The 55,380-nt window shown below is 73.7% G+C and carries 53 protein-coding genes and 1 pseudogene (1 of these 54 only partly in view); 31 read left to right on the top strand and 23 right to left on the bottom strand.

Annotated features, from left to right (window positions below; translation table 11 throughout):
• The 6 genes from ACZ4VL_RS21395 to ACZ4VL_RS21370 all read right to left on the bottom strand — a co-directional run.
• A protein-coding gene (locus ACZ4VL_RS21395; protein WP_468202154.1) for a hypothetical protein crosses the window boundary here: on the bottom strand, positions 1–26 show its 5' portion. Its footprint begins 361 nt before the window's first position; 26 of the gene's 387 nt are visible here — the first part of the coding sequence; it begins with the start codon at positions 24–26; its stop codon lies beyond the left edge, outside the window.
• A gap of 225 nt (positions 27–251) precedes the next feature.
• Positions 252–1,121, bottom strand: coding sequence for a carbohydrate ABC transporter permease (locus ACZ4VL_RS21390; RefSeq protein ID WP_468202152.1), 870 nt, complete (start codon positions 1,119–1,121; stop codon positions 252–254).
• Positions 1,118–2,080 (bottom strand): carbohydrate ABC transporter permease, encoded by a 963-nt coding sequence (locus ACZ4VL_RS21385; RefSeq protein ID WP_468202149.1) that lies wholly within the window; start codon positions 2,078–2,080, stop codon positions 1,118–1,120. The genes ACZ4VL_RS21390 and ACZ4VL_RS21385 overlap by 4 nt, the downstream gene beginning before the upstream one ends.
• Complete coding sequence (locus ACZ4VL_RS21380) at positions 2,074–3,435, bottom strand: ABC transporter substrate-binding protein (RefSeq protein ID WP_468202147.1); 1,362 nt, start codon at positions 3,433–3,435, stop codon at positions 2,074–2,076. The genes ACZ4VL_RS21385 and ACZ4VL_RS21380 overlap by 7 nt, the downstream gene beginning before the upstream one ends.
• The gene (locus tag ACZ4VL_RS21375) at positions 3,432–4,412 is read right to left on the bottom strand and encodes a GNAT family N-acetyltransferase (protein ID WP_468202146.1); all 981 of its coding nucleotides are present in this window, start codon (positions 4,410–4,412) and stop codon (positions 3,432–3,434) included. The genes ACZ4VL_RS21380 and ACZ4VL_RS21375 overlap by 4 nt, the downstream gene beginning before the upstream one ends.
• A gap of 28 nt (positions 4,413–4,440) precedes the next feature.
• Positions 4,441–5,637: an exo-beta-N-acetylmuramidase NamZ family protein gene (locus tag ACZ4VL_RS21370; RefSeq protein ID WP_468202143.1), complete on the bottom strand. Its 1,197-nt coding sequence runs from the start codon at positions 5,635–5,637 to the stop codon at positions 4,441–4,443.
• Between the two features lie 1,025 nt (positions 5,638–6,662).
• Here ACZ4VL_RS21370 and ACZ4VL_RS21365 point away from each other — a divergent pair.
• Positions 6,663–7,067 (top strand): ATP-binding protein, encoded by a 405-nt coding sequence (locus ACZ4VL_RS21365; RefSeq protein ID WP_468202141.1) that lies wholly within the window; start codon positions 6,663–6,665, stop codon positions 7,065–7,067.
• Positions 7,068–7,294: 227 nt separating this feature from the next.
• Positions 7,295–7,636: an STAS domain-containing protein gene (locus ACZ4VL_RS21360; protein WP_468202138.1), complete on the top strand. Its 342-nt coding sequence runs from the start codon at positions 7,295–7,297 to the stop codon at positions 7,634–7,636.
• 15 nt (positions 7,637–7,651) lie between these two features.
• On the opposite strand, the gene ACZ4VL_RS21355 is transcribed toward ACZ4VL_RS21360, so the two are convergent.
• On the bottom strand, positions 7,652–8,224 hold the full coding sequence (locus ACZ4VL_RS21355) for a TetR/AcrR family transcriptional regulator (RefSeq protein WP_468202135.1): 573 nt from the start codon (positions 8,222–8,224) through the stop codon (positions 7,652–7,654).
• A 122-nt stretch (positions 8,225–8,346) separates the two neighbouring features.
• Between ACZ4VL_RS21355 and ACZ4VL_RS21350 the strand changes: the two genes are divergently transcribed.
• Positions 8,347–8,787 carry a nuclear transport factor 2 family protein gene (locus ACZ4VL_RS21350; protein ID WP_468202132.1) on the top strand — a complete coding sequence of 147 codons (441 nt, stop codon included), beginning with the start codon at positions 8,347–8,349 and terminating at the stop codon, positions 8,785–8,787.
• Positions 8,788–8,916: 129 nt separating this feature from the next.
• Positions 8,917–10,410 carry a M1 family metallopeptidase gene (locus ACZ4VL_RS21345; protein WP_468202130.1) on the top strand — a complete coding sequence of 498 codons (1,494 nt, stop codon included), beginning with the start codon at positions 8,917–8,919 and terminating at the stop codon, positions 10,408–10,410.
• Positions 10,411–10,427: 17 nt separating this feature from the next.
• Here ACZ4VL_RS21345 and ACZ4VL_RS21340 read toward each other — a convergent pair whose 3' ends face one another.
• The gene (locus ACZ4VL_RS21340) at positions 10,428–11,123 is read right to left on the bottom strand and encodes an N-acetylmuramoyl-L-alanine amidase (protein ID WP_468202127.1); all 696 of its coding nucleotides are present in this window, start codon (positions 11,121–11,123) and stop codon (positions 10,428–10,430) included.
• Between the two features lie 332 nt (positions 11,124–11,455).
• Here ACZ4VL_RS21340 and ACZ4VL_RS21335 point away from each other — a divergent pair, with 332 nt between their 5' ends.
• Positions 11,456–11,818 carry a MarR family transcriptional regulator gene (locus tag ACZ4VL_RS21335; protein WP_468202124.1) on the top strand — a complete coding sequence of 121 codons (363 nt, stop codon included), beginning with the start codon at positions 11,456–11,458 and terminating at the stop codon, positions 11,816–11,818.
• 158 nt (positions 11,819–11,976) lie between these two features.
• Positions 11,977–12,846, top strand: a complete 870-nt coding sequence (locus ACZ4VL_RS21330) for an STAS domain-containing protein (protein ID WP_468202121.1) — start codon at positions 11,977–11,979, stop codon at positions 12,844–12,846.
• Between the two features lie 49 nt (positions 12,847–12,895).
• Here ACZ4VL_RS21330 and ACZ4VL_RS21325 read toward each other — a convergent pair whose 3' ends face one another.
• Positions 12,896–13,303, bottom strand: a complete 408-nt coding sequence (locus ACZ4VL_RS21325; RefSeq protein WP_468202118.1) for a CU044_2847 family protein — start codon at positions 13,301–13,303, stop codon at positions 12,896–12,898.
• Between the two features lie 31 nt (positions 13,304–13,334).
• Here ACZ4VL_RS21325 and ACZ4VL_RS21320 point away from each other — a divergent pair, with 31 nt between their 5' ends.
• Positions 13,335–13,754, top strand: a complete 420-nt coding sequence (locus tag ACZ4VL_RS21320; protein ID WP_468202115.1) for a hypothetical protein — start codon at positions 13,335–13,337, stop codon at positions 13,752–13,754.
• Here ACZ4VL_RS21320 and ACZ4VL_RS21315 read toward each other — a convergent pair.
• Together ACZ4VL_RS21315 and ACZ4VL_RS21310 are read right to left on the bottom strand one after the other, a co-directional pair.
• Entirely contained in the window at positions 13,738–14,523 is a 786-nt protein-coding gene (locus tag ACZ4VL_RS21315; RefSeq protein ID WP_468202112.1) for a DNA alkylation repair protein, read from the bottom strand. The genes ACZ4VL_RS21320 and ACZ4VL_RS21315 overlap by 17 nt on opposite strands.
• Positions 14,520–14,963 carry a MarR family winged helix-turn-helix transcriptional regulator gene (locus tag ACZ4VL_RS21310; protein WP_468202109.1) on the bottom strand — a complete coding sequence of 148 codons (444 nt, stop codon included), beginning with the start codon at positions 14,961–14,963 and terminating at the stop codon, positions 14,520–14,522. The genes ACZ4VL_RS21315 and ACZ4VL_RS21310 overlap by 4 nt, the downstream gene beginning before the upstream one ends.
• A gap of 105 nt (positions 14,964–15,068) precedes the next feature.
• On the opposite strand from ACZ4VL_RS21310, the gene ACZ4VL_RS21305 reads away from it, so the two are divergent.
• The 4 genes from ACZ4VL_RS21305 (at position 15,069) to ACZ4VL_RS21290 (ending at position 18,046) form a co-directional block, all read left to right on the top strand.
• Positions 15,069–15,494: a DUF1398 family protein gene (locus ACZ4VL_RS21305; protein WP_468202106.1), complete on the top strand. Its 426-nt coding sequence runs from the start codon at positions 15,069–15,071 to the stop codon at positions 15,492–15,494.
• A 152-nt stretch (positions 15,495–15,646) separates the two neighbouring features.
• Positions 15,647–16,054, top strand: coding sequence for a YciI family protein (locus ACZ4VL_RS21300; protein ID WP_404236343.1), 408 nt, complete (start codon positions 15,647–15,649; stop codon positions 16,052–16,054).
• An 8-nt stretch (positions 16,055–16,062) separates the two neighbouring features.
• Complete coding sequence (locus ACZ4VL_RS21295; RefSeq protein ID WP_468202201.1) at positions 16,063–17,208, top strand: RNA polymerase sigma factor; 1,146 nt, start codon at positions 16,063–16,065, stop codon at positions 17,206–17,208.
• Between the two features lie 82 nt (positions 17,209–17,290).
• Positions 17,291–18,046 (top strand): hypothetical protein, encoded by a 756-nt coding sequence (locus tag ACZ4VL_RS21290; RefSeq protein ID WP_468202103.1) that lies wholly within the window; start codon positions 17,291–17,293, stop codon positions 18,044–18,046.
• A 330-nt stretch (positions 18,047–18,376) separates the two neighbouring features.
• Here ACZ4VL_RS21290 and ACZ4VL_RS21285 read toward each other — a convergent pair whose 3' ends face one another.
• On the bottom strand, positions 18,377–19,477 hold the full coding sequence (locus ACZ4VL_RS21285; protein ID WP_468202100.1) for a PP2C family protein-serine/threonine phosphatase: 1,101 nt from the start codon (positions 19,475–19,477) through the stop codon (positions 18,377–18,379).
• Between the two features lie 301 nt (positions 19,478–19,778).
• On the opposite strand from ACZ4VL_RS21285, the gene ACZ4VL_RS21280 reads away from it, so the two are divergent.
• From ACZ4VL_RS21280 to ACZ4VL_RS21265, 4 genes are all read left to right on the top strand, one after another.
• Entirely contained in the window at positions 19,779–20,786 is a 1,008-nt protein-coding gene (locus ACZ4VL_RS21280) for a glutathione S-transferase family protein (protein ID WP_468202097.1), read from the top strand.
• A 54-nt stretch (positions 20,787–20,840) separates the two neighbouring features.
• Positions 20,841–22,253, top strand: a complete 1,413-nt coding sequence (locus ACZ4VL_RS21275; protein WP_468202094.1) for an MFS transporter — start codon at positions 20,841–20,843, stop codon at positions 22,251–22,253.
• A gap of 156 nt (positions 22,254–22,409) precedes the next feature.
• Positions 22,410–23,831, top strand: coding sequence for an AMP-binding protein (locus tag ACZ4VL_RS21270; protein ID WP_468202091.1), 1,422 nt, complete (start codon positions 22,410–22,412; stop codon positions 23,829–23,831).
• Positions 23,832–24,108: 277 nt separating this feature from the next.
• The gene (locus tag ACZ4VL_RS21265) at positions 24,109–24,567 is read left to right on the top strand and encodes a C40 family peptidase (RefSeq protein ID WP_468202088.1); all 459 of its coding nucleotides are present in this window, start codon (positions 24,109–24,111) and stop codon (positions 24,565–24,567) included.
• 6 nt (positions 24,568–24,573) lie between these two features.
• On the opposite strand, the gene ACZ4VL_RS21260 is transcribed toward ACZ4VL_RS21265, so the two are convergent.
• The 3 genes from ACZ4VL_RS21260 to ACZ4VL_RS21250 all read right to left on the bottom strand — a co-directional run bounded on the left by ACZ4VL_RS21260 (position 24,574) and on the right by ACZ4VL_RS21250 (position 26,082).
• On the bottom strand, positions 24,574–24,858 hold the full coding sequence (locus tag ACZ4VL_RS21260) for a hypothetical protein (protein WP_468202085.1): 285 nt from the start codon (positions 24,856–24,858) through the stop codon (positions 24,574–24,576).
• Positions 24,859–24,997: 139 nt separating this feature from the next.
• Positions 24,998–25,147: a hypothetical protein gene (locus tag ACZ4VL_RS21255; protein WP_468202082.1), complete on the bottom strand. Its 150-nt coding sequence runs from the start codon at positions 25,145–25,147 to the stop codon at positions 24,998–25,000.
• Complete coding sequence (locus ACZ4VL_RS21250; protein ID WP_468202079.1) at positions 25,144–26,082, bottom strand: amidohydrolase family protein; 939 nt, start codon at positions 26,080–26,082, stop codon at positions 25,144–25,146. The genes ACZ4VL_RS21255 and ACZ4VL_RS21250 overlap by 4 nt, the downstream gene beginning before the upstream one ends.
• 440 nt (positions 26,083–26,522) lie before the next feature.
• Here ACZ4VL_RS21250 and ACZ4VL_RS21245 point away from each other — a divergent pair, with 440 nt between their 5' ends.
• Positions 26,523–27,248: an SDR family NAD(P)-dependent oxidoreductase gene (locus ACZ4VL_RS21245; RefSeq protein ID WP_468202077.1), complete on the top strand. Its 726-nt coding sequence runs from the start codon at positions 26,523–26,525 to the stop codon at positions 27,246–27,248.
• Positions 27,249–27,287: 39 nt separating this feature from the next.
• Here ACZ4VL_RS21245 and ACZ4VL_RS21240 read toward each other — a convergent pair whose 3' ends face one another.
• Entirely contained in the window at positions 27,288–27,821 is a 534-nt protein-coding gene (locus ACZ4VL_RS21240) for a DoxX family protein (RefSeq protein WP_468202074.1), read from the bottom strand.
• A gap of 163 nt (positions 27,822–27,984) precedes the next feature.
• On the opposite strand from ACZ4VL_RS21240, the gene ACZ4VL_RS21235 reads away from it, so the two are divergent.
• Both ACZ4VL_RS21235 and ACZ4VL_RS21230 read left to right on the top strand, forming a co-directional pair.
• Positions 27,985–29,559 carry a sensor histidine kinase gene (locus ACZ4VL_RS21235; RefSeq protein ID WP_468202071.1) on the top strand — a complete coding sequence of 525 codons (1,575 nt, stop codon included), beginning with the start codon at positions 27,985–27,987 and terminating at the stop codon, positions 29,557–29,559.
• Complete coding sequence (locus ACZ4VL_RS21230) at positions 29,556–30,248, top strand: response regulator (RefSeq protein ID WP_468202068.1); 693 nt, start codon at positions 29,556–29,558, stop codon at positions 30,246–30,248. The genes ACZ4VL_RS21235 and ACZ4VL_RS21230 overlap by 4 nt, the downstream gene beginning before the upstream one ends.
• 132 nt (positions 30,249–30,380) lie before the next feature.
• Here ACZ4VL_RS21230 and ACZ4VL_RS21225 read toward each other — a convergent pair.
• The 3 genes and pseudogenes from ACZ4VL_RS21225 to ACZ4VL_RS21215 all read right to left on the bottom strand — a co-directional run.
• A pseudogene (locus tag ACZ4VL_RS21225) lies at positions 30,381–30,992 on the bottom strand (phosphatase PAP2 family protein); the annotation flags it as partial.
• A gap of 116 nt (positions 30,993–31,108) precedes the next feature.
• Positions 31,109–32,437: an NAD(P)/FAD-dependent oxidoreductase gene (locus ACZ4VL_RS21220; protein WP_468202064.1), complete on the bottom strand. Its 1,329-nt coding sequence runs from the start codon at positions 32,435–32,437 to the stop codon at positions 31,109–31,111.
• A gap of 175 nt (positions 32,438–32,612) precedes the next feature.
• Positions 32,613–34,004 carry a glycosyltransferase 87 family protein gene (locus ACZ4VL_RS21215; RefSeq protein WP_468202061.1) on the bottom strand — a complete coding sequence of 464 codons (1,392 nt, stop codon included), beginning with the start codon at positions 34,002–34,004 and terminating at the stop codon, positions 32,613–32,615.
• A 113-nt stretch (positions 34,005–34,117) separates the two neighbouring features.
• Between ACZ4VL_RS21215 and ACZ4VL_RS21210 the strand changes: the two genes are divergently transcribed.
• On the top strand, positions 34,118–35,344 hold the full coding sequence (locus tag ACZ4VL_RS21210; protein WP_468202059.1) for a molybdopterin-dependent oxidoreductase: 1,227 nt from the start codon (positions 34,118–34,120) through the stop codon (positions 35,342–35,344).
• Positions 35,341–35,778 (top strand): hypothetical protein, encoded by a 438-nt coding sequence (locus tag ACZ4VL_RS21205; protein WP_468202056.1) that lies wholly within the window; start codon positions 35,341–35,343, stop codon positions 35,776–35,778. Before ACZ4VL_RS21210 ends, ACZ4VL_RS21205 begins: the two co-directional genes overlap by 4 nt.
• On the opposite strand, the gene ACZ4VL_RS21200 is transcribed toward ACZ4VL_RS21205, so the two are convergent.
• From ACZ4VL_RS21200 to ACZ4VL_RS21190, 3 genes are read right to left on the bottom strand one after another with little or no spacing between them, the layout of a single operon-like run.
• On the bottom strand, positions 35,757–36,485 hold the full coding sequence (locus tag ACZ4VL_RS21200) for a class I SAM-dependent methyltransferase (protein WP_468202053.1): 729 nt from the start codon (positions 36,483–36,485) through the stop codon (positions 35,757–35,759). The two genes, ACZ4VL_RS21205 and ACZ4VL_RS21200, sit on opposite strands and share 22 nt — an antisense overlap.
• Complete coding sequence (locus ACZ4VL_RS21195) at positions 36,482–37,111, bottom strand: TIGR04282 family arsenosugar biosynthesis glycosyltransferase (protein ID WP_468202050.1); 630 nt, start codon at positions 37,109–37,111, stop codon at positions 36,482–36,484. Before ACZ4VL_RS21195 ends, ACZ4VL_RS21200 begins: the two co-directional genes overlap by 4 nt.
• Positions 37,108–37,809: a glycosyltransferase family 2 protein gene (locus tag ACZ4VL_RS21190; protein ID WP_468202047.1), complete on the bottom strand. Its 702-nt coding sequence runs from the start codon at positions 37,807–37,809 to the stop codon at positions 37,108–37,110. The genes ACZ4VL_RS21195 and ACZ4VL_RS21190 overlap by 4 nt, the downstream gene beginning before the upstream one ends.
• A 141-nt stretch (positions 37,810–37,950) precedes the next feature.
• Here ACZ4VL_RS21190 and ACZ4VL_RS21185 point away from each other — a divergent pair, with 141 nt between their 5' ends.
• Both ACZ4VL_RS21185 and ACZ4VL_RS21180 read left to right on the top strand, forming a co-directional pair.
• Positions 37,951–38,646, top strand: a complete 696-nt coding sequence (locus ACZ4VL_RS21185) for a response regulator transcription factor (RefSeq protein ID WP_468202198.1) — start codon at positions 37,951–37,953, stop codon at positions 38,644–38,646.
• Entirely contained in the window at positions 38,643–39,761 is a 1,119-nt protein-coding gene (locus ACZ4VL_RS21180) for a sensor histidine kinase (RefSeq protein ID WP_468202044.1), read from the top strand. Before ACZ4VL_RS21185 ends, ACZ4VL_RS21180 begins: the two co-directional genes overlap by 4 nt.
• Before the next feature lie 38 nt (positions 39,762–39,799).
• Here ACZ4VL_RS21180 and ACZ4VL_RS21175 read toward each other — a convergent pair whose 3' ends face one another.
• Positions 39,800–40,861 (bottom strand): NAD-dependent epimerase/dehydratase family protein, encoded by a 1,062-nt coding sequence (locus ACZ4VL_RS21175; protein WP_468202041.1) that lies wholly within the window; start codon positions 40,859–40,861, stop codon positions 39,800–39,802.
• A gap of 100 nt (positions 40,862–40,961) precedes the next feature.
• Here ACZ4VL_RS21175 and ACZ4VL_RS21170 point away from each other — a divergent pair, with 100 nt between their 5' ends.
• From ACZ4VL_RS21170 to sbnA, 9 genes are all read left to right on the top strand, one after another.
• Positions 40,962–41,231, top strand: a complete 270-nt coding sequence (locus ACZ4VL_RS21170; RefSeq protein ID WP_468202038.1) for a hypothetical protein — start codon at positions 40,962–40,964, stop codon at positions 41,229–41,231.
• Between the two features lie 334 nt (positions 41,232–41,565).
• The gene (locus ACZ4VL_RS21165; protein ID WP_468202036.1) at positions 41,566–42,054 is read left to right on the top strand and encodes a lamin tail domain-containing protein; all 489 of its coding nucleotides are present in this window, start codon (positions 41,566–41,568) and stop codon (positions 42,052–42,054) included.
• Positions 42,055–42,245: 191 nt separating this feature from the next.
• A complete protein-coding gene (locus ACZ4VL_RS21160) occupies positions 42,246–44,369 on the top strand; it encodes a DUF4139 domain-containing protein (protein ID WP_468202034.1) in 2,124 nt (707 codons plus the stop codon).
• Between the two features lie 8 nt (positions 44,370–44,377).
• Positions 44,378–45,940, top strand: a complete 1,563-nt coding sequence (locus ACZ4VL_RS21155) for a mucoidy inhibitor MuiA family protein (RefSeq protein ID WP_468202031.1) — start codon at positions 44,378–44,380, stop codon at positions 45,938–45,940.
• Positions 45,941–46,789: 849 nt separating this feature from the next.
• Complete coding sequence (locus ACZ4VL_RS21150; protein WP_468202029.1) at positions 46,790–49,390, top strand: Pls/PosA family non-ribosomal peptide synthetase; 2,601 nt, start codon at positions 46,790–46,792, stop codon at positions 49,388–49,390.
• 5 nt (positions 49,391–49,395) lie between these two features.
• Positions 49,396–52,044: a non-ribosomal peptide synthetase gene (locus tag ACZ4VL_RS21145; protein WP_468202026.1), complete on the top strand. Its 2,649-nt coding sequence runs from the start codon at positions 49,396–49,398 to the stop codon at positions 52,042–52,044.
• A complete protein-coding gene (locus ACZ4VL_RS21140) occupies positions 52,041–53,114 on the top strand; it encodes a TauD/TfdA family dioxygenase (protein WP_468202023.1) in 1,074 nt (357 codons plus the stop codon). The genes ACZ4VL_RS21145 and ACZ4VL_RS21140 overlap by 4 nt, the downstream gene beginning before the upstream one ends.
• Entirely contained in the window at positions 53,111–54,145 is a 1,035-nt protein-coding gene (gene sbnB / locus ACZ4VL_RS21135; protein WP_468202020.1) for a 2,3-diaminopropionate biosynthesis protein SbnB, read from the top strand. Before ACZ4VL_RS21140 ends, sbnB begins: the two co-directional genes overlap by 4 nt.
• An 11-nt stretch (positions 54,146–54,156) precedes the next feature.
• Positions 54,157–55,239, top strand: coding sequence for a 2,3-diaminopropionate biosynthesis protein SbnA (gene sbnA / locus ACZ4VL_RS21130; protein ID WP_468202018.1), 1,083 nt, complete (start codon positions 54,157–54,159; stop codon positions 55,237–55,239).
• Positions 55,240–55,380 lie beyond the last annotated feature (141 nt).

The following is a 55,380-nucleotide window of genomic DNA, read 5'->3' as shown; positions in this document are numbered from 1 at the left end:
AGCTTCTTGAGCCGTGCTGTGAGCATGCACCCGTCCCCACTTGCCTTGACACCATCTGCCTCCGGGCCACGCACCGATCAGCTCGCGGTGGTGTTCCGGAAGCCCGATCCTGTGGGTGCACGGAGGTCGATGGCGGAAGCACGGCGTACTCCACACCCATCCGTGATGACTAGTTCTATTTTCCGCCTTGTCGTCGACCGGATTTCGCATGGTCGATCGATGGCCGTTCGAGGGAACTGCACGACCACCGCTCACTTGAGGCCGCTGAGCATCACCCCCCGGATGTAGTACTTCTGCAGGAGCAGGAAGAGGATCAGGACCGGCAGGATGCTCAGGACGAGACCGGCCATGACGATCGGCATGGTGCGGGTCGGGTCCACGTAGTCCTGCAGGAGCTGGATGCCGACGGGCAGCGTCATCACGTCCGGGTTGGCGGTCGTGACGAGCAGCGCCCAGATGTACTCGTTCCACCCGTGGACGAACGTCAGCAGACCGAGCGTCAGCACGACCGGCCTGGTCTGCGGCACGACGATCCGCCACCACACGGCGAACTCGCCGGCGCCGTCGATGCGCGCGGCCTCCAGGACCTCGTCCGGGACGGAGACCATGAACTGGCGCATCAGGAAGATGCCGAAGCCGTTGACGAGGAACGGCATCGCGAGCGCCGCGATGCTGACGGTCAGGCCCGCGCCCCCGCGGCCGAACAGGTCGTTGCCGCCCGCCAGCGGCCAGTGCACCAGGATCAGGAAGTGCGGGATGAAGAAGAGGAACGGCGGGAACATCATCGTCGACAGGACGAGCCGGAAGATCAGGTCCCGGCCGGGAAAGCGGAGTTTGGCGAGCGCATAGCCGGCGAGTGACGAGGTGAGCAGCACCGACCCGGTGATCACTGCGGTCGCGATGACGCTGTTGCGGAAGAGGACCGGCAGGTCGAGCTGGTCGATCGCCGCCCGGTAGTTCGACAGGTCGAACGCCTCGGGCAGGAACCGGTACGGCAGCGTCCCGGCCTCGCCGGCCCCCTTGAACGACGTCATCACCATGTCGAGGAACGGCACCACCGTGAGCACGGCGCCGGTCACGACCACCAGGTACGAGAACCACGGGAAACGGCGGCGGATCATGCGTCCTCCCCCTTGCGCCGGAAGATCCACAACTGCACGAGGGTGACGACGAGGACGACGACGAACAGGACGAAGGCGGCGGCGCTCGCCGGGCCCCAGTGGCCGTACGAGAAGGCCTGACGGTACATCTCCAGGGCAGCCACGTTCGTCGCGTCGCCCGGTCCGCCCTTGGTCATCACGACGATCAGCGCGAACGACTGCAGACCGCCGATGAGCTGGGTGATGCACACGAGCAGCAGGGACGGCCGCAGCAGCGGCAGCGTGATCTTCCAGAAGACGGTGACCGGCCCTGCGCCGTCGAGCTCCGCGGCCTCGTAGTACGACGCGGGAATGGACTTCAGCCCGGCGGTCAGGACGAGGATCGCCGAGCCGACCGAGGCCCAGGCCTGGACGACCACGACCGAGGGAAGCGCGGTGCCCGGGTCCTGGAGGAAGGCCACCGAGCCGAGTCCGAGGGTGTTGAGGACTCCGTTGACGAGGCCGCCCGGTTCGTACATGTACTTCCACACGTTGCCGACGGCGACGACGGTCGTCACGATCGGCAGGAAGTACAGGGTGCGCCACAGGCCCTGGAACCGCAGGGTGTCGATGCAGGTGGCGACGACCACGGAGCCGGCGAGCGCGAGGACGACGGTGCCGAGGGCGAACAGCAGCGTGTTGCTGAGGACGGGCGCCAGGAACGTCGATCCGTCCGCGAAGAGGCTCGTGAAGTTGTCCGTGCCGACGGGTCGGATCTCGCCGAGGTCGAACCCGGCCCAGCGGGACATCGACAGCAGCAGCGCGAAGCCGAGCGGCAGGATCAGGAAGACGGCGAAGAACAGCAGCGTCGGCGCCAGGAAGAGGTAGGCGACGACGACTTGGCGGCGCCGGGTGCGGGCGCGTCCGTCGGTGGCGGGTCCGGCGGACGGCGTGCCGGGCGCCGCCCGCTCGGTCGTCGCCGGCGTCAGGGTGTTCACCATGAGCGCGACACCTCTCGATCGACCTGGCGGCGGGTGGTGCGCAGGGCCTGGTCGACCGTCTGCTGACCGGTCCACAACGCCTCGATGTTCGTGCGCAGCAGCGACTTGGCCTGTTGTGCGCCGGGGACGTTCGGCTCGGGCACCGAGTACGCCAGCGCGTCCAGGAAGGGGCGCAGGTTCGCATCTCCGTGTGCGCCGAGGAGCGTGCGCATGTCGTCGGCGCGGCCGGTCAGGGAGCCGACCGACACCTGGAGGGCGCTCATCCGGGTCGCTTTCCCGGCCGTTCCGGCGCCCTTCACGTTCACCTTCTCGGTGTTGAGCCAGCGCAGGAACTCCCAGGCGGCGCCCGGGTGCTTGCTGGCCGCGTTGACCCCCAGCATGAAGCCGGTGGAGAGCGTGGCGCGCTCGCCGTCCGCCTCGGGGAGGGGCAGCGGCGCGACCCCGACGTCGCGGTAGTCCGCGCCCATCTGGCTCTTCAGGCTGCCGGTCCACCAGCCGGCGCTGACCACCATGGCCACCTGCCCGGAGCGGAACGCCTTGTAGACGTTGACACCGGGGGCGCTCGCTCCCCCGGTGACGAGGCGGTGCTCCAGGTCGAACACGGCCCGGCCGGCCGGCGAGTCGATGGCGGTGCTCCTGCCGTCCTCGGAGACGAACGTTCCGCCGGCGGCGTTGAGCAGGGCGAGGGTCTGGCCGACGGTGGTGGAGTCGTCGGCGGTCGACAGTCCGAAGCCCTGGACCAGGGTGTTGCCGTAGCGGTCGCGGCGGGCGGTGCGGTAGGCGGTTTCCTCCAGCTCCCGCCAGGTGCGCGGCGGGCCGTCGATGCCGGCTTCGCGCAACAACCGCTTGTTGTAGTAGAGGGCGTACGTCTGCACTTCGGTGGGGTAGCCGTAGACCCGGCCGCCTACCGACGCCGCGCCGACCGCGGCTCGACCGTAACCGCGCGAGATCTCCTCCGCGTGCTCGGACGGGGCGGGTCGCAGGACCCCGGCCCGCACGAGCTGGCCGTTCCACAGGCAGTACGGGTGGAGGATGTCGGCGCCCTGGCCCGCGGCCTGCCGGACCATGAACGTGGTCAGCAGGTCCGTGAACTCGACGGCCTTGGTCTGCACCTTGACCCGGTCGTGGGTGGCGTTCCACTCGTCGACCGGGCCCTGCAGGGCCTCCTTGAGCACCCCGCTCGCGTAGTGGGAGAGCAGGGTGAGGACGATCGGGTCGCCGGGCCGCCCGGTGCCGCGGTGCGGTGCGGAGCATCCGGAGGCGAGCAGCGCCGCCGGGAGGGCGAACGCGAAGTGACGGCGGCTCGGGCCGCCGCCGGAACCGCCGCGGGAACCGCCGCCGCGGGACGGCGTCACCGAGCGGCCTCACGGCGCATCACGCGGAACACCCGGGTCGTGGTGAAGCCGGTCTTGCGGTACATGCTGCCCGCCGGGGACTGCGCGCCGGTCCACAGGAACCACGCGGAGTGCGCGCGGCGCGCCCGCATCCTTTCCAGGACCAGGTGCAGGAGGACCTCGCCGAGGCCGGTGCCGCGCATCTCCTCCAGCACCCCGATCGGACCGAACCGCTCGTCCACCGCGTCGAACGCGCCGTGCATCGCCCAGCCGACCAGGCGGTCCGCAGGGTCCCGTACGACGACGATCCGGTCGAGCGGCGTGCCCGCGGCCAGACAGGCCCGGATCGTGCAGGCCCAGTCCGGGCCGAAGTGGGTGCCTGCGAGTGCGAAGAGGTCCACCAGGTCGTCGTCGGACGGGGTGGCGAACCGGTAGCCCGTGGTCGTCAGTTCCTCCATGCGGCGGGCTACGTCCTCGGGGAAGCGGTAGCCGACCAGGCCGCGGTCCATCGCCGCCGCCTCGTACAGGGTGCTGAAGCCCAGGGACTCCAGGAGCCTGGCCGCTTCCGGGTACGCCTCGGCGTCCAGGCCGGGGAGGACGTAGTTCGGGGTGTACGAGGAGAAGTCGACCCGGGTGCGGCCGTGGCCGTGCAGCCAGTCCAGGGCGTCGGCCAGCAGTCGGCGGCCGAGGCCGCGCCCGCGGGCGGCCGGGTCGACGAAGAAGAACGGGATCCAGCCCTGCTCCGGCTCCAGGTCGGTGCCGGCCATCGGCGTCAGACGGCGCACCGCGTAGGCCGCACCGACGACGCGGTCGCCCTCGACGGCGATCCGGAGTCCCTCCGGATCGAAGTTGGTGTCGAGCAGGACCAGGGAGCGGAAGCGGTCCGCGGTGATGGGGTCGGCCGGCGCACTGCGCCGCCACACCTCCACCAGCTGCGGCCCGTCGCCCGCGCGGAAGCCGCGGATGTGGGCGGGGGCCGTCGTCGTCAGATCGGTCATCGGCGGGGGTCGTCCTTCCATGCGCAGGTCAGGGGTAGAGCAGCACGCCGTCGCCGGCCCATCGGCCGGGTGGCACCGGCGGATCGCACAGCGGCAGGGGGTCGTCGCCCGCGTCGACGGCACGCCGCAACCGGTCGGACCCCCACAGCAGGTCGATGAAGGGACGCCGGTCGCTCCCTTCCGCACCGCTGTCGGGGGCCCGCCACGCGAAGTGGTCCGGGTACAGCCGCCGCAGCGTGCCGAGCATCGCCACGGCGGTGCGTACGGGGGCGAAGGCCTCGCGGTCGGTGACGTGGAGCTGGACTCCGCGCAGCAGCCGCCCGGTGTGTTTGTGGAAGGTCGGCACGAACCTCAGGTCGCGGAAGCGGACGCCGGGCAGGTCGAGCTCCGCGAGCGAGGGCGCGAAGCGCGCGTCGACGTACGGAGCGCCGACGATCTCGAAGGGCTGCGTGGTGCCCCGGCCCTCCGAGAGGTTCGTGCCCTCGAACAGGCACGTCCCGGGGTAGACGGTGGCCGCGGCGGGGGTGGGGATGTTCGGCGAGGGTGCGACCCACGGCAGGGCGGTCGCCTCCGCGTCCATGGAGCGCCGCCAGCCGACGGCCTCGATCACCGTCAAGTCGGCCGCGGTGCCCGCAGCGTGGGGCACGGCCGAGGCGTTGAGGTGCAGGGCGAGTTCGCCGCAGGTGAGGCCGTGCCGGACGGGTACGGCGGCGCGCCCGACGAAGCTGGCCCACGCCGGGTCGAGCAGGGGGCCCTCGCTGACGAGTCCGCCGATGGGGTTGGGCCGGTCGGCGACCACGAACCGTACGCCCGTACGGGCCGCCGAGACCATCAGGTCGAACATGGTCCACACGTAGGTGTAGAACCTGGCCCCGATGTCCTGCAGGTCGTACACCAGGGCGTCGACACCGCTGTCGAGCAGCAGTTTGTCGAGGAGCTCACCGCTGCACCGGTAGGTGTCGTGGACCGGTAGGCCGGTGGCGGGGTCCGCCCGAGCGGCCTCGCTCTCGCCGGCTTGACCGGTCCCGTGCAGTCCGTGCTCGGGACCGAACAGGGCGACCAGTCGCACGCCGGCCCGGAGCAGCGCGGGGGCGGCCGGGCGCAGGTCGGGCAGGACGCCGGTGTGGTTGGTGACCAGCCCGAGGCGGCCGGGCCCGGCGAGCCCGGGCGAGGCGTGCAGTCGTGCGATCCCGGTCGTCACCGCGACGTGGTCGTCCGTGGTCATCCTGTGCCCGTCTGCCGGTGACATCTCGAAGCCGCGGCAGGAAATTTACCGGTTTGTCCGGTAATTCCGCAATTATTTGCCAACAGGTCGCGCCGAGTGCGGCTCGGATCTTTCTGCGGTCGTCGGGCTGACGCCCCGTCGGACCCCACCCGACGGGGCGTCAGCCGCGCAGGATCGGCCAGTGCAGGTTTGAACCAGCCGCCAGAGGAAAGACGCCCCCTGCACCACGACCCCAGCAGCCCGCACGGGGCCCGTAGTTCTCCACAGGGCCCCGGAACCGTGCCACTGCGCACCGGCTCCCGGGCCTGTAGGGCGATGGGATCGGGGAGACCCGATCGGAGGAGTTGATCACGATGGCGTCGACGGGAACCGGTCACCGGGACGCGACCGTTCGCCGGGCGGACGAGCAGCCGTCGGCTCCGTGGCACGACTTCGGCCAGGTCATGGAACAGATGCTCGACCTGCTGCAGGGTCGCCGTCCACAGGACGGGGGTCCGGGGCGACGCAGGGCGACGGTGCACACGCGACCGACCCCCGAGGCGGGGCGGTAGGCGGCGGCGCGGAACCGCCGGCGCCGGGCACCGCGGGGCGGTCGGAGCAGGACCAGGCGCAGCGCCGGGGGGCCTCAGCAGTGGGCGGAGCTCGATGCGCGGTCGGTGCGCACCGGGCCGCACGGCCACGCCGTGCGGTCGGAGCAGGACCGCATCCTCCGCCCCAAGTCCCTGGTCGCCAGGGCGACTTGACACGGGGGGCACGCCCTGCGACCGGCCGGGAAGGCCACCTCGGTGCGGCGCGCGCGGACGGGCACCGCGCCCCGGAGAACGAACGCGTCCCGCACGCCGTCCGCAGGGCGAACACCTCCCCGTCGACGGGACGCCCGTCGGGTTTCGGGTCCTCCTCGCAGGACAGACGCGCCTGTGAGACGGTGCCCGCCCGGGGCCGGGCGCCGCGCGGCGGACGGGTGCGCGTACGAGGCGCCCCGCAGGAGTAGCACCCGGCACCGGTGGACCGAGGGAGGGAAGACCATGGCACATCGACCGGCAGGCGACCTGACGGGAGAGGAGGCCCGAGAGGTCACCCGCCGCGTGCTGGCCGCACACGGCGTCATCGGTCCGGATCTCGACGACGCCCTCCTCGTGGTCACCGAGCTGGTCTCCAACGCCCGGCGCCACGCGGGCGGCGTCACCGCCTTCCGGATCCGCTGCCGACCGCCCCGGGCCGCCGTCGAGGTCTGCGACGCCGACCAGGGCGTGCCCGTCCACTACCCCGCCGCGGCCGACGTCCCCGGCCGTTTCGGCTGGTTGATGGTGAACCGGCTGGCGGAACACGTGACCGTGGACACCGGGCCCTCCGGGAAGACGATCACTGTCGTGGTCGCCGCCCGCACCACCGTGGAGACCCCCACGGCGCTTCGCGGTCCACCCCGGTGACGGCACGACCCCGTCCGGCGAGCGGGCTCCGGAAGCCGCCGCCCGGGCTGGCGAGGCGGCCCTGCAAGGACGCGGCGATCACGGGCGCGGGCCCGTCGGCCACCTGGGGGCCCGCCTCCCCGAGCGCCCTCGTGCAGCCCGGCGAAGCGCCCGGGCGAGCGGTCGCGTCAGCCGTGCATGCGGGACTGCGCGCAGGGCAGGTGCCCGACATACCGAGGAGGTGGGCCATGATGACGGGCAAGGAGCACGCGGAGCCCACACGCCTGAGCCCGGGCCGGTTCGTGGTGCGCGTGCGAGGCGACATGGACTACGACCACGCGGAGCAGCTCAGGGCCTCACTGACGGCGGCCCTGTCCGTGGCCCCCGAAGGCTGGGACCTCGTCGTCGACCTGCAGAACTCGTCCTTCTGCGACTCCGCAGGGCTGAACGCGCTGCTGGCCGCCAGGCAGGAGGCCCGGGAGGCGGGGCGCGACCTCGTCCTCGCGGCGCCCAGTCACCAGATGGTCAGGATGCTGGAGCTCACCGGGTCGACCCACCTGTTCACCCTCGCCCCGGCGGTACCGGCCTGAGCCGCCGCCTTCGGGTCAGCGCGGCCGCAGCCCGTCGAAGACGACCTCGAAGATCCGCTCCCGGGGCTCCGGATCGGCTCCGAGCTGTTCCATCGCGCTGCCGGTACCGGCCAGGAGGGCGAGGAGCTCCGGCATCCCCAGCTCCGGGCGGACCGCCCCCGCTCCTTGCGCCCCGGCGAGCAGATCGGCCAGCCGGGCCTGGATCTCCACGCTCGGCCCGTGCAGGGACGCATGGACGTCTACGCCTGCCGCGGCCAGGTACTTGGCGAACTCGCTCTTGCCCGCGGACTGTTCCACCACCAGGCGGAAGCAGGCGAAGAAGGCCTCGGCAGGCCCGGCCTCGGCGGCGAGCCGCGCGGTCCGGGCTGCGATCTCCTCCAGTCTGCGCACCATCACCGCCTCCAGCAGGGCCTCCTTGGTCGGGAAGTGCCGGAAGAGGGTGCCGACCCCGACCCCTGCGGTCCGGGCGATCTCCTCGGTCGTCACGCCGACACCGCGGGTGGTGAACACCTCCGTGGCGGCGTCCAGCAGCCTGGCCCGGTTGCGGGCCGCGTCCGCGCGCAGCGGGCGTTCCTGAGCGCCACCCATCCGTCTCCCACCTTTCGCCGTCGACGGCGGAAACCCGCCCTGGACAACCGGAGTCGCCAGTCCGTATCGTGAAAACGGAGTCGTTAGTCCGATTCTATCCATGATCCCACGGGAGGTTTGTCATGCCCGAAACGCCGTCACCGCGCGAGGTCTTCCAGAAGCTGATCGAGGGCATCGGGGCGGGCCGGTACACGGAACTGGCCGGGCTCTACGCCGAGGACGCGGTGGTGGAGACCGTCTTCGAGCCGGTCGGTCCCCGCCGGATCGAGGGCCGGGCCGCACTGGCGGAGCGGTTCGCGCTGGTCTCCGCGCATTCGCCCGTGGAGCTGACCCCGGCGAACGTGGTGGTCCGCGAGACCGACGACGCCGAGGTGGTCGTCGCCGAGTTCGACTACCACGTGCACCACCGGCCGACCGGGCGAACCTTCGACGCCGCCAACATCCAGGTACTGCGGGTCCGCGACGGGCTGATCGTCAGCAGCCGGGACTACCACGACCACCTCGCCCTCATCGTCGCCGGCGGCGGCCTGCCCCACCTGGTCGAGGCGCTGGAAGGCAAGTAGCAGCACGAGCCCGCCGGGGTTCCCGGTCCCGGAACGGTACGGCCGATGGCCGGTCCGTGCCCGCCGGAGGGGCCATGCGCACGGCGTGGCGGGCCCGGGGCGCCGGAGGGCTGGGTCATGCTCGGCCGTGTGAAGACTTCCCGACGTCTGACCGCGGTCGCGGTCGCGGGTCTGCTCGCCGCGCTGCCCGCGTGCTCGGAGTCCACGGGCCGTGGCGGCGGCGAGGCGGGTGCCCGTACCGGCGCACAGGCGCGGGCGGGGGCTCGTACCGGGGCGGACACCGGGCGGACGGGGGCTCCCGGTGCGGTGTTCCGCGGCGGGCACCCCGCCGCCGCGGGGGCCGGCGACCCGTACTTCCCCAGGCTCGGCAACGGCGGCTACGACGTCACCCACTACGCCCTGGACCTGGCCTACGACCCCGACAGCGGCCGCCTCGACGGCACTGCGGAGATCACCGCGAAGGCCACCGAGCACCTCAGCGCCTTCGATCTCGACCTCCTCGGCCTGAAGGTGCTGAGCGCCACCGTCGACGGCAGCAAGGCGCAGGTCCGGCAGGACGGGCAGGAGGTGACCGTACAGCCGCGCGACCACATCAAGAAGGGCACCGCCTTCCGCACCGTCGTGCGCTACACGGGCACGCCGGAGTCGATCACCCATGACAACGGGTGGCGCGAAGGCTGGCTGAGGACGGACAAGGGAGCGGTCGCGTTCGGTGAGCCGACGGGCTCGATGTCCTGGTTCCCGGGCAACCACCACCCGTCGGACAAGGCCTCGTACGACATCACCGTCACGGTCCCCAAGGGGGTCCAGGCGATCTCCAACGGGCAGCTGCGCGCCCGGCGCACCAGCGGCGACCGCGAGTCCTTCCACTGGCACCAGGCCGAGCCCATGGCGAGCTACGTGGCGACCGTGGCCATCGGCAGCTACGACATCAAGACGTCCCGGACCCGATCGGGCGTCCCGGTCGTGTCGGCGATGGACACGACCGCGGACGTGGACGAGGACGGAGCGGTGCTCGGCCGCTTCCCCGAGATCATGGAATGGGCGGAGAGGAGGTTCGGCCCCTACCCGTTCTCCGCAGCCGGGGTGATCGTCGATCAGGCCGCCGGCGTGCCCTACGCCCTGGAGACCCAGACCAGGCCGACCATTCCGGCCGACATCTTCCACACCACCAACGTGGTGCACGAACTGGCCCACCAGTGGTTCGGCAACTCCGTCACCCCGCGCAGCTGGCGGGACATGTGGCTCAACGAGGGCTTCGCGACCTATGCGGAGTGGCTGTGGACCGAGGACCACGGCGGGTCCACCGCCCAGGAGCACTTCGACCGCAACCACGCCAAGGCGGCGGACGACGACGAGTGGGACTTCCCGCCCGCCGAGCCGCCGACCGCCTCGGACATCTCCCGCCAACCGGTGTACGTGCGCGGCGCGATGGTGGTCCACAAGATCCGCCAGGCCCTCGGCGACGACGCCTTCCACAGCCTGGTGCGGGGCTGGACGCAGCGCCACCGCCACGGCCACGCCTCCACGGCCGACTTCACCTCGTACGCGGAGGCCGCGACCGGTCGGGACCTCGACCCGATCTGGGACGCGTGGCTCTACGGCGACGGCAAGCCCGCGTGAGGGGGGTGGACGCGGTGTCAGGTCCTGATGCGCCGGCGGGCGGTCGCGACGAGCTTCATGTACTTGTCCCAGTTCCAGACGGGCCCGGGATCCTCGTGCGTGGCCAGCGGGACCTCGACGTGGCCCACGATGTGGTCCCGGTCGACCGGCACGTCGTACTTCGCGCAGATCGTGGCCGTGAGCACGGCGGAGGCCTCGTACATCTTGTCGGAGTAGACGGGCTGGTCGATCCAGCCCTCGTGCTCGATGCCGATGCTGCGGTGGTTGAACCAGACGCTGCCGGAATGCCATGCGACGTCGCGTTCGCGCACGCACTGGGCGATCCGCGTGCCGGTCGCGCTGATCACGTAGTGCGCGGAGACCTTCTCGGTGGGGTCCTTGAACATGCGGAGCATGATCGGCATGTGGTCCGTCGTCAGGTGGATGACGACGTAGTCGATGGGATAGTCCTCGGGGCGGTTCGCGGGCGCGTAGTTGGACTCGGAGGCGTCGACCCAGACGGCGGGCGCGTAGTCCACCGAGGAGTCCCGCCGCCTGACCACGGACGCCCCTGCGGCACTGGGCGCCTTGGGCACGGGTTTCGGCCGCGCAGCCTTCACCCTCTCCCCGGGCACCGCCAGCTGCGACAGCCCGGCAGCGGCCAGAACCGTACCCGCCGCGCCGGCACCCCACAGCAGCCGTCGCCGGGTGAGCGGGCTGTCTTCCATGGCCACTCCTCATGAAGTCGGGCAGACGAAGAACGACACACCGCGAAACGTGACATCACGCAACATAAGCGGCGCATCCCGTAGCCTGATCCTTCACCAGGGCCCACACGCCAGCAAGCCGATCCCCGACCAATCGGCGCACACCCTCACCCCTGCCCCGGCCCGTCCCGGCCGACGGACGCCGCCCCGTTCCACCGCCGCACGGCCCGTCCGGCCCCTCCCCCGTCCGGGGTCTGCCGTCCGGCTCCGGCGGCCCGTTGCGTTTCCTGGGCGTTCCGAGGGAGGACTTCGCATTCCGGACTGGCGAAACCAGAATCGCCATTCGTATTATTTCGGACATGGAGCCGGTTGAACCTCGTACCAGCTGGACGTTCGTGACCCACCACGCCCGGATCCTCGCCATGATCCTCCGGGATCCGCAGATCCGGTTGCGGGACATGGCCACGGCCTGCCAGCTGACCGAGCGCGCGGCCCAGGCCATCGTCGCCGACCTGGAGACCGCGGGGTACCTCACCCGCGTCCGCCACGGCCGTCGCAACCACTACCAGGTCACGCCCGGCACCCTCTTCCGTCATCCGGCCGAGGGACACCACGAGATCGCCGACCTGCTGAACCTTCTGGCCGAGCTCCGCCCCCCGGGCGGTACCGCCGTCCCGTCCGGCGCGGACGGAGGCGGCCGGGCCCGGCATCCTCCACCGTGACCGCACCATCGGGGGCCCCGCCTCCTCCAGCGGTACCCACCTGCGGCACAGCCATCCGGAACCGGCCCGCTGTCCGGCCGATGCGTCATGGCCCTGCCGTGCCACAGCCCGAACGACTGCACGCGATCGCGTGGTATGGCTTCGAAAGGAGAGAGGCCATGGCCATCCCAGACGACCGCACACGCGCCACTCCCGCGGACGCCAACAGCGCCATCCCGTCCACCGCCGTCGCGGCCGTCGACGTCGAACGCGGCCCCGAGCGGGTCTTCGCCCACCTGCGCGGCGAGCTCGACCTCGACGGCACACCCGCCCTGCGCGAGGTCCTCACCACCGCCCTGGAGTCCAGCGGCACCGGCCTCGACATCGACCTGTCGGACGTGACCTTCTGCGACAGCTCGGGCCTCCACCTCCTCCTCGCCCTGAACGCCCTCGCCCACGACACCGGGAAGGCGCTGGTGCTCACCGCCCCGAGCGACCGCGTGGCCCGCCTGCTGGACATCACGGACACCCGCCGGCTGTTCACCGTCCGTGGCCGCCCCGAGCGACCGGCCGACAGCACCCCTGGGCAGTCCCGCACCGCGCCATCCGGTCCGGGCCCCGCGCAGCCGGGCGGCCTGACCGCCGACGCCGAGCGTCCTCGCCGGCCGCAGCCGCCGGAGGCGGTCCCGCTCGCCGAAGGCCTGTCGTTCTGCGACCTGTGCGGAAGCATCACCACCCCCGGCGAAGCCGTCCGCGGCCGCGTGCTCGACTCGTCCTTCGCCCATCCCCTCGATCCCGCGCAGGACGGCCGCCGGCCCGTGCTCGCCTGCACCCCGGCCCATCTCGTCGGCCTCCGGACCCACTACGGCAGGAAGCCCTTCGTCGACGAAGAGCTGTGGGCCGCCAAGATCGACCGCGCGATGCGCCGACGCCCCGGGGGCCTGAGCATCGGCAACCTCAGCAAGGAGACCGGCCTGAGCCTGCTGCAGATCGAGGCAGCAGCCGCATGGCGCCCGCACCCCCGCCGCCCCCCGGAGGACCTGCCCTGACCGCGGAGGGGCGCAGTTCAGGACGATGCCCTCCGGTGGGACGTACCCGTCAGCCCTGAGATCCGTGCGGTCCGCGCGATCCGCCCTGCTGCGCATCGCCGACGGGGGCGGGCTGCGGGTCAGGCCTGTTCCAGGTCAGGCTCACGGAGAAGTTGGCCGCGGTCGCGGTGCTGGCTATGACCACGTCGGCTTCGGCCGACAGCGACACCCCGAACTCCAGGGTGATCTCGTCAGGAGCGTTGGCCAGTCCCCGGAACCGCCCCACGAAGCTCTCCGCCACAGGCCGCACGGTGTCCAGCATCTGCCCGAACGACCGCTCGGCCCGCGCCACGGACCGGCCGCCGCGGCCGACCCGTACGAGGGCCTCGTCCACCTCGCGGATCTGCACCCGGATCGTCTCGCCGCCGCCACCGTCTTCGAGAGGCACTTCGACCGTGTGGACCGACCGTTCGCTCATTGCACCCTCCAACCATCGCCCGGAAGCTGGGATGGTAGCGAAACGGGTGCTCTCCGGGGCGGGAGTTGACGCACCATCAGGAAAACCGGCCCCGCGGGCGGGCGGCGCGCTGCGGCCCGGGAAAGGCCTCGGGCACACCAGCGCTTTCGCCGCCCCGGCCCCCGCACGCACTGCCACCGCGATCGCGGCCCCCACGGACATCGCCGGAAACGGGAACACCGTCGGTGACGGCCAGGGCGACACCGTCGGTGGGGAGGCCGTCTCCGGCGACGGCCAGAACAACGCCACCAGCGGAAATGCCACCGCCGGCGACGGCCTCCAGAAGCGGTACCGGACGGATTCGAGCCCCGCCGTCTACGTGGGCGGCACCCAGAAGGCCCCGCCCAAGCTGTACGCGGTCAAGCGTGCGGCCGCCTCCCTCTACGTGACCGACCTCAGGGGCGGGTGGTGACACCCCTTCCAGCACCGGGCCCCCCGCCGCCGCTCCCCGCGAGGCGGCGCAGGGCCTCCTTGCGGGTCAGGGGGGCGACGCGCGAGCCGTGCCGGTCCAGCCAGTCGACGACGAAGCGCGGGTCACGGGTGGAGGTCTCGCGCAGCACCCACCCGAGGGCCTTGCGCAGGAAGAACTCCCGCTCGTCCACGAGGGCGTCCGCGTAGCGGGCGAGTCGGCCGAGGTCGGGGCGGCCCGCACGGGTCGCGGGCAACAGGGCGAGGAGCGCGGAACGGCGGAGCCAGAAGTCGGGGTCCGCGATCCACCGGTCCAGGACGGCACCGACGTCGGGTCCGGGTGTACGGAGGACGATCGCGCCGGCGCCGTGGACGGCCAGGGGATCGACCAGCGCCCAGGTCCGGCACTCCCGCAGCAGGGCCTCGATCTCCGGGAGGTCACCGGCGTCGAGGGCGCCCCTGCCCGCGTACTGGACCAGGATCTCCACGGCCGCCCAGCGGTACTCGAACACGGGCCGGGCAGAGCCGTCGGGTGCGCGCCACAGCTCCCGGGCGAGGGAGCGGACGTCGGCGCCCGGGAGCGCTCCCAGCGTCCGCCGGAGGCACGTGACGTGGCGCCGCAGTTCGGGGACGCCGAGACCGAGGTGGTGCAGGTCGCTGTGCAGGTAGGCGCGCTGCTGCTCGGCCCGTACGGGGTCGGGGGCCGCTGCCAGGACCGCCCGGAGGGTGTCGGCCGCGCCCGTGAGGTCGTTCGAGTGCCGTGCGTCGTTCACGATCGCGCTCCCCCGGTCCATTCGTCCGCCTGCCGGGTCAACCGTCGCAGCACCTCGCGGACCGCCGCCAGGTCGGTGTCCGTCAGGCCCTCCCCGATCGTCCGGTGCGCGGCCCCGGCGCGGGCCGTGATCGCGGCCAGGGATTCCTGCCCGGCGGCGGTCAGGGCCAGGAGGGGCGAGGTGCGGTGGTCGGGGTTGTCCCGGAGCTCCGCGAAGCCGTCGCGCACGAGCTCGTTGGCGATGCGCTGGACGCCCTGGCGTGCGACGCCGAGCCGGCGGGCGGCCCGCGCCACGGGGAGGGGCTCCTCGCTGACCGCGCTCATCAGCTGCCAGCGCGCCTGCGTCTGTCCTTCCGCCGCCGCCAGGGCCTCGCCGGAGCGTCGCAGCGCGCCGGCGGCCTCGAAGACGTCGGCCACGAGCAGGGCGAGTTCGTCCGCCATCCTCGGGTTCCACCTCCCACCACTCGAACATTCGACAACACGTTGTCCGTTTGTCATCATGATGCCATATCCGGAACGTCGACCTCAGGAGATCAGGAGAGCGCCATGACGACCGCCACCGATCCCATCACCCGACTCCAGGACGCGTTGGAGCGCGGCGCCGCCGTACGCCCGAGGGTCGGGGGATTCCCGTACCTGGCGGAGAGCCTGCGCCAGGCCGGCGTGACCCGCTGCCGGATGGCCGTCCCGGCCAACGCCTTCCTGTACCTGACCGAGCACGGCGATGTCGTGGTCCAGGGCGAACCCCTGGTCACCGGCTTCGCGGTGGCACCCCCGTTCGACCGGGCGGCGCTGGTCGCGGCCCTGCGCGCGGACCAGGCGGGCCGGACGACGTTCCCCGAGTTCGTCCGCGGCTGCTGGGAGGCCGGGATCGTCTGGTACGAGGTCGACACCGCCGCCCGCACCTGCACGTACCACGGCGCCGGCGGCGACAGCCACACCGAGGACTACCCGGCCGTGACCCTTCCCTGAGGCGCCCGCCCCGCCCGCGCGCGGACCCCTCGTCCGGGCCCGTCCGGGAAGCCCGAAAAAATCTCGGGCGGCGATGTCGAGAATCCGTGGCCGGCTCCGTCCCCGGGGTGCACGCGGCCAGAATGGGTCGCACAGCACGGAGGAGAGACACCATGGCCAAGTACCTGCTGCTCAAGCACTACCGTGGCGCTCCGGCCGCGGTCAACGACGTGCCCATGGACCAGTGGACGCCGGAGGAGATCTCGGCGCACATGCAGTACATGCACGACTTCGCGGCCCGGCTGGAGAAGAGCGGCGAGTTCGTCGACGGTCAGGCGCTCGCCCCCGAGGGGGCATGGGTCCGGTACGACGGGGAGGGGCGCCCGCCGGTCACCGACGGCCCGTTCGCCGAGACCAAGGACCTCATCGCCGGCTGGATGGTGATCGACGTCGACGGCTACGACCGCGCCGTCGAGCTGGCCGGGGAACTGTCGGCCGCCCCGGGGGCCGGCGGGAAGCCGATCCACGAGTGGCTGGAGGTGCGCCCGTTCCTGGCCGCGCCGCCCACCATCACCGAGTGACCTCCCTGATGGAGGAGGCGCTGCTCCGCGATCTCACGCCGAGCGTGCTCGGGATCCTCGTCCGCCGCGGAGCCGACTTCGCGGCGGCCGAGGACGCCGTGCAGGAAGCACTGGTCGAGGCCGTCCGCGCCTGGCCCGCCGACCTGCCGCGGGACCCGAAGGGCTGGCTGGTCACCGTGGCCTGGCGCAAGTTCCTCGACCAGGCCCGGGCGGACGCCGCCCGGCGCCGGCGCGAGGACCTCTGCGACCAGGAGCCGGCGCCCGGCCCCGTACCCGGGGTGGAGGACACGCTCCAGCTCTACTTCCTGTGCGCGCACCCCTCGCTGACGCCCTCGTCCGCGGTCGCGCTCACACTGCGGGCCGTCGGCGGGCTGACCACCCGGCAGATCGCCCGGGCCTACCTGGTGCCCGAGGCGACCATGGCGCAGCGCATCAGCCGCGCCAAGCGCACCGTCTCCGGCGTGCGCCTCGACCGGCCGGGTGATGTCGCGACCGTGCTGCGCGTCCTCTACCTGGTCTTCAACGAGGGCTACTCCGGCGACGTCGACCTCGCCGCCGAGGCCATCCGGCTCACCCGGCGGCTCGCGGCCCAGGTCGACCACCCCGAGGTGCAGGGACTGCTCGCCCTCATGCTGCTCCACCACGCCCGGCGCGCCACCCGGACCATGCCCGACGGCAGCCTGGTACCGCTCGCCGAACAGAACCGCCGGCGGTGGGACACCGGGCTGATCGCCGAGGGCGTCGGCGTCCTGCAGGCGGCCCTGGCCCACGACCGCCTGGGCGAGTTCCAGGCGCAGGCCGCCATCGCGGCGCTCCACGCCGACGCGCCTACCGCCGAGGAGACCGACTGGGTGCAGATCGTCGAGTGGTACGACGAACTCGCGCGCCTGACCGACAGCCCGGTCGTCCGGCTCAACCGCGCGGTGGCCGTCGGCGAGGCCGACGGACCGCGGGCCGGGCTGGCGGCGCTCGCCGCACTGAGCGGTTCCCTGCCCCGCTACACGGCCGTGGCGGCACACCTGCACGAGCGCGACGGCGACCTGGCGACGGCGGCCCGGCTGTACGCGGAGGCGGCCCGGAAGGCGCCCAGCCTCGCCGAGCACGACCACCTGACGCGCCAGGCCGCCCGGCTCAACATGCGCCTGCGCCCGTGACCCGCAACCGCGGTCAGCCGGTCGGCGTGTGAGCCGGTGGGGGCGGCTCACGCCCGTCCCCACCGGAGGCGAGGGGGGCCTGATGCAGGAACCGGGCGCGGACGCGACGTCCCCGACGGGAGCGGGCACGGGGCGGACCGGGACGGCACGAGCAGCGCGCGTGGTGCGCGTGCTGTTCCGCCTCGTGATGGCCGCCCTGATCGTGCTGCTCGCCGTGCGCACGTACGAGGAGACGGCCGTCGCGCTCGCGCGGTCGAACGGGTCCTTGCACAGGGCCGGGGCCACCGTCACGAAGCTGACGTCGCACACGGAGTCCGGGAGGGACGGCGGGGGCCAGGACGGCGGCAGCGGCAACTGGTTCGTCCACACCGAGTACACGGTCGACCTGCGCGTCGGGGACGAGCGGAAGACGGTGGACGGCGTCCCGGACGACGCCGTCCGCGGCCTTCGGGAGAGCCAGCCGGTCACGGCGGGCCTGTGGCGCGGGCGGCTCGTGGAGATCGACGGGCGGAACGTGTGGCCCGGCTGGCACCCCGGGGGCTGGGACATCGTGCTGTTCGTGCTGTACCCGCTGGTCATGGGGTATCTGATCGCCCTGGCCGTGACCGCCGCCGGCTACCTCGCCCGCCGCGGCGGCCGGGCGCGGCTGGAGCGGCAGGACCGGTTCGGGCCCTGGGCGCTCGGGTTCGTCGTCGCAGTGGCGGCCGTCTTCGTGCTGCTGGTGTGCGGGGCCTTCGGGCACCGTCCCGTGTTCTGGCCGCTCGTGCCCGTCGGCGCCGGTACCGCGGTCGCGGTGGCACGGGTGGCGGTGGTGGTCCGGCGGGTCCGCGCGCAGTGACGGGGCGGGACCGGTGAAATGGTCGAACGCGTTCGGTTCCGGGTCGGCGTGGTGGGGGGCGGCATGGCAGTGACGCCGGGGACGGCTTCGGGGGCAGTGATCGGCAGCGCGTTCGCCGGTGGCAGCACGCCGCCGTCTGGGCGGCCGTGCTCCTGCCGTTGCCGCTGGGGCTGCTGCTCGTGCTGCACGGACCCGCGCAGCCGTGCGGTGTACGTGAAGGTCCTGGCGGCCGCGGCTGCTCTGTTCGTCGCGGTGTGCGTGGTGGGCATTACACGGTGATGGCGCTGCTGCTCCCCGTGACCTGAGGACGGCAGCGCCGTCGAAGACCCGTCACCGGGTGTCCGCGCACCGGACGGCGAGGACGGCGATGTCGTCCTCGAGCCTGCCGCCGCTGTAGTGGAGCAGGGCCCGGTGGAGCCGGTCGAGCAGCTCGCGGGGCGGCGTCGGGTTCTGCTCGCGCATCCACTCCGGCAGCGGGAAGAACTCGCCGTCGCGGCCCCTGGCCTCCGTGACCCCGTCCGTGTAGAGCAGCAGTTCGTCGCCCGGGGCCAGGACGAAGGTGTCGACGCAGTAGTGCTCCCCGACGAGCGAGGCGAGGTTGAGGGGCGGGCACGGGGAGGTGGGCTCCATGATGCGGATCTCGCCGCGGCGCACGAGCAGGGGCGGGGGGTGCCCGCAGTTCAGGATCCTGACGTGGCCGCCGCCGTGCGGGATCTCGGCGACCAGGGCGGTCGCGAAGCGCTCCGGGAGGTCCAGGGCGGGGTAGGCGGCGCTGTGGCGGGAGATGCTGACCTCCAGGCGGTGGGCGACGCCCCTCAGGTCGGGCTGGTCGTGCACGGCCTCCCGGAAGCTGCTGATCACCGCCGAAGCCGCCCCCACCGCGGCCAGGCCCTTCCCGCGTACGTCGCCGATGAGCAGCCGGACCCCGAACGGCGTGTCGACCGCCTCGTAGAAGTCTCCGCCGATCCGCGCCTGCTCCTGGGCCGCCACGTACAGCGACTCGATCTCGACGTCCTCGATGCGCTGCGGCAGCGGCCGCAGCAGCACCTTCTGGGCGGCGTCGGCGACGAGCCGGACGTGGAGCAGCGTCTCCTCCCGCTGGATCCGGACATGACTCGCGTAGGCGGCCGCCAGGGTGACCGCGACGATCGCGGCCGCGGTGTACGGCGTCCCCAGGTCGGTGTAGGCGAAGCTCAGGCCGATCATGATCAGCAGGCAGAACGCCCCGAGCAGGATCGTGGGGAGGACCGGCCACATCGCGGCGGCCAGTGCCGGTGCGGCGGGCAGGAGGCGGCTGAAGGCGATCTCCCTCGGCGTGGAGAAGGCCAGGGCCGTGATGAGAACGGTCACGATCAGCGGTGACAGCAGGGCAGCGTCCCACCGGCCGCCGTAGGGAGGGCGACGACGCCCCAGCCGTCTCGACCTGATCACAGAACGCATCATATCGGGGTGAAATCGGCATCGGGTGGTGGCCGAGCGTGCCGCCCCCTTCGGTGATCAGCCTCCGGCACCGCCCCGGACGGGCCCTGCGAGGGGCGCGGCGAGGGGCGCGGCCGTTGGTACGTAGGGGTGATCGGGCGGACCGGATCACCGGGGCGGTGTGGCAGGAGCAGCCTCCGGCGAACCCTCGCACTGTCTGCACGCCTGCGTCATCCACGGTGTGGCCCGCGCCGAGCCGCGGCTGCCGGTCCGGTCCGCGTTCGTGCGCGCCGCATGCGGGTAGGCGCCGGGCGTGAGCTATGTCAGCCGTGGCAGCAAGTACGGCCGTGACACCCGGTACATCACCACCCGGGTCACGGCCGACGGGCGGGACGGCTACGCCGTGGAGCCCGGCCGCTACCGGCTGGTGGTCGGGCGGGCCTGCCCCTGGGCGAGCCGGGCCGTGATCGTGCGGCGGCTCCTCGGGCTGGAGCAGGCCCTGCCGATGGCCGTCGCCGCCCCGGTGCACGACGAGCGCAGCTGGAACTTCGACCTCGATCCCGGCGGACGCGACCCGGTGCTCGGCATCCGGCGGCTCCAGGAGGCCTATCTCGCGCGGGACCCGGGGTACGAACGGGGGATCACCGTCCCGGTCGTCGTGGACGTCCCGAGCGGGAAGGTGGTGACCAACGACGTCCCGCAGATCACCCTCGACATGTCGCTGGAATGGACGCGGTACCACCGCCCCGGGGCGCCCGCGCTCTACCCGCGCGCGCTGCGGGCGCAGATCGACACCGTGAACGAGGTCGTCTACCGGGACGTCAACAACGCCGTCTACGAGGCCGGGTTCGCCGGCACGCAGGAGGCGTACGACGACGCGTACGGGCGGCTGTTCGACCGGCTCGACCGGCTCTCCGCCCGACTGGAACGCAGCCGCTACCTCGTGGGCGACACGCTCACCGAGGCGGACGTCCGGCTGTTCACCACGCTCGTCCGCTTCGACCCCGTCTACCACGGCCACTTCAAGTGCAACCGGCAGAAGCTGACGGAGATGCCGGTGCTCTGGGCGTACGCCCGGGACCTGTTCCAGACCCCCGGCTTCGGCGACACCGTCGACTTCGACCACATCAAGCGGCACTACTACCTGGTCCACACCGACATCAACCCCACGGGGATCGTGCCGGCCGGCCCCGACCCGGCGGACTGGCTCGCGCCGCACGGCCGCGCCGTCCTCGGCGGCCGGCCCTTCGGCGACGGCACCCCGCCCGGACCGGTCGCGCCCGAGGAAACGGTTCCGCTCGGACACACCCCGCTCCCCTGAGGCGGCGGCCCGGCCGGCGTGGCGGGGCCGTGGCCGGCGGGGGAGGCTGGACGTATGCGACGGCCCGAGTCCCCGGCGGCCACCCGGAGAGGCGCCTTCGTCGCGGTCGCCGTCGCCCTGTTCTGCATCCAGCTGGACTTCTTCGCCCTCAACCTCGCCCTGCCCGGTATCGCCGCCGAGCTGGACGTCACGGTCTCGGCCGCGCAGTGGACCCTGTCCGCGTACATGCTCGCCATCGGCTGCTTCTTCATCATCGGCGGCCGTACCGGTGACGTGTTCGGGCGGCGCGGCACCCTGCTGGTCGGGATCGCGCTGTTCACGGCCGGTTCGGTGGGCTGTGCGCTGGCTCCCGGCCTCGGCCTGCTGGTGGCGGCCCGGATCGTGCAGGGGGTGGGGGCGGCGTTCGTGTTCCCGGTGTCCGTATCCGTGATCACCAACGCCTTTCCCGAGCAGACCCGCGCCCGGGCCCTGGGCGCCGTGTTCGGCGTCGCCAACATCGGGACCGCGCTGGGGCCGTTCGTCGGCGGCGGCTTCACCGAGGGACCGGGCTGGCGCTGGGTCTTCTGGCTGATGGTGCCGCTGGGCCTGCTCTCCCTGGTCACCGCCCTGCTGTACGTCCCCGACTCGCGCGACCCGTCCGCGCCGCGGGGGCTCGACCTGCCGGGCTGCGCGTTGACCGTGTGCGGACTGGCCGCGCTCACCCTGGCCGTGGAACGCGGGGACGCCTGGGGCTGGGGCAGCGCGCGCACCCTCGGCTGCCTCGCCGCGGCGGCGGTGAGCGGCGGGCTGTTCCTGGTCCGCGAGCGGCGGGCCCGGCACCCGCTGATCGACCTGCGACTGTTCCGGAACCTGCCGTACGTGCTGGTCACCGCGATGGGCTCGCTCTCCAACATGGCGTACGCCGTCACCGTCCTCCTCGCCACCCTCACCCTCCAGGGCGTACGCGGGCTCTCACCGCTGCTGGCGGGTACGGTGTTCCTGGCCCCGGCGCTGATGGTGGCGGTCAGCGGGCCGCTCGGTGCGCGACTGGGCCGGCACCTGGAGCCGACCGCGGTGATGGCGCTGGCGGGTGCGGTCGCGGGAACGGGCATGTACGCACTGACCGAGGTCACGGCGTGGTGGCTGTACGTACCGGTGTTCGCCTGGTGCGGCCTCGGGTTGGGGCTGGGCTACACCTTCGCCGGCGTGGCCACCCAGCAGGTCGTCGCGCCCGCCAGGGCCGGGGAGGCGGCGGGCGTCCTGCTGACGTTCCTGGTCACGCTGGGCGCGATCGCCCTGGCCGGCGCCGCTGCTGCCATCTCGGCGACGACCCCGCAGCGGCCGCCCGAGGAGGCCTACGACGCGGTCCTGCGCCTGGGCGGCACGGTACTCCTCTCCACGGCGCTGGCCGTCACGCTCGCCGCGGCCGTACGCCGACGTAGGACGGCTCCCCGCCGTACCGACCGGGCTCCGCTCCGGGACCCCTGAGGACGACCCGGTCCGTCCTTCCTGGTCAGCGGCGCCCATTGGACGTTCCGCCGAGGGAATTCGGGGTCCGTGGTGGGGAAAGCGCATGGTGTACGCGGGCGTTGACGGATTGTATGGCCGGGGAGGAGGGGGCGGGGCGCCCCCGGAGGGAAGCCCATGACATCCGTGCTCGACGGCTGCACGCCCTGGCCCGAGGAGTTCGTCGACCGCTACTGGGCGGCCGGGCACTGGCGCGGCTACACGCTGGACAACCTGCTGCGCGGCTGGGCTCTGGAGTACGGACCGCGGACCGCGCTCGTGCAGGGCGGCACCCGCATCACGTACGCGGCCCTGAACCGGCGCGTGGACCGCATGGCCGCCGGATTCCACCTGCGCGGCCTCCGACCCGGGCAACGGGTGGTCGTCCAGCTGCCGAACGTTCCCGAGTTCGTCATCACCGTGTTCGCGCTGATGCGGGTCGGCGCGGTCCCCGTCCTCTGCCCCGTCGCGGAGCGCGCGCCCGCGGTGTCCCACGTCGCGCGGGTCACCCAGGCCATGGGCTACGTCGGTCCTTCGTCGTACCGGGGCTTCGACCACACGGCGATGGCCGCGGAGATCGCGGCCCGATGGCCCTTCCTGCGGCGGGTGTTCACCCTCGATGCGCCAGAAGCCCCGCCCCCGCCCTCGTCCTCGTCCTCGTCCTCGTCCTCGTACGGCGGTGTTTCGACGGACCCGTCGGGCTGCCACTACTTCCCGCTGGGGTCCGTCGACGCCCCGTCCCGGCCGGCGCTGGCGCAGGGCGCCGACCGGGTGGCGTTCTTCCTGCTCTCCGCCGGTGCCGCCGCGGAGCCGCTCCTCGTCCCGCGCACCCACGACGACTACGCCTACCGGGCGCGGGCAGCCGCCGAGCTGGTGTCGCTCACCGCGAACGACGTGTACCTCGCCGCGCTGCCCGCCGGGTGCGACTTCGCCTTCGGCTGCCCCGGCATCGTCGGCACCCTCTCCGTCGGCGGCACCGTCGTCCTGGTGGAGGACCCGGAGCCCGCCGGCTGCCTCCGGGCCGTCGGGCGGGAGCGGGTCACCCTCACGTCCCTGGTAGCGGATACCGCCGCCCCGCCCTGGCTCGACGCACTGAGCGCGAACCGGGCCGACCTGAGCAGTCTGCGCCTCGTGCAGATCGGCGGCGCGCCCCGACACCGGGCGACCGTCGAGCGGATCGGCCGTGAACTGGGCTGCCGCCTGCAGCAGGTCTTCCACATGCCCGAGGGGCCGCTCACCGCCACCCGGCCCGGCGATCCGGACGGGACCGTCCTCGGCACGCAGGGCCGCCCGCTCTCACCCGACGACGAGATCCGCCTGGTCGACGTCGACGGCAGGGACGTAGCCGACTGCGAGCCCGGCGAACTCCTCGCCCGCGGCCCGTACACCCTGCGGGGCTACTACCGGGCCCCCGACCGCAATGCGCGCTGCTTCACCGCAGACGGCTACTTCCGTACGGGCACCCTGGCGCGGCGCACCCCGGAAGGCGATCTCGTGGTGACCGGGCGCATCGACCACCCCGCGCAGCGGGACGGACACGAGGATCCGCCCGGCCGCTGACGGGCACGGCCGGAGAAGGCCCCGACCGGCACGGGAACCCGAACGACCGAATCCGCTGCGCACATCATCCGAATTTACACAGCCCCTTTTACCCAACCGAGATATTTCACGGCGTGTCCGAAAAGCGTCGGTACACGTTTACTGAGAACAATAGGCCGTCGTCGAGAGCCGGTACGCATATCACCGAAGAGCGGCCTTCCCCGCCGTTCCCCGTCTCTGAATGCGGAAGGGATCACGATTGCCCTGCCCCACAGCTCACCACAGCAAGCCCGTCACGATGCCCGACCCGTACAGAACCCGATGCGCTCCCCACTCTCTCGCTTTTATCATCATAATCTGTCTGACCACGGTATCCGCCTCCGCCACGCCCGCCGAGGCGACCTCCTCGTACGGGGTCAGAGCCGTTGCCATCGCCGCCTCGAAAGAAGGCGCACCGTATGTCTACGGCGCCACGGGTCCCAGGGAATTCGACTGTTCGGGTCTCACGCTCTACGCCTTCCGAAAGGCCGGGCGGGTACTCCCCCGTACGGCCGAGCAGCAATACCGGAGCACCCACCACATTTCACGCCGGCAGCGCGCTGCGGGAGACCTGGTCTTCTTTCCCGCCGGCTCGACCATTGCACACGTGGGCATTTACGCCGGCCACGACAAGATCTGGCACGCGCCCCGGCCCGGCACCCGCGTACGGCTGGAAAGGATCTGGACCGGGAACGCCCGTTACGGCCGCGCCAACTGATCCGCGCTATGCGGCGGCCACGACCTCCCCGGCCATGACCTGGGGAGGGTTGGGGAGCAGTGACGCGAGGTGGTCCCGTACGAAGTCGGCCGCCCGCGCGATCGACTCGTCGGCACCGGACCGGTCCTCGAAGACACTGGTCGACACCATCACTCCGTCGCCGGCATCGACCCAGTAGTAGGCCACGAAGCCGGTGACCTGGCGCATGAGCGGCACGAATCCGTCCTGCACGATGCGTGCCGCCTCGGCGGCATCGGTCACCCCTTCGTACCGCCGGACTGCTGCGTACATGGCTGGTCTCCTCGATGGCTGCGGGTGGTTCGTTGCGGGGACGCCGTACCCGCGCGACGGCAGCCACGATCGCCGGCCGTCCGGCGTTCACCGCAAAGGACCGCCCGCCCTGATCCGAACGGCGCCTTGGGCCCGGGGCTCAGCCGCACCCGTCCTCCGTGGCGGTCGTCATGTCCTGGCCGCCGATGACGGTCAGCAGCTCCAGCCGGACCGCCCCGGCGGAGCCGGGCGGTGCGGTGAACCAGAGCAGGCGCTGGTGGCCGTCCTCGACGGCCGGCGGTGGCGTCACGGCCGTGCGAGACGGGGCAGGAGCAGCTCGGCGTTGCCCCGGTGGACCGCGTGGAGCTGCCCGTCCGCCCAACGCGGATAGTCGTCCAGCCCGTCGTCGAACGCGTCGCACCACTCCTCGGGAATCATGGGGAAGTCGCTGCCGTACAGGACGTGCCCGGGCGCTGCGAAGGCGAGCAGCGAGGGCAGGGAGGCGGGGCCCGCGCAGAACGCGGTGTCGAAGTAGAAGCGCCGCAGCTCTGCCATGAGGCCCTCGGGCGTGGTGCCCGGACGGAGCCGGGCGGCGGCCGCGAAGCGGTGGGCGGCGTACGGCAGGAAGCCTCCGGCATGGGGAAGGATCATCTTCAGTCCGGGGTACCGGCCCGGGACACCGGCAACGGCGAGGTGCAGCGCGGTCCGGGCGGTGTCGTACGGGAAGTCCACCAGCGGGCTGGGCAGGCCGGGGACCATCGCCCCGGGTGGTGCCGTCGGGTGGACGAGGACCACCGCCGCACGCGCGCCCAGCTCGGCCCAGAGCGGCTCGAACGCCGGGTCGCCGAGGTAGCGGCCGTGGGCGTTGGACAGGACCATCACCCCGTCGGCGCCCAACTCGTCCAGGGCGTGGACGGCTTCGGCGAGCGCCCCGTCCACGTCCGGCAGGGGGAGGACGGCGAGGTTGCCGAAGCGGTCCGGCCGGTCCTTGACCAGCTCGGCGGTGAACTCGTTCACCGCCCGGGCGGTGGCGCGGGCGCCCTCGGGGTCGTCGGGGGCGGCGAGCGGGGCGGCGTACGACAGGATGCCGGTGGCGATCGAGCGGCGGTCCATCATCGCGATGGCGCTCGTGGCGTCCCATGCGGGCGCCGGCCAGCCGAGGGCCGCGGCGCGGTCGGCGATGGCGCGGATGCGGTCGGGCGGGATCACGTGCTGGTGGACGTCGATGCGTGCGGCACTGTTCACGGCTTGCGCGCCCCTCCCTCCGGGGTGTTCTCGGTGCGGCCCGGGCTGCGCGGGGCGGCCGCTGTCCATGAGAGTCCACCGCAGCGGCGGCCGCCAGCGCACTCGGCCCCGGCCCCGCCCCGGTCCACCCGCCCGGCCCATTCACCAGCCGACGAACCAGTGGCCGTGGTCGAGGTCGTCGAACAGGCCGGGGCGGGTCGGCCGCCAGCCCGGCTGCTGAGGTCCTCATGCCGCTCGCCACGGAGCTGCTGCGCTCCGCCGACCGCACGGCGTCCCTGACCCGGGTGAGCCGGCGCCGGCAGCGCGGACGGCGTGCCGGGGGAAGGGGACCCGCCCGGGCGGCGGGGATGCGGAGACGGCTGTCGGAGGCCAGGGTGAGGTCCGGGGGCCGGGCTTCCGCGGTGGACCGTCGGGGGCCGCCGAGAGGACGGGGTCCGATCATGAGCCGAATCCTGGTGACCGGTTCCGCGGAGGGCCTGGGACGCGCTGCTGCGGACGCGCTGCTCTCCGCAGGGCACGAGGTCGTGGTGCACGCCCGGAACGAAGACCGCGCCGCCGCCCTCAGCGGACTGCTGGCCCGCGGCGCGGACATCGTCGTGGGTGACTTCACCGAGCGTGACGCCGTGGTGCGCATCGCCGACGAGTTGGACGCGGGCAAGCCGCTCGACGCGGTCATCCACAACGCGGGCGTGTGGAGCGGTCCGGCGGTCATGCCGGTCAACATCGTCGCACCGTACCTGCTCACGGCCCTGCTGCGCGGGCCGCGCCGGCTGGTGTACCTGAGCAGCGGCTCGCACTTCGGCGGGCACCCCTCGCTCGCCGGGGTCGACTGGCGGGGCGGGAGCGCCGGCTCGTACTCCGACAGCAAACTGTTCGTCACCGCGCTCGCGGCCGCGGTGGCCCGCCTGCGCCCCGGGGTGCTGAGCAACGCCGTGGACCCCGGCTGGGTGCCGACCAGGATGGGCGGCCCGAACGCACCGGACGACCTCGCGCTCGGCCACCGGACCCAGGAGTGGCTCGCCGCCGGGGACGACCCGCGGGCCCTGGTCACCGGTGGGTACTGGTACCACCGCCAGTTGCAGGAGCCGCACCGCGCCGTTCACGACGAGGCGTTCCAGGACCTGCTCCTGCGGAGGCTGGCCGAGGAGACGGGCACCGCCCTCTGACCGGTAGTCCGCCGTTCGGCCGGGCATCGGCGCCGGCGGTCAGTCCTTGATCAGCAGGACCAGGAAGGCCAGGACGACCCCGAGGCCCAACGCCGCGACCCCGTAGATCACGCGGTGGTCGCGGAGCACCGGGATGAAGTGGTCCATGGAGAAGCGGCCGGGGCCGGTGATGGCGAGCGTGGCCGCGGACGCCACGAGCAGGACCTCGTACTCGATGCCCTGCTGGCCGATCAGGTCGCCGGTCCATTTCACGGCGATCGCGTTGATCATGACCCCGACGATCGCGGCGGCGGCGAGCGGGGTGAGCAGACCGAACAGCACGCCCAGACCGCCGAGCAGCTCGGAGAGTCCGGCGATCACGGCCATGGCCGTGCCCGCCGGATAGCCGGCCTTCTCGAAGAACATGCCGGTGGACGTGATCCCGGGCCCGTCGAACCACCCGAACAGCTTCTGGACGCCGTGGATGGCCATGGTCAGGCCGAGCACGAGACGGAGCAGCGGTAGGCCGACGTCGTACGGGGTCGTCGTACCGGTCGGCGTTCGGGGCGCGGGGTACCTGGGTGAAGTGGACATCCTTGCACTTTCTGTCAAGAGACGGGCAAGCAGGCGGAGACAGGGGTGTACCGGTTGGTATTGACCGCACTCGGAGCGATGTAAACCAGGGCGGGCGGGGGCCGGGTCGGGCCGGGCGAGGTGCGGTTCCCGGCGTCCGAGGGCGTTTCGTAGGGTTTCGTCCATGGAGTCAGTGATCATCAGGAACCGGGCGACGGCGCCCGTGCTGTCCGCGGCGCTCTTCCTCGGAGCGATGGGCGCGGTCCGGGCGGGCGGCGCCGTCCTGTGGTGGGCGGTGCCGGCGGCGCTGTGCGCCTTCGCCGCCGGGCGGCAGCCGGGGCGGAGCCTGGGCACGGTGCTGGCACTGACGACCGTGCTCGGGGCCGCGGTGGTGGCCGTCCTCCTGGTGCCGACGTGGCTGGGCCTGGCGAGCAGGTTCGTGGGGCTACTGCTGGTGGCGGCGATGCTGCCGTGGTTCGCGGGCCGGTTCCTGCGCCAGTACCGGGAACTGGTGCGGGCCGGCTGGGAACGGGCCGCTCAGCTGGAGCGGGAGCAGCTCCTGGTGTCCGAACAGGCCCGGCTGCGCGAGCGGACCCGCATCGCGCAGGACATGCACGACCTCCTGGGACACGACCTCAGCCTCATCGCCCTGTCCGCGGGAGCGCTGAAGCTGGCCCCCGGCCTGTCGGAGGACGGCCGGGCCGCCGCCGGGGACATCCGTGCCCGGGCGGGCGCGGCCGTGGAGCGGCTCGGCGAGGTGATCGGTGTCCTGCGCGGGCCGGCGGATCGGGAACCGGAACCGGGCAGCGGTACGGGGGCGGGGCTGCCGGCACTCCGCGGTCTCGTCGACCGGGTGGCTGCGGCCGGGCTCGACGTCCGGCTGTGCGTGGAGGGGGACCCCAGGGGCGGGAACGGCAGGGACGGCGGGGACGGCGGGGACGGCGGGGACGCGGTGTCGACCGCCGACCGGGCCGTCCGGCGCGTCGTGCAGGAGGCGCTGACGAACGTGGCCAAGCACGCGCCCGGCCACCGGGCGAGCGTCGTCGTCCGGTACGGCAAGGAGCGCATCGACCTCGCCGTGACGAACGAACCGACACCCTCCGCTTCCTCCGTGCCCTCCGTGCCCGCCCCGTCCGCCGCGGAGGCGGTCCGGCCCGGGCGTCCCTCCGGCGCAGGCCACGGGTTCGGGCTCATCGGCCTGCACGAACGCGTACACCTGGCCGGCGGCACCTTCGCCGCGGGGCCCGAGGGAACGGGCTTCGCCGTCCGGGCCGCCCTCCCCCACGGCCCCCGGACGGCCGCCCCGCGGGGCCGCGCCCACCTCACCGCGCCCGACGGGCCTCCCGGCCCGGACGGCAGCTCCGGGGTCAGGCTGCCTCCGGAGCACCGGACCGCGAGCCGTCGGCTCGGCCGTACCGCCTTCGCGGCCGTCCTGGTGCCGCTGGGCACGGCGGTGGTCCTCGTCAGCGCGGTGCGGGCGTGGGACATCGCGACGGCCCGGCAGTCGGTCCTCGCTCCGCAGGACTACGGGCGCCTGCGCCCCGGGCAGCCCCGGGCGGAGGTGGCCCAGTACCTCCCGGAACGCCAGACCACGCACCGCCCGGCAGTACCCGCGCCCGCACCGCCGGACGCGGCCTGCGAGTTCTACGTACAGACCGCCGACCCGTTCGACGACCGCTCCGGGGACCTCTACCGGCTCTGCTTCCGCGGCGGGCACCTGGTCTCCGCCGACACCTACACGGGGAAGGACGTCCGATGATCCGGATCCTGATCGCCGACGACGAGCCCATGATCCGCGCGGGCATCGCCGCGGTCCTCGCCGCGGACCCGGGCCTCACGGTCGTGGCCCGGGCCGCCGACGGCCGGGAGGCGGTGGAACTCGTCCGGCGCCACCGGCCGGACGTGGCCGTCCTCGACATCAGGATGCCGGGAACCGGCGGCATCGAGGCCGCCGCGGAGATCCGCCGGACCGTCCCCGAGACGGGGGTGGTGATGCTGACGACGTTCGGCGAGGACGAGTACATCCTGCGCTCCCTGAGCGAGGGCGCCGCGGGCTTCCTGATCAAATCGGGTGAGCCGGAGGAACTGATCGCCGGTGTCCGGGCCGTGGCCGACGGCGCCGCCTACCTGTCACCGAAGGTCGCCGCCCGCGTCGTCGCGCACCTCGCCGCCGAGGGGGCGGGTGCGCGGGCCTCCCGCCGCTCGGCCGCCCGCGCCCGGGTGGACGCCCTGACCCCCCGCGAGCGGGACGTCCTCGGCTGCCTCGGCAGCGGTCTGTCCAACGGACGGATCGCCCGCCGCCTGGGCCTCGCGGAGGGGACGGTGAAGGCCCACGTCAGCTCCATCCTCGCGCGGCTCGGCGTCGACAACCGGGCCGCGGCGGCCGTGACCGCGCACGAGGCCGGCATCGTCCCGGACCGCACGGGAGGCACGGGACCCATGGGGTAGCCGGCGCCTGCGGCCCGGCGGCCGTAGGAGGAGCGCCGACGCGGCACGGACGGCCGCGGGCATCGCGAGGAGCCGTACGGCCAGCACGAGCGTCGCCCCGAGCACCGCTCCCGCGAGCACGTCGTGCGGGTAGTGCACGCCGACCAGCACCCTCAGCAGCGCGGCCGCCCCGGCCACCGGCAGCGCAAGGGCCGCGACGGGGGGCCGTATCGCCGCCACGCCGACCGCCAGCGCGGCGGCCAGGGTGGCGTGGTTGCTGGGGAACGACCAGTCCCCCGGTGCGGGGCAGTCGGCGACGGCCCGCACCGCCCACGGCACGGCGCGGCAGGGGCGGGCCTCGTCGACGAGGGTCTTCAGCGCTTCGCTGGTCCCGTAGGCCAGGGCCGTGCCCGCGGCAGCCACCGCGACCCCGGCCAGGCCCCGTGCGTCACGGCCGCGCAGGGCCCGCCACGCGGCCCGTGCCAGCAGGAGGCCCAGGAGGAGCAGCGTGCCCTCGCTCGCCGCCTCCGACGCCGCCCGGACCCAGGCCGGCCCGTCCGCGACCGCCCCCGCGAGGGCCCGGTACACCGCCGCGGAGGTTCCTCCCGTGACGGTGACCGGGCCGCCGGGGCCTTCTGCTCCGCCGGGGGCCGTTCCTCCGCCGGGGGCCAGTGCTGCCACCGCGACCGCGCCCGCGGCGATCACCGCTCCCGCCGCGGGCAGGCGGTGTCCGGGCTGCCGCCCGTACTTCTTGATCGTTTCCATGGTCCCGACGTTAGGAACGCCGGGCCGGGGGCGCCCCGGCCGAACGGCGGCCCGCACCCCCGACGAACGTCGGGGTTGACGGCGTCGCTGCGGTGCCCGCCGACGACGGCGCACCGTCAGGCCCGGGTGAGCACCTTGAGGACCACCGCGGGATGGAACAGGAGGGCCGGGGACGCCGTCATGTTCACCACGCGCACGAAACGCGCCCACACGCCCTCGTCCTTCACGGCCACGCGGAACAGCCGGGCGTTGTACCAGTGCGCGATCCGCGCCGCGCGCGGCTGCCCGCCGGGGCTCCACATCAGGTCCGCGTGGGTGGACAGGGTCCACGGCGCCACCAGCAGGCGTCCCAGCCGCTTCTGATAGGCCCGGCCGAGACCCTGCGCGCTCCGGCCGGAGGCGCGGCGGCGGGCGAGCATCCGGCGCAGCAGGTCCGCTTCCAGCGCCGCCACCGTCAGTCCCTGCCCGTACACGGGGTTGAAGACGCAGACCGCGTCCCCGAGGGCGACGAGCCCGTCCGGCCAGTTCCTGACCGCGTGGTACTGCCGCCACTGGTTGTCGGGATTGGTGTAGCGGTACGTGGGCTCCTGCGCGGTGCGCCGTTCGATCTGCTCCGCCAGTCGCGGGTTGGCCAGGCTCTTGGCGAAGCCCAGGTAGCCGCTGTCGTCGGTCGGCGGCTCGTCCTGGAACCCGAACAGGGAGCAGGTCCACCGGTCGCGTTCGACGGCCAGGAGCACGCCCGCGCGGGGCACGTCGGGCGCGGAGAGCATCTGGTAGGCGATGTGGAAGTCCGGGGAACCGTCCTCGGCGCGGGGGAAGTTCATCGAGGTGTAGGTGACCTTCGCCTTGACCACCCGCTTCGCGGGGATTCGGACGTCGAGGGCCCGCAGCCATTCCTCCAGCTTGCTGGTGCGGCCGGACGCGTCGACCACCAGGTCGGCGGTGATCTCGGCGGGCGTGCCCGCCGGTCCCCCGCACCTGACGCCGCGCACCCGGCCGGACGGGTCGCGCAGCAGTCCCTCGCACCGGGTGGAGTGCCTCAGGGACACCTGGGGGAGGGCGAGGACCCTGCGCCGCAGCCGGCGCTCCAGCTCGTCGCGCGTGAAGGTCTGGATCACGACCCCGGTCCGGCTGCGCGGTGCCGTACCGGTCGGCAGGAGGAAGTCGATCCCCTCGCCGTAGTCGAACACCGGCGCTCCCATCCCGCGCAGTTCCTCCCGCAGCCCGGGGAACAACCCCTCCAGGAGTTCGCCGCCCTTCGCGAGCATCGCGTGCGCGTGGTGGCCCTGCGGGGCGCTCGGGTGGGTCCCGGTGTCCTCGTCCACGGGGTCCCGCTCGACGAGCACGACCTCCTCGTAGAAGTCCGCCAGGACCCGTGCCGTCACGAGCCCCGCGTAGCTTCCGCCGACCACGACGGCCGTGCCCGATCGGTGCTGCGTGTCCATGTCTCCTCGCCTCCCATCGCCCGGCTCCCCCGCGTCCACGCCCGCCGAACCCCGCCCCGCACGGCCGCGTCCGGGGGAAACGTAACCGCGGTGCCCGGGGGCGGTGGTCGGGCCGCCCGCCGGTTCAGCCCATCGTGTGGCGCGCGGTTCGCCACGGGCCCGTCCGGTACCGGTGTCAGCGGGCGCGGGCGGTGGCGTTCGCGCGCCGCAGCGGTGCGGAGCGCAGCGCCCAGCCGCAGGCGACGGCCAGGGCCGCGGCCGCGTAGGCGGCCGTCGCGGCGCCGGGGACCGCGCGGGCCGTGATGTAGGCGGCGGCGCCGGCGACGGCGACCCCGAGCCATTCCCAGCGGCCGTCGAGGGCCACCAGGGCGACGAGGAGCAGGGCGTACCAGGAGTACCCGGGGGTCATCAGGAGGAAGGCGGTCCCGGTGACGAGGAGGGCTCCGCTCCACGGGCGCTCCGGATCGCCCCGGCGGATCACGTACAGGCTCACCGCGAGCATGCCCGCGACCACCGCGGGGACGGCCCAGGAGTCGGGCAGGACGAGGCGCAGGAGCGCGTAGCGGTCGTGGGACGAGGGGTCCTGGTAGCCCTCCTCCGCGGCGTAGCCGCCGAGGTAGCCGAGGACGGAGGAGTGGGAGAGGAGGACGTACGGGAGGTAGAGCGCGGCGAGGACCGCGGCGGCCGGCACCAGGGTGGCCGCGGCGTCGCGCGCCCGGCGTACGCCCGACAGGGCGCCGGGCAGCAGGACGGCGGGCAGGAGCTTGACGGCGGCGGCCAGGCCCAGGAGGGCTCCGCCGGCGACCCGGTGGCGGACCGTCAGCCCGAGGGCGGCGACGGACAGCAGGACGGCAAGGGTGTCGACGTGGGCGTTGTTGACGGCTTCGACGGGGACGGCGGGGCACCAGGCCCAGTAGGCGGCGGTGCGCGGGTCGCCCCGGCGGCGCAGGATCCGCAGGAGCACCAGGGTGGTCCCGACCGCGAGGACGGCGCCGCCGACCTGGAGCGCCTTGTGGCGCACGCCGTGCGGGGAGACGGTGTGCACGAGGAGGAAGTAGAGCTCGCCGGCCGGGGGGTAGACGGTGTGGACCCGGGGGCGGTTGATGCGCGTGCAGACGTCCTCGGAGACGGGGGCGAGGTCCGGTCCTCCGCAGGCGGCCCCGGTGGGGAAGAGCCAGGCGTCGCGGAGCGGGGCCAGCGCCGGGTCGGCCGGGGCGTGGTCGTAGGGCGAGGTGCCGGTGGCCTGCACCCGGCCGTCCCAGGCGTAGCGGAACGAGTCGGTGCTGGTGCGGGGCGGGGTGACCAGGCCGGTGACGGCGACGGCGATGCCCCCGGCGAGGACGAGCGCGGCGGCGTGCCGGGCGGGCACCCGGCGCAGGGCCAGGACGGCCACCGCGAACAGGGCCCAGCAGGCGGCGTACCACCAGGACAGGCCGGCCGGGTCGGCGAAGTACCCGTCCTTGCGGACGGTGCGGACGAGCACGGCGGTCAACACGGCCAGCAGGGCCGCGGTGGCCGCCGTCGCCCGCCGGGCGGAAACGGGTGCGGTGAGGGGCGGATGGGTCACCCCGTCACCCTCGCAGCAGGAGGCGCGCCGGGGAGCCGGGCACGGCACGGCGTCCGCGATTCGTAAGGTCCCGGGACGGCCTGCGCGGCCGGTGGCCGCGGTTGCATGGGTGCATGCGCTCTCGATCCGGCCGGTGCCCGGCCCTGCCCCGTCTCCGTCTGCCCGCCTTCCGCCCACCCGCGCTCCGCCTGCCGTCGCTGCGCCCGCCCGCACTCCGCCCGCCCGGGTCCTCGGGGCGGCTGCACGACGCGCGGACGGCCACCGCCGTCGGGCGGTGGCTGGGCGCGGCGTTCGCCGTGTGCTTCCTGACCGGTTTGGTCAGCCACGTCCTCCAGCACCCGCCGGGGTGGCTGCTCGACCACCTGCCCTCGCGGCCCGTGTGGGGGTACCGGCTGACCCAGGGGCTGCACGTCGGGGTGGGCCTGGCCGCGATCGTGCTGCTGCTGGTGAAGCTGTGGGCCGTCTATCCCCGGCTGTTCGTGTGGCCGCCGGTGCGGTCGGTGCGGCACGGCCTGGAGCGGCTGTCCGTGGCGGTGCTGGTGGCCTCCGCCGTCTTCCAGGTGCTGACGGGGCTGCTGAACATCGCCGAGTGGTATCCCTTTCCGTTCTCCTTCGTACCCGTCCACTACGCCGTGTCCTGGGTCGTGGCCGGGTCGGTGCTGCTGCACCTCGCGGTCAAGGCGCCGGACATCCGGGCGCACTGGAGTCGCCGGTCCGCGGGCACCCTCGCGCTGCCCGGCGAAGGACGGGACGGCCCGGACCGGCGGGGACTGCTGCTCGGGGTGGGGGCGGCCGTGGGAGCGGTGACCGTGACCACGGTCGGCCAGGCGTTCACCCCGCTGGCCCCCCTCGACCTGCTGGCGCCCCGTCACCCGGGGTACGGGCCCCAGGGCCTGCCGGTCAACCGGACGGCCGCCGCGGCGGGGGTGACCGCTGCCGCGGTCCGCGACTGGCAGCTGGAAGTGCTGGGGCCGGTGCCGTACCGGTTGTCCCTCGCCGAGCTCGCGGCGCTGCCGCAAGCCGCGGCGCGGCTGTCGATCGCGTGCGTGGAAGGGTGGAGCGCGGAGGCCCGTTGGAGCGGTGTGCGGATCCGCGACCTGCTGGAGCGGGCGGGGGCGCCGCCGGGCTCGGGCCTGCGGGTGGTGTCCCTGGAAGCGCGCGGCGCGTACCGGGTGACGGAGATGGGACGGGAGTACGCGCAGGACCCGCTGACCCTGCTCGCGCTGCGGCTGAACGGGCAGGTGCTGTCGGCCGACCACGGCTACCCGGCGCGGATCATCGCGCCGAACCGGCCCGGCGTGCTGCAGACCAAGTGGGTCGCCCGGCTGGAGGTCCTGTGAGGTCCGTGTCCGCGGTCCGCTGGGCCCTGGGCGGGCTCGGTCTGCTGCTGGTCGGCATCGGTGCGTGGCATCTCGCGGCGCAGCCCCACCGGGAGGGGGTGCTGGGGTGGCTGGCGGGCGCGCTCGTGCTGCACGACGGGGTCCTCGCACCGCTGGTGCTCGCCGTGGGACTGCTGGTGGCGGCCGGGTCGGCCCGGCCGGTGGTGCGCGGGGCGCTGATCACCTGCGGGGCGTTGGTGCTGGTCACGCTGCCGGTGCTGCTGCGGCCGGGGGCGCCGGCGAACCCGTCGGCGCTCCCCCTGCCGTACGCGCGCAACCTGGTGCTGGTCCTGGCCGTGGTCGCGGTGGTGGCCGCGGGTGTCGTGGTCCTGCCCCGCTCGTGGCGGCGGGCGAGGGCGCCCCGGACCCGCCGTCAGACCCTGCCCGGGGACTGAGGTCCGGGTACGCGTACGGGTTCGCCGGGGTGCGGGCCGCGTATGAGTTCGGTGAAGTGGCGGCCGGCGGCCGACCAGGTGGGGCCGGTCCGCCAGCCGGCGCCGGTGGCGTGGCGGGCCAGGGCCTCGGGGCCCACCCGGGCCCAGGAAAAGGCGGGGCCGAGGTCGCCGCGGCCGTCGTCGAGCCGTACCTCGCAGCGCTCGTCCACCTCGACCGGAGCGGCCTCCACGATCAGCCGTCCGCCGGGGGCCAGGAGGGCGGCGGTGCGGCGCAGCAGCGTCGCGGGGTCGCCGCCGATGCCGATGTTCCCGTCGATGAGCAGGGCGGTGGTCCAGCGGCCTTCCCCGGGCAGGGGTCCGAACACCGACCGGCACAGGGCGGTGCCGCCCCGGCGCACGGTGCGGCGCACGGCGGCGGGGCTCACGTCCACGCCGAGTGCCCGGTGGCCGCGTTCGGCCAGCGCGGCCACGAGCCGGCCCGGGCCGCACCCGATGTCGAGGACGGTGCCGCGGCAGCGGGCGAGCACGCTCCGGTCGGCGGCGTCGGCCTCGGTGCACCAGCGTTCGACGTCCAGCGGCAGCAGCCATCCGTCCGTTCGGCGCAGGAAGAGGGGACCCCGCCCGGTGTGCAGGGCGCGGTCGTAGGGGTCGTCGCACCACGCGGGGCCGGGGGCGGAGGGGGCGTGCGGGCTGGTGGGGGCGGTCATCGGGTGTCCTGCGTGCCGGAGTTCAGGCGGTGGTGGAGGGCGGCGAAGCGCCCGGCCGGGGCGCGGGCGGCGACCTCGGCGGCGTCCGCGGCCGTGTCCACGTCCCGTAGGCACGGCAGGAGGCCGGTGCGGAGCCCGGCCGCGCGCAGCCGCTCGTACTGGACGGCTCCGGTCTCCGGTACGGACATGGGTACGCCGAGCAGGAGGGCGGGGTCGGGGGCGGCCAGGCCCAGGGCCCAGAACCCGCCGTCGGCGGCCGGGCCGAACCAGGCGTCGCACCGGTCGAAGGTCAGGGCGGGCGCGAGGAGGTCCGGTGTGACCTGGGGGGTGTCCATGCCGATGAGCAGGGCGGGGCCGGTGCAGTGGGCGAAGGCCGCGGCGAGGCGGGCGTCCAGGCCGCCGGCGCACTGGGGCAGGACCTCGAAGCCGCGGGGCAGCCACGGGCCCGGGGAGCCGTCGAGGACCAGGACGTGCCGGTCGGCCGGGGTGGCGGCCACGGCGTCGAGGGTGTCGGCGAGGGCCGCCTCGGCCAGGGCCGCCGCCTCGCCGGGGGTGTACGGCGGGGTGAGCCGGGTCTTGACCCGGCCGGGCAGGGGCTGCTTGGCGATCACGAGGAGGCTGGTCATCGCGTCCCTCCGAGGGCGGCGGTGTGCGGGGGTTCGGCGAGGACCGCGCGCATGTCGCGGACGGCGTGCCAGGTGCCCCGCCAGGTGCCGGTGACCTTGGACCTGCCGGCCCGGGGCAGGTAGGGGACGTCCTCCTCGTGGACCCGCCACCCGGCGTCGGCGGCCCGGACGACCATCTGCAGCGGGTATCCGGAGCGCCGGTCGGTGAGTGCGAGGGCGAGGGCTGCTTCGCGCCGCATGGCCCGCAGCGGGCCGAGGTCATGCAGGCGCAGCCCGGTGCGGCGGCGCAGCATGTGCGCGAGGGCGAGGTTCCCGGCGCGGGCGTGGAGCGGCCAGGCGCCCGGTCCGCGGGGCCGGCGCCGGCCGAGCACGAGATCGGCCCGGCCCGCGGCGACGGACGCGACGAAGCCCGTGAGCAGTCCGGGGTCGAGGGAGGCGTCGCAGTCGCAGAAGCAGACGAACTCGGCGTCGGCGGCGAGCAGTCCGGCGTGGCAGGCGGCGCCGAAGCCGCGCCGGGACTCCGACACGACGGTGGCGCCGAGGGAGCGTGCGAGGTCGGCGGAGCCGTCGGTGGAGCCGTTGTCCACCACCAGGGCCCGCCAGCCGGCGGGGATGCGGGCGAGGACCCAGGGCAGGGCTTCGGCCTCGTTCAGACAGGGAAGGACGACGTCCACGGTGTGTTCGGTCACGCCTGCCACCGTAGGAACTCCCGGGGGATATGGCGGACATCAACCCCTTACGAAACGCGGACGTCGGAGCTGCTGCGGGGCTTGGGCGCGGCGGCGGGAGGCGGTTGGTGCGAGGCTGGGGGCATGAGTACGCCCCTGCCCCCCGCCCGGATCCTCGTCGTCGACGACGATCCGACCGTCGCCGAGGTCGTCACCGGCTACCTGCACCGGGCCGGCCACGCCGTCGAACACGCCGCCGACGGCCCCGCCGCCCTGGCCTGCGTCGCCCGGCAACGGCCCGACCTGGTCGTCCTGGACCTGATGCTGCCGGGCATCGACGGGCTGGAGGTGTGCCGCCGCCTGCGCGCCGACGGCCCCCTGCCGGTGATCATGCTGACCGCCCGCGGGGACGAGGACGACCGGATCACCGGCTTGGAACTGGGCGCGGACGACTACGTCACCAAGCCGTTCAGCCCCCGCGAGCTGGTCCTGCGGGTCGAGTCCGTACTGCGTCGCAGCCGCACCGCGATGGCGGCGGAGCCGGGGCGGGCCGTCCTGTGCGGGGGCGGCATCCGGTTGGACCGGGAGACCCGCCAGGCCTCCAGGAACGGCGAGGTGCTCGCGCTCACCCTGCGGGAGTTCGACCTGCTCGCGCACTTCCTCGCGCGTCCGGGGAGGGCGCACGCCCGGGAGGAGCTGATGCGGGAGGTGTGGGGCTGGGACTTCGGGGACCTGTCCACCGTCACCGTCCACGTGCGCCGGCTGCGGGCCAAGATCGAGGACGATCCGGCGGCGCCGCGGCTCATCCAGACCGTCTGGGGCGTCGGCTACCGCTTCGACGCGCCCGGCGAGGAGTCGACGCCGTGAACGACGTCCTGCTGATCGCCCTGTTCGCCTTCGGCGGTGCGGCCGGGGCGGGCGCGCTCGGTGCCCTGGCGCTGCGGCTGCTGCGCCACCGGTCGGTCGCCGTGTCGCTGACCGTGGTCGCCGCGGTCACGGTCACGGCCATGCTCGCCGGCACGCTCGCCGTGGCGTGGGCGATGTTCCTGTCGCCGCACGACCTGACCGTCGTCACCCTCGTCGTGGCCATGGCCGCCGTCGTCTCGCTGGCCACCGCACTGCTGCTCGGCCGGTGGGTCGTCGCCCGCAGCCGGGACCTCGCCCTGGCCGCCCGGGACTTCGGCGAGGGCGGCACCTTCGCCGCCCCGCCGGCCAGGGCCACGGCGGAGCTCGCCGAGCTCAGCCGCGAGCTGGCCGCCACCAGCGCCCGGCTCGCCGACTCCCGGGAACGCGAGCGCGCCCTGGAGACCTCGCGGCGCGAGCTGGTCGCCTGGATCTCCCACGACCTGCGGACCCCGCTGGCGGGGCTGCGGGCCATGGCGGAGGCGCTGGAGGACGGCGTGGCCGCCGATCCCGCCCGCTACCACCGGCAGATCCGCACGGAGGTGGCACGCCTCGACACCATGGTCGGCGACCTGTTCGAGCTGTCCCGCATCCACGCCGGGGCCCTGGAGCTGGCCCGCAGCCGGGTCTCCCTGCGGGACCTGGCGGCCGACGCCCTGCTGGGCGCCGACCCGCTCGCCCGGGAACGCGGCGTACGGCTGCTCGGCGAGGACATCGTGCACGTGCCGGTCGAGGTGGACGGCAAGGAGATGACGCGGGTCCTGGTCAACCTCCTCGTCAACGCCATCCGGCACACCCCGGCGGACGGCACCGTCGCCGTGCGCGTCGACCGGCGCGAGGAGGGCGCCGTGCTGTCCGTCTCGGACGGCTGCGGCGGCATTCCGGAGGAGGACCTGCCGAGGGTCTTCGACACCGGGTGGCGCGGCAGTCCGGCCCGGACGCCCCCGGCCGGTGCCGGGCTCGGGCTGGCGATCGTCCGCGGCATCGTGGAAGCCCACGCGGGGCGCGCCGAGGTCCGTAACGTGCCCGGCGGCTGCCGCTTCGAGGTGACCCTGCCGCTCGCCGGGGCGGGCGGCTGACCATGGGGCGGCGCGCGCTGCCGACTGCTCGGCACCGGCTAGGCCGGGGCCGCCGGGGCCCGCTGTGGTGCCCGCGCGAACTCGGCCATGCCCGCGGCGAAGCCGACCTCCGGGCGCCAGCCGAGCTCGCGGCGCAGCCGGGACGAGTCGGCGGTGATGTGCCGTACGTCGCCGAGCCGGAACTCGCCCGTCACCACCGGCTCCGGGCCGCCGTGGGCCGCCGCGAGGGCCGTCGCCATCTCGCCCACGGTGCGCGGGTCGCCGCTCCCCACGTTGTACGCGGTGTGGCTGCCCGCGAGCAGCCCCGGCAGGGCGGCCAGTGCGGCGGCGTTCGCCCCCGCCACGTCCCGCACGTGGACGAAGTCCCGGCGCTGGCCGCCGTCCTCGAACACCCGCGGTGCCTCGCCCCGGGCGAGCGCGGACCGGAAGAACGACGCCACCCCGGCGTACGGGGTGTCGCGCGGCATCCCGGGGCCGTACACGTTGTGGTAGCGCAGCGACACCGCCCGCCCGCCGGTGGCCCGTGCCCATGCGGCGGCCAGGTGCTCCTGCGCCAGCTTGGTCGTCGCGTAGACGTTGCGCGGATCGGTGGCGGCGTCCTCGCCGACCAGGCCGGGCACCAGGTCCGCCGCGCACCGCGGGCAGCGCGGTTCGAACCGGCCCGCCTCCAGGTCCGCGGCCGCCCGGGGGCCCGGCCGGACCGGCCCGTGGACCGGGCACTCGTAGCGCCCCTCGCCGTACACCACCATCGACCCCGCCTGCACCAGGAGTCGTACGCCGGCTCCGGCCATGGCGGCCAGCAGCACCGCCGTGCCCAGGTCGTTGCAGGACACGTAGGCGGGCGCGTCCGCGAAGTCCTTCCCGAGGCCCACCATCGCCGCCTGGTGGCACACGGCGTCCACGCCGCGCAGGACGGCGCGCACGGCGTCCGGGTCCCGGACGTCGCCCCGCACGAACTCGGCTCCCGGCAGATCGGGGGCGGTGGGATGGGCGGCGGGCAGCAGGGCGTCGAACACCACCGGCTCGTGGCCACCGGCCGCCAGCGCGGCCACCGCGTGCGCGCCGATGAAACCGGCTCCTCCTGTGACGAGTACTCGCATGTCGCAGACGCTACGGAGTCCCCGGCGGTGGTGGTCGCTCCCGCACCGGGCCGTAAGGCTTCCGTCATCGTTCGGCAGGAAGCCCGTGGGAGGAGGCACCGTGGAACTGGAACCGGCTCTGCTCACCGCCGTCTTCGTCCTGGCGGTCCTGGTCGTCCGCATCGCGGTCGGTGAACTCCGGGAGCCCGGACGGGGCCGGGCGGACTGGGAGTTCCTCAAGGACCGGCAGGCGCTCGTGGCCGGGGCGGCCGTCGCCGTGGTGTCCTGCGTCCTCGGCTGGTGGTACGCCGGGGGCCAGGGGCTGGTGTGGGGGGCCTTGGCCGGCGTCCTGGTCGCGTACGCGACCGGGGCCCGCGGCCGCAGCGACTGAACGGGCGAGGCTGTTACACGTCGCTGAACCCGTTCGGCCCAAGGGCGAAGGGCGGGGCCGGCTTCGGAGTCGGGCCGCCGGGACGCCCCGTCCGCAGACCTCCCACGGGCTCGCGCCGGACGGCCGACCTCCGGGCGTCAATACGGCCTTGACCCTTGCCCGGCACACGGGAGGGTTACGGACATATCCGGATTGAGCAACACGGGCCGAATGAGCCGCACTCGGGGGGCTTCGGGCGTCAGAGTGTGCCTGCCCGGCAGGACGCCGGGAACCGTTCGGAGGCTGCCCGGCCGCACCAGGCCGGGTCGTAGCGTCTCTTGGAGGAGTCATCTTCATGTCTGCTTCTCTCGTCGCCCGCCGTGCTCTCGCCGCGCTCCTGACCGCCGGCACCCTGATCGGCGCGGCGGCCGTACCGGCCGCCGCCGACGACGACCACCGGCGCGGTCACCGCAGCGCCGCCCCGTCCTCGGTCGTCATCGACGGTGTCCAGCACGGCGGTCGGGGCGTCAGCGACCGCTCCAGCCGTGCCCTGAACCGGGAATGGGTCGAGCTGAAGAACACCGGCCGCCACAGCCTCAACCTGCGCGGCTACACGCTCACCGACCGGGACGGCAACCGCTACCGCTTCGGCGACTTCCGCCTCGACGGCCGCTCCAGCGTCAAGGTCCACACCGGCCAGGGCCGCGACACCCACCAGGACGTCTACTGGAACCGCCGCCACCAGGTCTGGGACGAGCGCGACACCGTCACGCTCCGCGACAACCGCGGCAACGTCGTCGACACCGAGTCCTGGGGCAACCGCGGTAGCCGGCGCCACGGCTGATCCTCACCACCCGCCACACCGGCAGTCTCACCTGCGGCACCGGTGAACTGCCCTACCCACCCTCCGCAACCGCGCCCGTCCGGCAATCCCGGGCGGGCGCGGGCGTGCTCGGACCGCGGCGCGAGGGAGTGGCCCGCGCAGGCGTAAGCTTCCGTCAGCACGGAAGCGGAACGCGGGGGGCGGCGGAGCAGATGACGACCGGGACAGAGCAGAGGTGGGGTTCCACCCTCGATTCCGTCGTGGTGTACGCGCAGGGCGCCCTCTGCCGTCGGCTGGCCCGGGGTCCCGTGCCGCCGGACGGCCGGCTGCGGGTGACGGGACTGCCGCGCTCGCTCGACCCGGGGTCCCTGCGGGTCCGCGTGCTGCGCCCCTCCGGTGTGCGCGTCACGGAGGCCCGGGTGGAGGTCGAGGCCGAGCCGCTCGACACCGGCACGCGCGACGCGTTGCGGCGCGAGGTCGAGCAGCTGCGTGACGAGTACGCGGCCGCGCGGGGCCGCCGGGACCGCCAGCTGGGCCTGATCGAGGAGGTCAGGGGGCTGCATCCGGTGCCGCCGGCCCGCAGGCGCGATGACCCGCACCGCACTGCCCCGGTCGACGCCTGGCTGGAGCTCGCCGACTTCGTCGACGAGCGGCTGACGGCCCTGCACACCCGTCTCGTCGAGCTGGAGCAGGCCCTGCTCCGCGTCGCGCACGAGCTCGACGTCGCCGCGGACCGGCTCGACCGGGCCTCCACGGACGTGCCGTCGGCACACGTGGAGACCACCGTCTGCGCCGTCCTGAGCCTCGACGGCTGCGACGGCGCGGAGGCCGGGCAGGAACTGCAGTTGGAGCTGGAGTACGGGGTGCCGGGCGCCGTGTGGGTACCCGCGTACCGTCTCACCCACCGTCAGGGCGACGGCACCGGGCGTCTGGTGCTGCGCGCCTCCGTCGCCCAGCGGACCGGCGAGGACTGGAACGGCGTACGTATCGCCCTGGCCACCGCCGACCTGCGGCGCCGCACCGACCTGCCGAGGCTGCGCTCGATCCGGATCGGCCGCCGGCAGCCCGCCCCGGCGCCGTCCGGTTGGCGCGAGCCGCCGGCCGGGCTCGCCGACCTGTTCGCCGGGTACGAGGCCGTGGGCCCCCGCCCGGCTCCGGCCGCCGCCGCACCCGTCATGGTCGGGGCCGCCCCCGCGCCCCGGGCTGCCGCGGGCGGCGCCGCACCCGGTCCCGTTCCGCCGCCGCTCGCGCCGCCTCCGCCGGCGCCGCGGGGCTACGGCGCGCCGCCCGCCGCGTTCGCGGGACCCGACGGGGAGACACCCGACGCGGCCCTGCCCAGGGCGTTGCAGCCGTCCGGTCGGCCGCGGGGCAGGGGCGGGTTCGGCATGGTTCCGGCAACCGCGGCACCTGCGGCCCCCGGTGGCCCCATGGCGCCTGCGGCTCCCGGGCGGGCTGCGCCGGCGCCGGAAGCGCCTGCCGGTCCGCCGCAGCCGAGCGATACCGAACTCGACTACGCCGCCCTCGTCCTGAGCGGCCCCGACGAACACGGCGGTCGCCGGGGCAGGCTGTTCCCGGGCGCTCCCGCGGATCCGGCGGCGGGCGAGCACCGCCGCCGTGCCGAAACGGTGGCCGGGCTGCCGCTGCCCGGACACGCCGTGCGTCCCCGCCAGTCGGCGGGTTCCTTCGACCACCGCTACGACGCCGCCGCGCCCGCCGACATCCCGTCGGACGGCACCTGGCACACCGTCACCGTCACCGAGATCCCGGTCGGGCTGCGCACCGAGTACCTGTGCGTGCCGTCCGTGGAGCAGACCGTGTACGCGACGCTGGTGCTCTCGAACGCCACCGACCAGGCGCTGCTGGCCGGCCCCGTCGAGGTCACCGTCGACGACGACTACCTGCTGACCGCCGCACTGCCCACGCTCGCCCCCGGAGGGGTCTGCCGGGTGGGGCTGGGGGCGGCCGAGGGCGTGCGGGTCATCCGGCGCACGAACCTGCACGAGTCCACCGCGGGCCTGCGCAACAACATCACCGTCCTCGACCACCGCGTCCACGTCGAGCTGGCCAACCGGCTCGCGAAGCCCGTCACGGTCGAGGTCCGCGAGCGCGTGCCGGTCACCACCGAACCCGACGTCCGGATCGAGGAACGGGCCGACTGGACCGCGCCCGAGACCGACACCGACACCGGCACCGGTGCCGGCCACGAACACCACGCCCCGGGCACCCGCGTCTGGCGGGTGGACCTGCCCGCCGGCGGCACCGCCGCCCTCGACGGCGGCTACGAGATCCGCATCCCGGCCGGCAAGGCCCTGGTCGGCGGCAACCGCAGGAGCTGACACACGCCATGTCCACGGCACCGAAGCCGATAGCCCTCCCCGTCACCGCCGTCACCTGCCTGGAGGACCGCGCCCACGTCGAGCGCGCCGTCACGCTCGACCTGGCGGCCGGGGTCCAGCGCCTGCGTCTGGGCCCGGTCAGTGCGCTGGCCGTCGACCGCACCCTCCATGCCGAACTGACCGCCGATCACACCGCGACCGTGCTCGACGCGCGGATCGTGCGCACCTGGACGCCGCGCGGGCCCCTGCCCTCCGCCGATGACGACTCCGCCCTGCGCCGGCGCGTGCACGCCCTCGAAGAGGAGCGGGTCGCCCTGGAACAGCGCCGCGACCGCCTGCACACCCGTCTCGACCTGCTCGGCCGCCTCGCCGCCGACCTCCTGCGGGAGATCCGCGAGGGCGCCGGCTCCGGAGAGGCCGATGCCCCGCGTTGGGCTCGCGAACTGGACCGGGTGGACGCCGAGCGCGACGCGCACGGCGAACGAATCCGCGCCGCGCAGACCCGGCTGAGCGCGCTCGGCGCCGAACTCGGCGAGGTCGAGCGGGCCATGGCCCTCGCCGAGGAGGAACCCGCCGAGCTGGTCGGCCACATCGAGCTGACCGTGGAGTCCGCGGTCGCCGGGCCCGTCGGGCTGCGCCTGAGCCACCTCACCGCGTGTGCGCTGTGGCGGCCCGCCTACCGGGCCGTGCTCGACGGCGACTCGCTGACGCTGGAGAGCGACGCGGTGGTCTGGCAGCGCACCGGCGAGGACTGGACGGACGTACGCCTGACGTTGTCGACGGCGCGGTCGGCGCTGGCCACCGATCCCCCGCGCCTGGGCGAGGACCGACTGACGCTCAAGGACCGCACCGCCGCGGAGCGCCGCACGGTCGACGTCGAGCTGCGCGAGGAGGAGACGGGGGACCTCGGCCCGGCCCCGGTGCTCGGCCTGCCGGGGGTGGACGACGGCGGCGAGACGCGCGTGCTGAGCGCCCCCGCCCCGGTCTGCGTGCCCGCCGACGGCCGTGCCCACCGGGTCCCGCTCTCCTCCTTCACCACGTCCGCGACCAGCGAGTACGCCTGCTCGCCCGAGTTGTCCCCGCTGGTCACCCAAGTGGTGCGGTTCGGCAACCGGTCCGGGCACGCGCTGCTCGCCGGACCCGTGGACCTGGTGCGCGGCAGCGGGTTCAGCGGCCGCGGCAGCCTGGACTTCACCGCACCCGGCGCCCCCGTCGAGCTCGCCTTCGGCAGCTGCGACGACCTCCGGGTGGTCCGGCGTGCGGAGGAGTCCCGCGATTCCGTCGGCATCACGCAGCGGACGGTCGTCACCCGCACCGTCCGGCTGCACGTGTCCCGGTTCTCCGCCCCCGGGGAACACGGCGAACGGGCCGTCGCCCTCCGGGAGAGGATCCCGGTCTCCGAGGTCTCGGCGGTGGAGGTGCGCCTGCGCAAGGAGGCCTGCTCCCCGGCGCCCGAAGCGGTCGACGCCGAAGGCATCGCCCGCTGGGACGTCGCCCTCCCGCCCGGGGGCCGCCGCACCGTCACCCTGGTCTACGAACTGTCGGCGAGCGCCAAGGTCGCCGGGCTCTGAGCCCGACGGGGACCCGCCCGTCGACTTGCCGCCGCCGCCCAGGACTTGGGCGGCGTAGCGGCCGAACTACCGTATGGCCTTTCGCAGTTCGGGCTCCCGGCCGCGGGACGGGGCCGGCTCCCCCGGCCCCGCGCCCGCCCGTCACGACACCGCGGCCACCGCTTCGCACGTACCTGCACTGACGGAACGGGGCCGCCCGCCCGAGGGAGCGTGGGCGGGTCCGTACCGAGAAGCGCATCCGCCGGGGCGGACGCCCCCAGGTCGCGGGACGGCTCTCGGGGCGGCGGAACCGGTCCGGAACCCACCGCACGGCCCGGCCCGGCCGGCAACGGGCCCGTGAGCGACCGGGAAGTGCGTCGCCCCCGAGGCCGGAGAACGTGCCCTGCATAGGGATTCGCTCACTCGGATGGGCGATCGCCGCAGGCCGATCGCCCCGGACCCGTCCGACAGCCGGACACCATCACCGCACCCGGCCCCACTCTCGGCCCTGCGATCAACGAACTCTATTGCTGAACCGCCGGGTTGAACGGCCGGAGGGGCCGGAACCGCAGCCGTGCGCGGAGCGTACCGCGCCACCACGCAGGGCTTCCGACCGCGACACCGCCTCGCCGCCAAACCCGGGGCGGAGCACGGCAAAAGCCCTGGTGAGCGGGCACTCGCACGGGCCCGCGGCCCCCCTCACCCATCGGTTGCCGACCACCGTCACGACTTCGCATGGTGTGACCACGGCCACGGATCGTGCCCGAAACATGTGTCTTGGCACGAAAAATTCTGTTTGCTGGGTTTAGGTGGCTATTTTTCCGTTTTGCTTCGAACATGGGTTGTGAGACGATCTTCAGGGAGCGAGAGATGACGGGAAAGCAGGTCAGCGAAGTGCCCCCTCCGGCGGAGGCGCTCTCAGCCGAAGCGGGCGGGCCGACCAGTCCCTTCACGAACGTCGAAGAGACGTTCGCCCGGTTGCTCGCCGACGTCACCCACGCGCCCACCGTGTCCGTGGACGCCGACTTCTTCGCCGACCTGGGGGCCGATTCCCTGGTCATGGCGCACTTCTGCGCCCTGGTCAGGAAGCACCCGGAACTGCCGTCGGTCTCCATGAAGGACGTCTACCGGAACCCCACGATCAGCGGCCTGGTGGCGGCGGTCGCACCGGCGGCACCGCCCCCCTCCGACGCCTTCCCGGCCGCATCCGGCACGGTTGGCATAGCCGACACGGCGGGCACGGTCGGCATACGCGACGCGCCCGCCACAACGATCGGCCCGATCGAGGCCCCTCCCCCGACCGTGCGCGGAAAACCCCACTTCCACCTCTGCGGCGCACTCCAGCTCATGGCGTTCCTCGCCTACTCCGGCTTCCTGGCCTACGCGGCGGCCCTGGGCTACGTGTGGATAGCCGCCGGTGACGGCGTGGTCGGCGAGTACATGCGCGCGGTCGTGGCCGGTACGGTGGCCTTCCTCTTCCTCTGCGCCTTCCCGGTCCTCGTGAAGTGGACCCTCGTCGGCAGGTGGAAGCCCGTCCGGCTCCGCGTCTGGAGCCTCGCCTACTTCCGCTTCTGGGTCGTCCGGACCCTGGTCCGGGCCAACCCGCTGGTGCTCTTCGTCGGCTCGCCGCTGTACGTCCTCTATCTCAGAGCCCTCGGTGCGCGGATAGGCCGCGGAGTCACCGTCTTCTCCCGGATCGCGCCGGTGTGTACGGACCTGCTCACCATCGGCGACGGATCCGTGATCCGCAAGGACGTCCACTTCAGCTGCTACCGGGCCCGGGACGGCCTGATCGAGACCGGCCCGGTCACCCTGGGCGAGGACGCGGTGGTCGGTGAGGCTTCCGTCCTCGACATCGGGACGTCGCTCGGGGACCGCGCCCAGCTCGGTCACGCGTCCTCGCTCCACGCCGGGCAGTCGGTGCCGTCGGACGAGCGCTGGCACGGATCGCCCGCCGTCCCCACGGACACCGACTTCCGGGCCGTGGCCCCGGCCCGGTGCGGCACGCTGCGAAGGACCCTGCACGGCGTCCTGCAGATCCTGACCGCACTGCTGGTCTACCTTCCGGCCATCGCCGGCGGCGCGTGGCTCATCGTGGACAACGTCCCGCAGCTCGCCTCCGCCCTGCAGCCCGGCCCGACGGCCCTGGCGACCTGGCAGTTCTACGTCGAGGCCCTGGTGGCGTCCGCGCTGCTGTTCTTCGGCGGCCTGGCCCTCGCCCTCCTCATGGTCGCCACCGTGCCGCGCCTGCTGGGCCGGGCGCTCACCCCGGACCGCGTCTACCCCCTGTACGGCATCCACTACGGTGTGTACCGGGCGATCACTCTGCTGAGCAACCGGCGCTTCCTGACGCGGCTGTTCGGCGACAGCTCGGCGATCGTCCACTACCTGGGGCGCATCGGCTACGACCTCTCCCCCGTCGAGCAGACCGGCTCGAACTTCGGCACGGAGGTGCGGCACGAGACGCCGCACCTGGCGACCGTAGGACGCGGAACCATGGTCGCCGACGGGTTGTCGATCAACAACGCCGACTTCTCCAGCACGTCCTTCCGGGTGTCCCGGGTCTCGATCGGCGCGGACAACTTCCTCGGCAACCGGATCGCCTACCCCTCCCGTGGCAGGACCGGCGACAACTGCCTGCTCGCGACCAAGGTCATGGTGCCGGTCGACGGCGAGGTCCGGGAAGGGGTGGGGCTGCTGGGCTCGCCCAGCTTCGAGATCCCCCGGTCGGTCCGCAGGGACGGCGACCTCGCCGGCCCGGACGGCCCCGAGACCGCGCGCCGGCTCCTGCCCGCCAAGAACCGGCACAACGTGGCCACGATGAGCCACTTCCTGGTCGTGCGCTGGTTCCAGTTCTTCGTGGTCTCGCTGATCTTCGCGGTCGGTGCCGAGGCCTACGACGACCTCGGAGGCGCGGCGGTCGTCCTGGCCAACTACGCCGCCATCCTGTTCAGCATCGTGTACCTCGTCCTCGTCGAGCGCGTGATCTCGGCCCTGAACCGGCCCGGCCCGCTGTTCTGCTCGATCTACGACCGGCGGTTCTGGCAGCGGGAGCGCTACTGGAAGGTTCCTTCGGAGGGGTACGTACGCCTGTTCAACGGCACCCCGTTCAAGCCGCTGCTGTGGCGGATGCTGGGTGTCCGGATCGGCCGCCGGGTCTTCGACGACGGGTGCTTCTTTCCCGAACGGCCGATGGTCACCATCGGCGACGAGTGCACCCTGAACGCCGCGTGCGCCGTCCAGTGCCACTCGCAGGAGGACGGCGCTTTCAAATCGGATCTCAGCGTGATCGGCGCCCGCTGCACGCTCGGGACCAACGCCCTCGTGCACTACGGCGTGACCGTCGCGGACGGCGTGGAGCTCGCGCCCGACTCCTTCCTCATGAAGGGCGAGAGCGTCCCCCCGGGGGAGGTCTGGGGCGGAAACCCGGCCCGGAGCATGAACCTGCCCGACACGGACCCTCGGAGGTGAAAGTGATGACCACTACAGCGCCCACCGCACCGCACGCCGACACCCCCTCCGCGGGTACCGTCCTGCCCCGCTGGACCCGGACGCCCGTCCAGGGAACGGCGCAGTACCGCACCGCGATCCCCGGAGCGCTCGCCACCGCACTGGAACGGCTCGCGGGCGAGCTCGGCACCCCGCTCACGACGGTGGTCCTGGCCGCCCACTTCAAGGTCCTCGGTGCCCTCTCCGGCGAGGACGGGATCCCCGCCGGCCACGTCACCGGCGTCGACGGCGCCGCGCGGCCCTGCCGCCCGGCGACGTCCACTCCCGGTTCGTGGCGCGAGCTCGTACGGGACACGCACGCGGCGGCGGCCGCACCCCCGGCCCCCGGCCTCCCCGCCTCCGGCGCCGCGGCCCCGCCCGCGCCCGCCTCCGCGCCGCGGCCCGAGATCGTGTTCGACCCGTACGGCGGCGCCCGCCCCGACCCCGGCACCCCGCTCCACGTGGCCCTGACCGGCGGCAGCGACGGCCGGCACCTGCTGGAGCTGCACTACCGCACCGACCTGATCGACGCCGACTGCGCCGCCAGGATCGCCGGCTACCACCTCACCGCACTACGGCACATCGCCGCCGACCCCGACGCCGCACCCGGGCCCCAGAGCCTGCTCGGCCCCGCCGAGCTCCACCACCAGCTCGAAGAGCTCGGCGGAGCGGCCCGCAGGCTCCCGGACCTCCGCGCCCACGAGGTGTTCGAGCAGCGGGCGGCCGCCCACCCCGACCGGATCGCCGCCCTCCACGGCGACCTGCAGTGGACCTACGCCGAGCTCAACGCCCGCGCCAACCGGCTCGCCCACGCCCTCCTGGCCCACGGGCTGCGCCGCGAGGACGTCGTCGCCGTGGTGTCCGAACGCAACCTGGGCTGGCTCGCGGCCGTCCTCGCCGTCCTCAAGGCCGGCGGTGCGTACCTGCCGGTCGAGCCGCACTTCCCGGCCGACCGCATCGCCACCATGCTCACCCGCGCCGAGTGCCGCTTCGCCCTGACCGAGAACGGCAGCGCCGCCGGCCTCAGCCGGGCCCTGGACGCCCTGCCCGAGATGCGCGTCTTCACCCTCCCCGCGCCCCAGGAGGGTCCGTACGACCCGTACGCCTCCTACGCCCCGCACGACCCCGGCGTGCGCGTCCGGCCGCAGTCGCTCGCCTACATCTTCTTCACCTCCGGCTCCACCGGAGAGCCCAAGGGCGCGATGTGCGAGCACGCCGGACTGCTCAACCACCTCTACGCCAAGATCGACGACCTCGGCATCGGCGAGGCGGACACCGTCGCCCAGACCGCACCCCAGTGCTTCGACATCTCCCTGTGGCAGTTGCTGTCCGGCCTGCTCACCGGCGGCCGGACCCTGATCGTCGGCCAGGAGGACATCCTCGATCCCGGACGCTTCCTTGACACCGTCACCGACGGCCGGGTCAGCGTCCTGCAGGTGGTGCCCTCGTACCTCGAAACGCTGCTGTCCCTCCTGGAACGGCACCCCCGCGCCCTCCCGGACCTGCGCTGCGTGTCGGTCACGGGCGAGGCGGTCAAGAAGCAGCTCGTCGAGCGCTGGTTCGCGGCCGAGCCGGGGATCACGCTCGTCAACGCGTACGGCCTCACCGAAACCTCGGACGACACCAACCACCAGGTCATGGACCGGGTGCCCGACGCCGCGCGCATCCCCCTCGGCCGCCCCGTCAACAACATCCGCCTGTACGTGGTGGACCGCCACCTCAACCCCGTCCCGCTCGGCGCACCCGGCGAGATCGTGCTGTCCGGGGTCTGCGTGGGCCGCGGGTACGTCAACGACCCCGAACGCACCCGGCTCGCCTTCGGGCCGGACCCGCACCACCGGGGCAGCCGCCTGTACCGCAGCGGCGACTACGGCCGCTGGCTGCCGGACGGGACCGTGGAGTACCTCGGCCGAAGGGACACCCAGGTCAAGATCCGCGGCTTCCGCATCGAGATCGAGGAGATCGACAACGCCCTGCTGCGCGTGCCGGGCGTCCGGGAGGCCGCCGTGATCGCCGCCGGTCCCCCCGGGGACGGCCGCCACCTCGCCGCCTTCTACACCGCGGCCGCACCGCTGGAGACGCCCCTGCTGCGCGACGCGCTCAGCGGCATGCTGCCCGCGTACATGGTCCCGTCCGTCTTCCACCGGCTCGCGGCCCTGCCGCTGACCGCCAACGGGAAGACCGACACCAAGGCCCTGGCCGCCCTGACCGCACCGCCCGCCGCGGACGGCCCGCAGGGCGCGGCCGCGGACCGCCGGCAGCCCCCGGAGACGCCTGCCGAACGCCGGGTCGCAGCGGCCTGGGCCGCGGCCCTGGGGCTTCCCGAGGGGCGGATCGACCGGCAGGACCGGTTCTTCGACCTGGGCGGCACCTCACTGACCGCCCTCAGGGTCGCGGTCGCCCTCGACCGCGCGGTCACCCTCCGGGACCTGGCGGACTGCCCGGCCCTCGCCGACCTCGCGCGGCTGGTCGAGGAACGCTCCGCGCCCACCCCGTCCACGCCCACGTCCACCTCGTCCACGTCCACCTCGTCCACGTCCACCTCGTCCACGCCCGCCCCGGCCGGGCCCGCACCGGGCACCGCAACCACCCGTCCCACCCCGTCCGCCGACGAAACCGACAGGAGCCCCCGATGACCTCAGCACCCTCCGCTGCTTCCGCAGCCTCCGTCGCGATGTCCGGTACGGGCCAACAGGACACGGCGCAACCGCGGCCGGGGCCGGGGCAGGGACCGGGGACGGGGCCGACGGACGGCCTGCCGCTGCTCCACGTCCCGGGCACGGCGGACACCTCCACCTGGGTCGGCGAGCAGCGCGACATGCTGCGCGGAGCCCTCCTCGACCACGGCGCCGTCCTGGTCCGCGGCCTCGGCATCGCGGACCCGGCGGACGTCGACCGCGCGCTGCGGCAGCTCGGCGCGGTCCCCCTGACCGAGAGGGAGGCCTTCGCTCCCCGCGAGACCCACTCCGAAGGGGTCTACTCCTCGTCGACCTGGCCGCCTAACCAGCCCATGTGCATGCACCACGAGCTCAGCTACACCACCGAGTTCCCGTCACTGATGCTCTTCGGCTGCATCACTGCGCCCACCGCCGGCGGGGCCACCACCGTGGCGGACGCCTCCGTGGTGCTCGACGCGCTCCCGGCCGAGATCACCCAGCGCTTCCAGCGCGAGGGGTGGCTGCTCACCCGTACCTACGGCAACGACATCGGCGCCTCGCTGACGGACGCGTTCGGATCCGAGGACCGGGACGCCGTCGAGCGCCACTGCCGGGCCCACGCCATCGCCTTCGAATGGCTCCCGGACGGCACCCTGCGCACCCGGCAGCGCCGCAGCGCCGTACTGCGGCACCCGGAGACCGGCCACCGCTGCTGGTTCAACCAGATCGCGTTCCTCAACGAGTGGACGCTGGCCCCCGAGATCCGCGAGTACCTCGTCGACGAGTACGGGCCGGAAGGCCTGCCCTTCAACACCCACTACGGCAACGGCGACCCGCTCGACGCGGACACCGTCCGGGTGATCAACGAGGTGTACGAGGCGCACACGGTCCGCCGCCCGTGGGAGGCCGGTGACCTGCTCCTCGTCGACAACCTCCGCACCGCCCACGCCAGAGAGGCCTTCGAGGGCGCCCGCCAGGTGGTGGTCGGTCTGGCCGACCCCCGGCGCGCAGCCGACTGCGAACCGACGATCGAGGTGACCCTGACATGACCACCGACCGACTGGTGCCGCCCTTCGCGGTGATCCCGGGCGAGCAGGTCCGACGGGCGCTGGAAGGGAACGAGAAGCACATCGTGGAGCTCGTGGAGGAGACGTACCGCCTGCACGGAGCCGGCCGCAGCGTCAACCCGCCCTCGCTGTTCCTCCGCTTCCCCGACCGCCCCTCCTCGCGCATCATCGCGCTGCCCGCCGCCCTCGGCGGAGCGAACCGGGTGGACGGGCTGAAATGGGTCGCCAGCGTCCCCGAGAACACCGAGTTCGGGCTGCCCCGGGCGTCCGCCGTGCTGGTCCTCAACGATCCGGTGACCGGCTACCCCTTCGCCTGCCTCGAAGGCTCCATCATCAGCGCCACCAGGACGGCCGCCTCGGCGGTCCTGGCCGCGGACCGGCTCACCCGGGGCCGCCCCCGCCCCACCCGCGTCGGATTCATCGGGTCGGGCCTGATCGCCCGCTACATCCACGGCTTCCTGACCGCCACGGGCTGGAACTTCGAGGCCATCGGCGTGCACGACGTCAACACGCGCAACGCGGCCTCCTTCCGCACCTACCTGGAGCAGTCGGGCAGCACCAGCCTCATCGCGGTGCACGACGACCCGGAGGAGCTGATCCGCGTCAGCGACCTGGTGGTGTTCGCCACCGTCGCCTCCGAGCCCCACATCACCGACCCGAGCTGGTTCGGCCACCGTCCCGTCGTGCTGCACATCTCCCTGCGGGACCTCGCCCCGGCGGTCCTCCTCGCCTCGACCAACATCGTCGACGACGTCGAGCACTGCCTGCGCGCCGGCACCTCCGCACAGCTGACCGAGGAACTCGCCGGCAACCACCGGTTCCTGCACGGAACGCTGGACGACGTCATCACCGGCCGGGTCTCCATACCGGCGCACCGACCCGTGGTGTTCTCGCCCTTCGGCCTCGGGATCCTGGACCTCGCCGTCGGCAAGTACGTCTACGACACGGTCAGCGCCGCGGGAGACCTGCAGACCATCGACGGCTTCTTCCACGAAGTCACCCGCTACGGCTGAGGAGACCTCACGTGCCCGTCATTTCATCTCCGTACGCCTTCAACGAGGACGACCTCTACGTCGACCTCCGACCCGTCCTCGGCTCCCCGCTGTACCTCAAGTGCGAGGGGTTCAACTTCGCCGGGTCGATCAAGCTGAAGGCCGCGGCCGCGATGGTGGAGTCCGCCGAGCGAAAAGGCGTCCTGAACTCGCGGTCCGCACTGGTCGAATCCTCATCGGGAAACCTGGGCGTCGCCCTCAGCGTGATCGCGGCGAGCAAGGGCTACCGGTTCCTGTGCGTGACGGATTCCCGGTGCAACCTGGCGACCAGGCTGATGATGGAGGCGCTGGGCAGCGAGGTCCACGTCATCAACAACGCGAAGCCCTACGACAGTTTCCTGGCGGCACGCATCGCGTACGTGGAGGCGCTGTGCGCGTCCGACAGTCGCTGGGTGTGGCTCAGCCAGTACACCAATCCGGCCAACTGGCACGCGCACTACCGCAGCACGGCGCCGGCGATCGCCCGCGAGTTCCCCGAGCTGGACGTCCTGTTCGTGGGTGCCGGGACCACCGGCACCCTGATGGGCTGTGCCCGCTGGTTCCGGCACTGGCGCCGGCCGGTGCGCGTCGTCGCCGTGGACAGCGTCGGCTCGGTGTCGTTCGGCGGCCCGCCGGGACGCCGGATGATCCCCGGCCTGGGCATGGGCGTCCGCCCGCCCCTGCTCGACACGTCCTACGTGGACGAGGTCGTCCACGTCGAGGAGGCCGACACGGTCCGCACCTGCCGGGAACTCGCCCACCACGGCTTCCTCTTCGGAGGCTCGACGGGAACGGTGGTCAGCGGCGCCACGAACTGGCTCGCCAGCCACGACGGCCCCGCCGTCACGTCGGTCGCCATAGCCCCCGACCTCGGCGAGCGCTACCTGGACACCGTCTACCACGACAACTGGGTGCGGGCCCTCTACGGCGAATCCGCCATCGGGGAGCCCTCCGCGGGGCACTCCGCAGAGCCCGCGGCAGCGCCCGCGGCGGATCCCATGCCGGAGCCCTCCGCAGCGCCCTCGGTAGAGCCCACGCCGGAGCCCTCCCCCAACCCCCGCCCGACGAGCACCTGAGGCGGTCCCGCCCACCACCTGCCGCTGCGGGGCGGGCCGCCGGGGCGGCGGGGGGCGGGGTTCGTTGCCCGTGAGGGGGGGGACGAACTCGGCCGGGGGGAGGACGGCGGCCGACGGCGACCCCTCCTCATGGGGAACCGA

This window comes from Streptomyces sp. NPDC029014 (assembly GCF_055564695.1).
Note: the sequence above shows the minus strand (reverse complement) of the source record. Positions and strands in the feature narration are given on the sequence as shown.

Bases quoted from the DNA above. Each gene is read 5' to 3' on its own strand.
- ACZ4VL_RS21390 (WP_468202152.1), bottom strand. From the start codon at position 1,121: ATGATCCGCCGCCGTTTCCCGTGGTTCTCGTACCTGGTGGTCGTGACC.
- ACZ4VL_RS21385 (WP_468202149.1), bottom strand. From the start codon at position 2,080: ATGGTGAACACCCTGACGCCGGCGACGACCGAGCGGGCGGCGCCCGGC.
- ACZ4VL_RS21375 (WP_468202146.1), bottom strand. From the start codon at position 4,412: ATGACCGATCTGACGACGACGGCCCCCGCCCACATCCGCGGCTTCCGC.
- ACZ4VL_RS21370 (WP_468202143.1), bottom strand. From the start codon at position 5,637: ATGACCACGGACGACCACGTCGCGGTGACGACCGGGATCGCACGACTG.
- ACZ4VL_RS21365 (WP_468202141.1), top strand. From the start codon at position 6,663: ATGGCACATCGACCGGCAGGCGACCTGACGGGAGAGGAGGCCCGAGAG.
- ACZ4VL_RS21360 (WP_468202138.1), top strand. From the start codon at position 7,295: ATGATGACGGGCAAGGAGCACGCGGAGCCCACACGCCTGAGCCCGGGC.
- ACZ4VL_RS21355 (WP_468202135.1), bottom strand. From the start codon at position 8,224: ATGGGTGGCGCTCAGGAACGCCCGCTGCGCGCGGACGCGGCCCGCAAC.
- ACZ4VL_RS21350 (WP_468202132.1), top strand. From the start codon at position 8,347: ATGCCCGAAACGCCGTCACCGCGCGAGGTCTTCCAGAAGCTGATCGAG.
- ACZ4VL_RS21335 (WP_468202124.1), top strand. From the start codon at position 11,456: ATGGAGCCGGTTGAACCTCGTACCAGCTGGACGTTCGTGACCCACCAC.
- ACZ4VL_RS21330 (WP_468202121.1), top strand. From the start codon at position 11,977: ATGGCCATCCCAGACGACCGCACACGCGCCACTCCCGCGGACGCCAAC.
- ACZ4VL_RS21325 (WP_468202118.1), bottom strand. From the start codon at position 13,303: ATGAGCGAACGGTCGGTCCACACGGTCGAAGTGCCTCTCGAAGACGGT.
- ACZ4VL_RS21320 (WP_468202115.1), top strand. From the start codon at position 13,335: ATGGTAGCGAAACGGGTGCTCTCCGGGGCGGGAGTTGACGCACCATCA.
- ACZ4VL_RS21310 (WP_468202109.1), bottom strand. From the start codon at position 14,963: ATGGCGGACGAACTCGCCCTGCTCGTGGCCGACGTCTTCGAGGCCGCC.
- ACZ4VL_RS21305 (WP_468202106.1), top strand. From the start codon at position 15,069: ATGACGACCGCCACCGATCCCATCACCCGACTCCAGGACGCGTTGGAG.
- ACZ4VL_RS21300 (WP_404236343.1), top strand. From the start codon at position 15,647: ATGGCCAAGTACCTGCTGCTCAAGCACTACCGTGGCGCTCCGGCCGCG.
- ACZ4VL_RS21295 (WP_468202201.1), top strand. From the start codon at position 16,063: ATGGAGGAGGCGCTGCTCCGCGATCTCACGCCGAGCGTGCTCGGGATC.
- ACZ4VL_RS21290 (WP_468202103.1), top strand. From the start codon at position 17,291: ATGCAGGAACCGGGCGCGGACGCGACGTCCCCGACGGGAGCGGGCACG.
- ACZ4VL_RS21275 (WP_468202094.1), top strand. From the start codon at position 20,841: ATGCGACGGCCCGAGTCCCCGGCGGCCACCCGGAGAGGCGCCTTCGTC.
- ACZ4VL_RS21270 (WP_468202091.1), top strand. From the start codon at position 22,410: ATGACATCCGTGCTCGACGGCTGCACGCCCTGGCCCGAGGAGTTCGTC.
- ACZ4VL_RS21265 (WP_468202088.1), top strand. From the start codon at position 24,109: ATGCCCGACCCGTACAGAACCCGATGCGCTCCCCACTCTCTCGCTTTT.
- ACZ4VL_RS21260 (WP_468202085.1), bottom strand. From the start codon at position 24,858: ATGTACGCAGCAGTCCGGCGGTACGAAGGGGTGACCGATGCCGCCGAG.
- ACZ4VL_RS21245 (WP_468202077.1), top strand. From the start codon at position 26,523: ATGAGCCGAATCCTGGTGACCGGTTCCGCGGAGGGCCTGGGACGCGCT.
- ACZ4VL_RS21240 (WP_468202074.1), bottom strand. From the start codon at position 27,821: ATGTCCACTTCACCCAGGTACCCCGCGCCCCGAACGCCGACCGGTACG.
- ACZ4VL_RS21235 (WP_468202071.1), top strand. From the start codon at position 27,985: ATGGAGTCAGTGATCATCAGGAACCGGGCGACGGCGCCCGTGCTGTCC.
- ACZ4VL_RS21230 (WP_468202068.1), top strand. From the start codon at position 29,556: ATGATCCGGATCCTGATCGCCGACGACGAGCCCATGATCCGCGCGGGC.
- ACZ4VL_RS21220 (WP_468202064.1), bottom strand. From the start codon at position 32,437: ATGGACACGCAGCACCGATCGGGCACGGCCGTCGTGGTCGGCGGAAGC.
- ACZ4VL_RS21210 (WP_468202059.1), top strand. From the start codon at position 34,118: ATGCGCTCTCGATCCGGCCGGTGCCCGGCCCTGCCCCGTCTCCGTCTG.
- ACZ4VL_RS21200 (WP_468202053.1), bottom strand. From the start codon at position 36,485: ATGACCGCCCCCACCAGCCCGCACGCCCCCTCCGCCCCCGGCCCCGCG.
- ACZ4VL_RS21195 (WP_468202050.1), bottom strand. From the start codon at position 37,111: ATGACCAGCCTCCTCGTGATCGCCAAGCAGCCCCTGCCCGGCCGGGTC.
- ACZ4VL_RS21175 (WP_468202041.1), bottom strand. From the start codon at position 40,861: ATGCGAGTACTCGTCACAGGAGGAGCCGGTTTCATCGGCGCGCACGCG.
- ACZ4VL_RS21165 (WP_468202036.1), top strand. From the start codon at position 41,566: ATGTCTGCTTCTCTCGTCGCCCGCCGTGCTCTCGCCGCGCTCCTGACC.
- ACZ4VL_RS21160 (WP_468202034.1), top strand. From the start codon at position 42,246: ATGACGACCGGGACAGAGCAGAGGTGGGGTTCCACCCTCGATTCCGTC.
- ACZ4VL_RS21155 (WP_468202031.1), top strand. From the start codon at position 44,378: ATGTCCACGGCACCGAAGCCGATAGCCCTCCCCGTCACCGCCGTCACC.
- ACZ4VL_RS21150 (WP_468202029.1), top strand. From the start codon at position 46,790: ATGACGGGAAAGCAGGTCAGCGAAGTGCCCCCTCCGGCGGAGGCGCTC.
- ACZ4VL_RS21145 (WP_468202026.1), top strand. From the start codon at position 49,396: ATGACCACTACAGCGCCCACCGCACCGCACGCCGACACCCCCTCCGCG.
- ACZ4VL_RS21140 (WP_468202023.1), top strand. From the start codon at position 52,041: ATGACCTCAGCACCCTCCGCTGCTTCCGCAGCCTCCGTCGCGATGTCC.
- sbnB (WP_468202020.1), top strand. From the start codon at position 53,111: ATGACCACCGACCGACTGGTGCCGCCCTTCGCGGTGATCCCGGGCGAG.